At 35.2% G+C, this 57,671-nt stretch carries 51 protein-coding genes, 1 tRNA gene and 1 riboswitch (2 of these 53 cut by a window edge); of the genes, 24 read left to right on the forward strand and 28 right to left on the reverse strand.

The annotated features are described in order from the left end of the window. The 17 genes from FCN74_RS01915 to FCN74_RS01990 form a co-directional block, all read right to left on the reverse strand. Nucleotides 1-45, reverse strand: partial view of a type II toxin-antitoxin system RelE/ParE family toxin gene (locus tag FCN74_RS01915; protein ID WP_138930901.1) — the start only. The gene continues 255 nt to the left of window position 1, outside the view; only the first 45 of its 300 coding nucleotides appear in the window; its start codon is at nucleotides 43-45; the stop codon falls past the left edge of the window. Further along, on the reverse strand, nucleotides 38-286 hold the full coding sequence (locus FCN74_RS01920; protein ID WP_138930902.1) for a type II toxin-antitoxin system ParD family antitoxin: 249 nt from the start codon (nucleotides 284-286) through the stop codon (nucleotides 38-40). Before FCN74_RS01920 ends, FCN74_RS01915 begins: the two co-directional genes overlap by 8 nt. Nucleotides 287-502: 216 nt before the next feature. Beyond that, nucleotides 503-1,279, reverse strand: coding sequence for a hypothetical protein (locus FCN74_RS01925; protein ID WP_138930903.1), 777 nt, complete (start codon nucleotides 1,277-1,279; stop codon nucleotides 503-505). A 177-nt stretch (nucleotides 1,280-1,456) separates the two neighbouring features. Continuing rightward, on the reverse strand, nucleotides 1,457-2,509 hold the full coding sequence (locus FCN74_RS01930) for a type I restriction endonuclease (RefSeq protein WP_138930904.1): 1,053 nt from the start codon (nucleotides 2,507-2,509) through the stop codon (nucleotides 1,457-1,459). A gap of 684 nt (nucleotides 2,510-3,193) precedes the next feature. Next, on the reverse strand, nucleotides 3,194-3,973 hold the full coding sequence (locus tag FCN74_RS01935; protein ID WP_138930905.1) for a tetratricopeptide repeat protein: 780 nt from the start codon (nucleotides 3,971-3,973) through the stop codon (nucleotides 3,194-3,196). Between the two features lie 155 nt (nucleotides 3,974-4,128). After that, nucleotides 4,129-4,731: a hypothetical protein gene (locus FCN74_RS01940; RefSeq protein ID WP_138930906.1), complete on the reverse strand. Its 603-nt coding sequence runs from the start codon at nucleotides 4,729-4,731 to the stop codon at nucleotides 4,129-4,131. A 145-nt stretch (nucleotides 4,732-4,876) separates the two neighbouring features. Beyond that, nucleotides 4,877-5,683 carry a hypothetical protein gene (locus tag FCN74_RS01945; protein ID WP_138930907.1) on the reverse strand — a complete coding sequence of 269 codons (807 nt, stop codon included), beginning with the start codon at nucleotides 5,681-5,683 and terminating at the stop codon, nucleotides 4,877-4,879. 171 nt (nucleotides 5,684-5,854) lie between these two features. Then, a complete protein-coding gene (locus tag FCN74_RS01950; RefSeq protein ID WP_138930908.1) occupies nucleotides 5,855-6,439 on the reverse strand; it encodes an N-acetylmuramoyl-L-alanine amidase family protein in 585 nt (194 codons plus the stop codon). Nucleotides 6,440-6,648: 209 nt separating this feature from the next. Then, a complete protein-coding gene (locus FCN74_RS01955) occupies nucleotides 6,649-7,062 on the reverse strand; it encodes a hypothetical protein (RefSeq protein ID WP_138930909.1) in 414 nt (137 codons plus the stop codon). A 97-nt stretch (nucleotides 7,063-7,159) separates the two neighbouring features. Then, nucleotides 7,160-7,396, reverse strand: coding sequence for a hypothetical protein (locus FCN74_RS01960; RefSeq protein WP_138930910.1), 237 nt, complete (start codon nucleotides 7,394-7,396; stop codon nucleotides 7,160-7,162). A gap of 236 nt (nucleotides 7,397-7,632) precedes the next feature. Next, complete coding sequence (locus FCN74_RS12020) at nucleotides 7,633-7,797, reverse strand: hypothetical protein (RefSeq protein WP_171047088.1); 165 nt, start codon at nucleotides 7,795-7,797, stop codon at nucleotides 7,633-7,635. 172 nt (nucleotides 7,798-7,969) lie between these two features. Continuing rightward, entirely contained in the window at nucleotides 7,970-8,521 is a 552-nt protein-coding gene (locus FCN74_RS01965) for a hypothetical protein (RefSeq protein ID WP_138930911.1), read from the reverse strand. A gap of 180 nt (nucleotides 8,522-8,701) precedes the next feature. Beyond that, nucleotides 8,702-9,847, reverse strand: coding sequence for a hypothetical protein (locus FCN74_RS01970; protein WP_138930912.1), 1,146 nt, complete (start codon nucleotides 9,845-9,847; stop codon nucleotides 8,702-8,704). Between the two features lie 167 nt (nucleotides 9,848-10,014). Beyond that, nucleotides 10,015-11,784 (reverse strand): tyrosine-type recombinase/integrase, encoded by a 1,770-nt coding sequence (locus FCN74_RS01975; protein ID WP_138930913.1) that lies wholly within the window; start codon nucleotides 11,782-11,784, stop codon nucleotides 10,015-10,017. A 104-nt stretch (nucleotides 11,785-11,888) separates the two neighbouring features. Then, on the reverse strand, nucleotides 11,889-13,163 hold the full coding sequence (gene odhB / locus FCN74_RS01980; RefSeq protein WP_138930914.1) for a 2-oxoglutarate dehydrogenase complex dihydrolipoyllysine-residue succinyltransferase: 1,275 nt from the start codon (nucleotides 13,161-13,163) through the stop codon (nucleotides 11,889-11,891). Nucleotides 13,164-13,238: 75 nt separating this feature from the next. Continuing rightward, nucleotides 13,239-16,022 (reverse strand): 2-oxoglutarate dehydrogenase E1 component, encoded by a 2,784-nt coding sequence (locus FCN74_RS01985; RefSeq protein WP_138930915.1) that lies wholly within the window; start codon nucleotides 16,020-16,022, stop codon nucleotides 13,239-13,241. A 107-nt stretch (nucleotides 16,023-16,129) separates the two neighbouring features. Then, on the reverse strand, nucleotides 16,130-17,104 hold the full coding sequence (locus FCN74_RS01990; protein WP_138930916.1) for a polyprenyl synthetase family protein: 975 nt from the start codon (nucleotides 17,102-17,104) through the stop codon (nucleotides 16,130-16,132). Between the two features lie 127 nt (nucleotides 17,105-17,231). On the opposite strand from FCN74_RS01990, the gene FCN74_RS01995 reads away from it, so the two are divergent. The 3 genes from FCN74_RS01995 to FCN74_RS02005 are packed head-to-tail and all read left to right on the forward strand — an operon-like array spanning nucleotide 17,232 to nucleotide 19,182. Further along, entirely contained in the window at nucleotides 17,232-18,173 is a 942-nt protein-coding gene (locus FCN74_RS01995; RefSeq protein ID WP_171047089.1) for an HU domain-containing protein, read from the forward strand. A gap of 44 nt (nucleotides 18,174-18,217) precedes the next feature. After that, entirely contained in the window at nucleotides 18,218-18,727 is a 510-nt protein-coding gene (locus FCN74_RS02000) for an acyl-CoA thioesterase (protein ID WP_138930918.1), read from the forward strand. Nucleotides 18,728-18,744: 17 nt separating this feature from the next. Beyond that, nucleotides 18,745-19,182, forward strand: a complete 438-nt coding sequence (locus tag FCN74_RS02005) for a hypothetical protein (protein WP_138930919.1) — start codon at nucleotides 18,745-18,747, stop codon at nucleotides 19,180-19,182. A gap of 3 nt (nucleotides 19,183-19,185) precedes the next feature. Here FCN74_RS02005 and FCN74_RS02010 read toward each other — a convergent pair whose 3' ends face one another. Then, on the reverse strand, nucleotides 19,186-21,915 hold the full coding sequence (locus tag FCN74_RS02010; RefSeq protein ID WP_171047090.1) for an outer membrane beta-barrel protein: 2,730 nt from the start codon (nucleotides 21,913-21,915) through the stop codon (nucleotides 19,186-19,188). Between the two features lie 226 nt (nucleotides 21,916-22,141). On the opposite strand from FCN74_RS02010, the gene FCN74_RS02015 reads away from it, so the two are divergent. The 4 genes from FCN74_RS02015 (at nucleotide 22,142) to FCN74_RS02030 (ending at nucleotide 27,272) form a co-directional block, all read left to right on the forward strand. Then, complete coding sequence (locus FCN74_RS02015) at nucleotides 22,142-23,131, forward strand: aspartate-semialdehyde dehydrogenase (RefSeq protein ID WP_138930921.1); 990 nt, start codon at nucleotides 22,142-22,144, stop codon at nucleotides 23,129-23,131. A 106-nt stretch (nucleotides 23,132-23,237) separates the two neighbouring features. Further along, the gene (locus tag FCN74_RS02020) at nucleotides 23,238-25,829 is read left to right on the forward strand and encodes a T9SS-dependent M36 family metallopeptidase (protein ID WP_138930922.1); all 2,592 of its coding nucleotides are present in this window, start codon (nucleotides 23,238-23,240) and stop codon (nucleotides 25,827-25,829) included. A gap of 66 nt (nucleotides 25,830-25,895) precedes the next feature. Then, nucleotides 25,896-26,888: an ABC transporter ATP-binding protein gene (locus FCN74_RS02025; protein ID WP_138930923.1), complete on the forward strand. Its 993-nt coding sequence runs from the start codon at nucleotides 25,896-25,898 to the stop codon at nucleotides 26,886-26,888. 81 nt (nucleotides 26,889-26,969) lie between these two features. Next, nucleotides 26,970-27,272 carry a thioredoxin family protein gene (locus tag FCN74_RS02030; RefSeq protein ID WP_138930924.1) on the forward strand — a complete coding sequence of 101 codons (303 nt, stop codon included), beginning with the start codon at nucleotides 26,970-26,972 and terminating at the stop codon, nucleotides 27,270-27,272. A gap of 13 nt (nucleotides 27,273-27,285) precedes the next feature. Here the strand turns inward: FCN74_RS02030 and cdaA are convergent, their stop codons facing one another. Continuing rightward, nucleotides 27,286-28,065 carry a diadenylate cyclase CdaA gene (cdaA, locus tag FCN74_RS02035; protein WP_138930925.1) on the reverse strand — a complete coding sequence of 260 codons (780 nt, stop codon included), beginning with the start codon at nucleotides 28,063-28,065 and terminating at the stop codon, nucleotides 27,286-27,288. Between the two features lie 72 nt (nucleotides 28,066-28,137). On the opposite strand from cdaA, the gene FCN74_RS02040 reads away from it, so the two are divergent. From FCN74_RS02040 to FCN74_RS02050, 3 genes are all read left to right on the forward strand, one after another. Then, nucleotides 28,138-28,530: a hypothetical protein gene (locus FCN74_RS02040; RefSeq protein ID WP_138930926.1), complete on the forward strand. Its 393-nt coding sequence runs from the start codon at nucleotides 28,138-28,140 to the stop codon at nucleotides 28,528-28,530. Nucleotides 28,531-28,591: 61 nt separating this feature from the next. Beyond that, nucleotides 28,592-30,649: a M13 family metallopeptidase gene (locus FCN74_RS02045; protein WP_138930927.1), complete on the forward strand. Its 2,058-nt coding sequence runs from the start codon at nucleotides 28,592-28,594 to the stop codon at nucleotides 30,647-30,649. Nucleotides 30,650-30,780: 131 nt separating this feature from the next. Next, entirely contained in the window at nucleotides 30,781-31,317 is a 537-nt protein-coding gene (locus tag FCN74_RS02050; RefSeq protein ID WP_138930928.1) for a 3-hydroxyanthranilate 3,4-dioxygenase, read from the forward strand. Here FCN74_RS02050 and FCN74_RS02055 read toward each other — a convergent pair. From FCN74_RS02055 to greA, 3 genes are all read right to left on the reverse strand, one after another. Then, on the reverse strand, nucleotides 31,314-32,531 hold the full coding sequence (locus FCN74_RS02055) for an MFS transporter (protein ID WP_138930929.1): 1,218 nt from the start codon (nucleotides 32,529-32,531) through the stop codon (nucleotides 31,314-31,316). The two genes, FCN74_RS02050 and FCN74_RS02055, sit on opposite strands and share 4 nt — an antisense overlap. 12 nt (nucleotides 32,532-32,543) lie before the next feature. Beyond that, nucleotides 32,544-34,511, reverse strand: a complete 1,968-nt coding sequence (gene dnaG / locus FCN74_RS02060; RefSeq protein ID WP_138930930.1) for a DNA primase — start codon at nucleotides 34,509-34,511, stop codon at nucleotides 32,544-32,546. Between the two features lie 181 nt (nucleotides 34,512-34,692). Further along, a complete protein-coding gene (gene greA / locus FCN74_RS02065) occupies nucleotides 34,693-35,169 on the reverse strand; it encodes a transcription elongation factor GreA (protein WP_138930931.1) in 477 nt (158 codons plus the stop codon). Nucleotides 35,170-35,270: 101 nt separating this feature from the next. Here greA and FCN74_RS02070 point away from each other — a divergent pair, with 101 nt between their 5' ends. The 3 genes from FCN74_RS02070 (at nucleotide 35,271) to FCN74_RS02080 (ending at nucleotide 36,417) form a co-directional block, all read left to right on the forward strand. Beyond that, a complete protein-coding gene (locus FCN74_RS02070; protein WP_138930932.1) occupies nucleotides 35,271-35,708 on the forward strand; it encodes a hypothetical protein in 438 nt (145 codons plus the stop codon). A gap of 71 nt (nucleotides 35,709-35,779) precedes the next feature. Next, nucleotides 35,780-35,861 (forward strand) — tRNA-Leu (locus FCN74_RS02075). Between the two features lie 181 nt (nucleotides 35,862-36,042). Further along, on the forward strand, nucleotides 36,043-36,417 hold the full coding sequence (locus FCN74_RS02080) for a hypothetical protein (protein ID WP_138930933.1): 375 nt from the start codon (nucleotides 36,043-36,045) through the stop codon (nucleotides 36,415-36,417). 27 nt (nucleotides 36,418-36,444) lie between these two features. On the opposite strand, the gene FCN74_RS02085 is transcribed toward FCN74_RS02080, so the two are convergent. Genes FCN74_RS02085 through FCN74_RS02095 form a run of 3 tightly spaced genes read right to left on the reverse strand, consistent with a single transcriptional unit; the run spans nucleotide 36,445 to nucleotide 40,028 of the window. Then, nucleotides 36,445-37,674, reverse strand: coding sequence for a homoserine dehydrogenase (locus FCN74_RS02085; RefSeq protein WP_138930934.1), 1,230 nt, complete (start codon nucleotides 37,672-37,674; stop codon nucleotides 36,445-36,447). A gap of 1 nt (nucleotide 37,675) precedes the next feature. Then, nucleotides 37,676-38,704: a homoserine O-acetyltransferase family protein gene (locus FCN74_RS02090; protein ID WP_138930935.1), complete on the reverse strand. Its 1,029-nt coding sequence runs from the start codon at nucleotides 38,702-38,704 to the stop codon at nucleotides 37,676-37,678. Between the two features lie 10 nt (nucleotides 38,705-38,714). Continuing rightward, nucleotides 38,715-40,028, reverse strand: coding sequence for an O-acetylhomoserine aminocarboxypropyltransferase/cysteine synthase family protein (locus FCN74_RS02095; protein WP_138930936.1), 1,314 nt, complete (start codon nucleotides 40,026-40,028; stop codon nucleotides 38,715-38,717). 205 nt (nucleotides 40,029-40,233) lie between these two features. Next, a riboswitch (SAM riboswitch) is annotated at nucleotides 40,234-40,368 on the reverse strand. A 379-nt stretch (nucleotides 40,369-40,747) separates the two neighbouring features. On the opposite strand from FCN74_RS02095, the gene FCN74_RS02100 reads away from it, so the two are divergent. After that, nucleotides 40,748-41,344: a hypothetical protein gene (locus FCN74_RS02100; protein WP_138930937.1), complete on the forward strand. Its 597-nt coding sequence runs from the start codon at nucleotides 40,748-40,750 to the stop codon at nucleotides 41,342-41,344. A 48-nt stretch (nucleotides 41,345-41,392) separates the two neighbouring features. Here the strand turns inward: FCN74_RS02100 and FCN74_RS02105 are convergent, their stop codons facing one another. The 3 genes from FCN74_RS02105 to FCN74_RS02115 are packed head-to-tail and all read right to left on the reverse strand — an operon-like array spanning nucleotide 41,393 to nucleotide 49,476. After that, the gene (locus FCN74_RS02105) at nucleotides 41,393-42,337 is read right to left on the reverse strand and encodes a carbohydrate kinase family protein (RefSeq protein WP_138930938.1); all 945 of its coding nucleotides are present in this window, start codon (nucleotides 42,335-42,337) and stop codon (nucleotides 41,393-41,395) included. Then, entirely contained in the window at nucleotides 42,313-43,503 is a 1,191-nt protein-coding gene (locus FCN74_RS02110; RefSeq protein ID WP_138930939.1) for a glycoside hydrolase 100 family protein, read from the reverse strand. The genes FCN74_RS02105 and FCN74_RS02110 overlap by 25 nt, the downstream gene beginning before the upstream one ends. A 3-nt stretch (nucleotides 43,504-43,506) precedes the next feature. After that, nucleotides 43,507-49,476, reverse strand: a complete 5,970-nt coding sequence (locus FCN74_RS02115) for a carboxypeptidase-like regulatory domain-containing protein (protein ID WP_138930940.1) — start codon at nucleotides 49,474-49,476, stop codon at nucleotides 43,507-43,509. A 292-nt stretch (nucleotides 49,477-49,768) separates the two neighbouring features. On the opposite strand from FCN74_RS02115, the gene porW reads away from it, so the two are divergent. The 10 genes from porW to atpG all read left to right on the forward strand — a co-directional run. Further along, complete coding sequence (porW, locus tag FCN74_RS02120) at nucleotides 49,769-52,363, forward strand: type IX secretion system periplasmic lipoprotein PorW/SprE (protein WP_449405558.1); 2,595 nt, start codon at nucleotides 49,769-49,771, stop codon at nucleotides 52,361-52,363. Between the two features lie 2 nt (nucleotides 52,364-52,365). Then, nucleotides 52,366-52,785, forward strand: coding sequence for a bactofilin family protein (locus FCN74_RS02125; RefSeq protein WP_138930941.1), 420 nt, complete (start codon nucleotides 52,366-52,368; stop codon nucleotides 52,783-52,785). Next, nucleotides 52,736-52,972 carry an AtpZ/AtpI family protein gene (locus FCN74_RS02130; protein WP_138930942.1) on the forward strand — a complete coding sequence of 79 codons (237 nt, stop codon included), beginning with the start codon at nucleotides 52,736-52,738 and terminating at the stop codon, nucleotides 52,970-52,972. Before FCN74_RS02125 ends, FCN74_RS02130 begins: the two co-directional genes overlap by 50 nt. Before the next feature lie 4 nt (nucleotides 52,973-52,976). Then, nucleotides 52,977-53,351: a hypothetical protein gene (locus FCN74_RS02135; RefSeq protein ID WP_138930943.1), complete on the forward strand. Its 375-nt coding sequence runs from the start codon at nucleotides 52,977-52,979 to the stop codon at nucleotides 53,349-53,351. A 95-nt stretch (nucleotides 53,352-53,446) separates the two neighbouring features. Further along, the gene (atpB, locus tag FCN74_RS02140) at nucleotides 53,447-54,547 is read left to right on the forward strand and encodes a F0F1 ATP synthase subunit A (RefSeq protein ID WP_138930944.1); all 1,101 of its coding nucleotides are present in this window, start codon (nucleotides 53,447-53,449) and stop codon (nucleotides 54,545-54,547) included. 38 nt (nucleotides 54,548-54,585) lie between these two features. Then, nucleotides 54,586-54,777: an ATP synthase F0 subunit C gene (gene atpE / locus FCN74_RS02145; RefSeq protein WP_171047091.1), complete on the forward strand. Its 192-nt coding sequence runs from the start codon at nucleotides 54,586-54,588 to the stop codon at nucleotides 54,775-54,777. A 75-nt stretch (nucleotides 54,778-54,852) separates the two neighbouring features. Beyond that, complete coding sequence (locus tag FCN74_RS02150) at nucleotides 54,853-55,350, forward strand: F0F1 ATP synthase subunit B (protein WP_138930946.1); 498 nt, start codon at nucleotides 54,853-54,855, stop codon at nucleotides 55,348-55,350. Between the two features lie 8 nt (nucleotides 55,351-55,358). Next, complete coding sequence (gene atpH, locus FCN74_RS02155) at nucleotides 55,359-55,892, forward strand: ATP synthase F1 subunit delta (protein ID WP_138930947.1); 534 nt, start codon at nucleotides 55,359-55,361, stop codon at nucleotides 55,890-55,892. A 25-nt stretch (nucleotides 55,893-55,917) separates the two neighbouring features. Continuing rightward, a complete protein-coding gene (gene atpA / locus FCN74_RS02160) occupies nucleotides 55,918-57,498 on the forward strand; it encodes a F0F1 ATP synthase subunit alpha (protein WP_138930948.1) in 1,581 nt (526 codons plus the stop codon). Between the two features lie 17 nt (nucleotides 57,499-57,515). Continuing rightward, nucleotides 57,516-57,671, forward strand: partial view of an ATP synthase F1 subunit gamma gene (gene atpG / locus FCN74_RS02165; protein ID WP_138930949.1) — the start only. It continues 711 nt past the right edge of the window; the window shows 156 of its 867 coding nt (coding positions 1-156); the start codon lies at nucleotides 57,516-57,518; the stop codon falls past the right edge of the window.

Raw genomic sequence — 57,671 nt, forward strand, 5'->3', positions numbered from 1 at the left:
GTTCAAGTCAGCTACAGCTTTATTGGTCAATTCATATTTAGCCATTCTTTCTGCGTTTAGCCTTTAATTCCTCAAGATTTTTTTTGGGGTCAAAATCATGAGCAATTCCGCTATCAATTCCTTCTTGTATAGCATTTCTTAACGCAATCACTTTACTTTCTTCATTTTCTAAAAGTCGAAGTCCAGCTCTGATTACTTCGCTTACATTTTTGTATCGTCCAGCAGAAACTTGAGTTTGTACAAATTGGTCAAAATAACTTCCAAGCGATATTGATGTGTTTTTCATTACTTTTAATTTTATTCAAATATACCAAAATTTGGTAGATTAGTCAAATTGGTAAAATTTAGCTTAAATTACACCCAACGGAAAGTGTATCTTTCAGTGGCGACCAAAGAAGCACAGCCCTTTATTTTCAGTCGTAAAGTTAGAAAATAATTCCCAAACTTTTCGTTTCAACTCCTAAACCTCGCCATTGAAGATACATAGTGTTAGCGCACGTTTTCATTTCATTTCGATTATCTCCCATTTTTCTTCTGGTTTTTTACTCATTAATACGTTTTTCTCTACATATTTTTTTTCACCTTTAATTAATAGGAACAAATCAGCACTGCCCGTTGTTCCATTTTCATCGGTTCGAGTTTCCAAGTTACCTTTTGCAAAATAAGAAATTGAGTTTATTTCGCCGATTTGGTTTATTAAGTTCAAATCAGTTTTCAAAAGCTTAGTTGCTGATGCATATGCTTCAGAATTTGGAATGATAAAAGCAAATAAGACTTTTATAAAAATTGATAAACATAAAATTCCTAATATTAAATAGAAAGAAATTAAGTGCATTTTGTTTTCACGTCTTGCACTAATATCATCCATTATAAATTTAGCTATTGTAATCAAAAGTAAACCAAACCCTATTGCTTTACTTTCCCAAAAAAAATAAATATTAAATTGTCTTGCCACATATCCATATAAAATAAGGGATAACGATAATAGAAATAATATTTTTAACGCTATTCCTATTTTTTTAAACAATTTAGTATAATGTGTTGAAACACTTACTTTACTTTTAGTTCCATCTATTTTATATTGTTCGTTATCAATTATCAGTTTCCTGCCAATAGTCAGCCATAAAATAGGACCAACGATAGCAATCATTGAAATTAATATCCATTTTAATTTAGACTCCTTAAAATCGTTACTCGCTATTTTAATTATTGCTAAAAAACTAATTATAAGAGAACTTAAGCAAATTACAAAAAATAGTAGACCAAATATAATTTCCATAATCTAATAAGAAAAGTGTGTTTTAAATGTGCGCTAACGGGAAGTGTATCTTTCAGTGGCGACCAAATAAGCGATGCACTTTGTTTTTCAGTCGTAAAGTTAGAAAATAAATCCCAGACTTTCGTTTCAGCTCCCAAACCTCGCCATTGAAGATACATATTGTTGCCCACCGTTTTTTTATTCGTTATCGTAATATTCAACTGTTTTTAATAAATGTTCTTCAAATTTGTAAATGTCGTCAACTGACTCAATTTTCTCCTTAGATTCATTTTTGTCTTGGTCAAATAAACTTATGTATTTAACTCCACCATTCAAATGTAATCTGCAAATTGGTCTTCTATTATTATCGTCTAATAAAACTCCAAAATAAGATTGTGTATCTCTATGGACTATTCTTTCTTTTTTTATCTTTCTCCTTAGAATAGCAACAATAATTTGATATCCTTCTAATTCCTCTTCGGTGGTTTCAATTTTACTTTTAGGTTCTTCTACAACTTCTTCTTCTTGTTGTTTTTCTTGCTCTTTATTCAAAGCTGAATTCAATCTGTTATTGACTTTTTCACTAATAATTTGGTTAAAAGCCTTATTTACAAATTCTGTAAATTCTTCCATTACTCTTGAAGTCAATTTACCACTATAAGTTTTTCTTGCAAATAATTTTACAAATTCTGGTGATGGTTCTAAAAGTTCATTATCAATTAGTGTTTTAATTTCGCTCGTATATTTCAAGTTACTTGCATTATCTACTATTAAAGAGATGTCAAATTTTGATTTATGAAATTTCTCAACTTCTTTTGCTGTGCTTTCTTTGATTTTAGTGATATCAAACTCCAAAAAGGGTTTTTCATCCATTTTGTTGTTTTCTTCTAAGTCAGTATAAAATCTGTATTTTATTCCATTAGTTAAAAGTGCAAATCTTGTTTTAGTAACGTGGAAATATCTAAAGAGTTGGGAATTATGAACGTCTAAGTTTTGGTTCCAATGTTTACATTCTACAATTAAAATTGGATTTCCATTCTGAAATATAGCATAATCAACTTTTTCTCCTTTTTTTAAACCTAAATCAGCTGTAAATTCAGGAACAACTTCTGTTGGATTAAAAGTGTCATATCCTAAGATATTAATAAATGGCAAGGTAAAAGCATGTTTAGTAGATTCTTCAGTTCCGATTTTGTCTTTCAGTTGTTCGATTTTCACTGCAAGTTTTTTTAGTTCATTAAATAATTCCATATTTTTTTATTTAGTTGTTTTTTTAAATGGTGGGCAACGGTTTTGTGTATAGTTTCGTAGCGGCGATTAAGCGTTAAGATACAAAGATAGACAAAACTTTCATCAGCGGAATTTTTCCCTGTGGAAAAATTCCCATAGCTCCGCTATGAACTATACACATTGTTGCCCAAAGTATTTATTCGCACAGTTTTTTTCATTTAGCGTTCTAGTTATTTAAATTTTAAATCCATAATGCTTTTCAGTTTCGCTTCTCAATTCATAGTGTGATTCAGAGTTCAATTCCGCTTTGAAATTCAGCGTGTGATATTCAGTTCAATTGTTATTTTGAAATTCAACGTGCTAATTTTAGTTCAGTTAGCTTACTATCTCATCAAGTGTTTTTTAGTTCGGCTCCGCTTCACGGTTCAGTTGGTCAATCAAAGTTCAAATCACAATTCAATTCAGCATGTGATTTTAAAGTCAATTTACTTAGCTAAAAACTCAAAAAAAAATTCGGTTTGTTTTTGTTCCGAAAATTGTCAATTTATTTCGGTCATATATTTTGGGCAACGGTCTGGCTATGGGCAGTAGCGCCAAAAAAGCCATTATTTTATTTTATTCAGCTAATTTAGCAAATTATCCCGAACTTTCGCTTTTCAATCCTGAACCCAAGCTATTGCCTATAGCTATTGTTAGGGTGCGTTTTCAATCACACTCCCTTATTCCAAGCAGATTAATTCCACTTCGATATTTTTCTTTAATCCTAATTTCGCCCTTATCGTTTTTACCGATTGGAAAACTGCTTCCAGAAATATTAATGTGATTTTCGCTGAGAACTTGCTTTAAACTATCAATATTTGTAGTGCAAATTTTAATTATTTTTTCATTTTGAAAATCTAACGCACCATTATCTTGATAAAATTCAAATTCGTTTCTAAAGGTTTCTAAATATTCTTTATTACTATTTGTAAGCCAATCAAATTTTAAGACTTGATTAATTCTATTCACAGCACTATCTTTTTTACCAGCATAAGTCTCAAGCATTGTATAATTTACAAGTCGGTTTAAATCTTGTTCATCTCTAATTGTTCCAATTTCACTTAATTCAAGTGCCTTTTTATATTGTTCTTTAGCTTCTTTAATTCTACCATCGTATTCAAGTAAATTCCCTTTTGTCTGAAAGTAGTAAACCGTTTTCTTTTGTTTTTCAGGTAAATTTTCTAAAAAATCAAATGCTTTTTTAATCTCGCCTTTTTGTATATAAATACCTAATAAAGAAAAATGGATATTTAAGTTCGTATTGTCTATTTGAAATGCTTGTTCGTATAATTTTTCCGCCTCTGATAGTTCTCCATTCATTCGCATTTCAACAGCCTTATTATTTAGTGTGGTTATCTTTTCTTTTTTGGATTCAGATGATAAGTCGCTTTTACAACTACTTATTGTTGTTAAAATCAGAAGTATAATTAAAGTATTATTTTTCATTTCAAATGCACCCTAACGGTCTGTGTATCTTTCAGTGGCGAGCAAAGAAGCGATGCCCTTCGTTTTTCAGTCGTAAAATTAGCAAATAAATCCCAGACTTTTGGTTTCAACTCCCAAACCTCGCCATTGAAGATACATATTGTTGCCAACAGGTTTTATTTATTCAGTTTTATTTTCTTTTTATTTTCATAACGAAACTCATACAACTCTTTTAATTCAGTCGCAATTTTTTCTTTCCATTCCTCAATTTTTTCATCATTTCGTCCACCTTCAGTTTCTTTTATCAATTCCAAGCGACTTTTAGAAAATTCGGTCATAATATCGTTGTTGATTTGGTTTATAATGTCAAATCCTTTTGCTATTTGCCCTTTATTTTCTAAAGCTCTTTTTCTAAATTTTCTTGCGTGAATTTCCGCAAGGTCAAACTGCATTTGTTGAAAGTCAATTTGTTTTTGAATGTCAGCAACTTTTGTGGTGTCTATCCACGAAGCATTGCCAAGAAATATATTTTCTATTTTTTGATTCAGATTGCGTTTCATAAAGTCAAATCCGCCGATTGCCTGTGAAATCATAAATTGACTGAAAACGACATCATTATTTTCATCGCTGATTTTGATTTTAAAATCTTCGATAGTCAGTTTTTGGTCAGAATTCCATCTTTTTTGTCCTTCTTGTAAATTTTGTCCAAAGGTTAATTGTAGTGAGCTAATTACTAAAATCAGTCCGATGATTATTCTATTCATACATTTTTTTTTCAACTTGTTGGCAACGGTTTGGCTATGCACAGTGGCGTGCAAATAAATACTTTCGTTATTTTTCAATCGTAAAATTAGCAAAAAAACCGAACCTTTCATTTCAGGCCAAACCCAAGCCATTGTGTATAGCTATTGTTGGGCATAGTTTTTACTCAACGACATTGAATTCATGCCTGAAATACGTATTTTTAGTAATAGAGTCATATTCTTCGTATCCTTCAGAAGGTTTTATCTCAACTTCCATTAAATAACCTGCAATTACTATTTTTCCTAATTTAGACGCTTCTGCATCAAATATTATATGGTGATTTTTATCTTGATACACATTTTTATTTCTAAATCTTGAAGATAAATTCTCAATTCTATCATATCTCAAACTATCATTTTCATAATACTGTTCTTTAAAAGCATTTTCACGAACAAGGTATGCGTCAACTTTACTATTCCTTGAAAATAATGGGCGCTCCATTAAGAAATAAAATCTATTGTATGAATTTAATTTTACAGTATCTTTAAAAACTACACTATAATAATTACCTCCGATGGTATCGCCCTTTTTATTTAGTTTCCAATTTTGATTTAAATATGTTGAATCATTTAAATCAATAAGCTCTTTAATTTCTTTCAAGTTTTGATTGTTGTCATAGTATTTCCACTTTCCTATTTTAAAATTATATCCTTTTAATGGTCCTTGACTCAAAATATGGTTTTGTTGATCAAAATTTATTTGAAAAGTTGCAGAATCATTTTTCCAATGAAATTCACTTTTAGAATATTTAGAATTCTCGTCGTTGTAATAATAAGTTGATAATCCTTCTTTTAGTCCATATACAACTTCATATTCAGCAATTAAATTTCCTTCTTGGTCAAATTCTTGAATAATTTCCTTAGATTTTTTTGTATCACATGAAATAAAAATAAAACCAAAAACTAAAAGCGATAATCTTAAATTCATATAGTTTCCTTTAATTTCTTGTTGTAAATTATGCCCAACGATCTGGCTATGGGCAGTAGCGCCAAAAAAGCCATTCAGTTTTGTTTTCAGTCGTAAATTTAGGAAATAAATCCCAAACTTTCGTTTTCAGCCCGAAACCGAGCTATTGCCTATAGCTATTGTTGGCAATAGTTATTTTATCACACTCAATATTGATTCAGCAAGTTCAGATAGTCCTTTTTCAGTTGTCAGGATTTCTCTATCATATTCGTTAGTTAAATAGCCAAGTTCAATTAGAGCAATTGGATAATCCACGTTTTTCAGAAGATAGAAATCAGCTTTTTTTATTTCTACGTTTCTGTCATTGAAGCTATAAAATAATTTAAGAGCTAAATCTCCCGATTTTTCTTTGTGTTTATTTTTATCGCTAATGAATATTTCTTTTCCACTTTCTTTTTCGTTGTCAGTTGCGTTTGCGTGTAACGAGATTACAAAATCTGGTCTCAATCCATTTATTTGTTCTGCTCGTTCGTTTAGAGATAAAAACTTATCTGTATCTCTCGTTAAGATAATTTCCACATTAGAGTTTTTATTTAGTTCCTTTATTTTATTTGCAATATTTAGAGCAATTTCTTTTTCATTAAATCCGCTTACACTTGTTCCTGGGTCTTTTCCTCCGTGGCTAACGTCAATTACGATTAGCTTTTTTTCAACAGTTGTAAATGCCATTGTGATTGCCAAAAGTGCAAATCCGATAAATTTCGATAGGTTTTTCATTGTGTTTCTATTTTAGGTTTATTATTCTGATAACGTTAAATTCAGTTATTAATTATTGCCAACGGAGTGTGTATCTTTCAGTGGCGACCAAAGAAGCACTATCCTTTATTTTTCAATCGTAAAGTTAGAAAATAAATCCCAGACTTTCCGTTTCAACTCCCAAACCTCGCCATTGAAGATACATAGTGTTATGCCACGTTTTTTAGTTTTTAATTATTTCTCTTAATTAAGGTTTTAGGAAATAGAATAAAACCATTTATTAAAATAAGAACTAAAATGAAACCAAAAGATAGTGACAAAGATTGACTAAATATATCAGTTTTATCAATTTCAAGTTCGAATCCATAATAAATATAGGATGCAATTAATCCCAATAGACCTATTATTGAAAATCCTGTTGATATTAAATTAAAATTTTTGTGATTTTTATTTACAAGTAGAAATAGTGCTAATAAGATTTTATAAAAGCCAAATATTAAAACTAAAACAGTAACTAATAATGCTATTATTTTAAATAATATACCGCTAACGTCATACCAATCGTACAACCAGGTAAAGAGTTTAAAGCAAAAAAATGATGCTGTAAACCATAAAGTATAGCCAATAAGATGTAAATATTTCATATAATTTTAGTTTGTATTTATATACTTTTCATTTCTCAGAAATAAACTTGTTAATCAAGCCAGGTGATTTAACTCCAACATACTAAATTAAAAAAATTTAGTCTTTGATATTAGTTTTTAAAACGTTAACCCCATCTGTCCATAATCCTAAAATTTGAAATTTTCCCGAAGAGTATTTTAAAGGTTCAATATTTTTGTTAATCCTATAATGCTCTATAAATTTAAATAGTTCATTTTCATCAACAGGTGTAATTTTAGTTTCATATTTTATACCATTTTTAATTATTTTTGATTGAGTTTTTTTTAATTTAATTTTAGCTTCTTGATAGTTCATTTTTTTAATTCATTTTCTAGTTTGATTGCTAATATGTTGTATGTATAATTCATCCTATCATTATTTAATGAGTTATTTCTTAAATTCAAATAATTAGGTATTATATAAAAAATTCAGAGGTTCCAAAATAGCAAGAATTATTATCAAAAAAATTAAAGACCATCAAAAAGGATTATCTTTTATTTATATTCATAAATTATTTAACAGAATACAAAAAGAGATAATCCATCAAACTATTATCTGATGTTCTCTAAGTTGTAATTAATTTCTGACAATTTGTTTTTCATTTCGTTCAATATTTGGACAACATCATGATCCTTTTCAATTATCCTATCCTGAATATTTTGAAGAGTTAAATCCATTGATATAACTGCATCCTTCATGTTTTCTATTTCATCCATTCTTTTATTTTTTTATGATATTATTTTTAATGTGGCATAACGTTCTCGCATAACGCTTCGTTGCGGGTAGATTAGCGATTATTTTTCAATTAAACTTTTAACTTCCAGAAAATCCCAAACCTTCGTTTTAAACACAAACTCCGCAATGAGCGATATGCAGTGTTCTATGCAGTTATTTTAGCAGTCTGAATGAATTTACAAACGAACCTGCTCTCTCATCGTCGATTCCAATATATGTTATAGTATAAACCCTATTTCCTTGCCGAAATAGTCTTCCCAATATAAAACCGTCTAGACCTTTACTTTTCGCATTTTCATTGAGTTCTAGTTGGAATTTTTGTCCGTCTAATTCGTGTTGTTCAACTGGTTTTTGATATTGTAAATTGAATGATTCCGCCATTTTATTTGCATAATTTGCCACACCTTGATTATAAAGTTGTCCATTAGACATCGACTTAATCATATGTTCAGGATAATCAATATATTCAACATTGAAGATTTTTTGAGATCCTAAAGTCGAACGATACATATGAATTTGGAACTTGTCAAGTCCAATTTGATTATCAATTGCAGTATGACTTGGTTCTGTTGGAAAAGCAGCAACGAAATTTCCTACTTTAGAAGCATATTCACCGCCTTTAGTTTTATAAATATCATCACTTTTATTTTTTCCACACGAGATGAAAGCAAAAGTTATTAATATTAGTAATATTTTTTTTGTCATGGATTTGTTTTTATAATTGCATAGAACGGTCTGGCTATGAGCAGTAGCGCGCAAACCAGCCTAAATTTTCATTTCATTCAGCTAAGTTAGCAAAAAATCCCAAACTTTCGCTTTTCAGCCCAAACCCGAGCTATTGCTTATAGCTATTGTTGTAGCCAGTTCTTTCTTGCGTTTAGTTATTTATTCACTTGCCTTTTCTTTTGTTTCATAATATTCAATTATGCGATTGGTTACTCCTGTCGGCTCTTCCGTTTTAACTCCATCTCCATAGAAATAACAAGTAGTCCAATTACCATACTCGTCAAAGTCAGCATATTCAAATAAATAGGTGGCATAAACGGTTTCACGGTCATCGTCTATAGCTTCTATTTTTATAACGTTACCACGTTCATCAAAATATAAATCGTGTACGGCTCTAATGTGTTTATTGAAGTTCCTTAATATAGTAAGTGGATGCAAACGCCTCTTTTTTATAAGCTGGTTTTCTTCATTATACCAATATTGTTCTTTATGGTTTATAGTTGGCCTATCCTTATCAGGGTGTGTTGTTATGGTAATAAGGTTACCCTTATCATCCCACTCGTAGCGGATAATGGGACTATAAGATTTTGATATACCATCAAATTCAAAATCGTCTATATTAATTGACATAGGTGACTTTTCTGTAATTTTATATTTTTTTTCTATGAGCTGATTTTTATCATCATAAATATATTCAGCAAAATAAGAAGACTCCTTTTTATCGTACTTTCCATCCAAATCATAATCAAAAGTGAAAAAACGCTCTTCTTTGGATATAAGACCATTTTTGTTTCTTGAATATTCAAATAACTTTCCAATTTTCTTATAAGAACTATCTTTCTCTACTGTCATTTCATAGGCTTGGTAAAAATTAGGGGCAATTTTAACACGATAAGGATTATGAACAAAAAAAGGGAATTTTTTACTTTGTTTGTATTGAAGCTTATCTTTTACATCCTCTTGATTATACTCATAATGGTAGATATGCATACGGTGTGCTTTAACAGTATCAGAAAATCTTTGGTCGATTGACTTTTTAAGGGTCTGCCTACTTATAATCATACCTAAAGTATCATATGTGACCATTCCATTACCGCCATTATCAAAAGGACGTCCCATAAAACCAGCACTATAATACTTTAACTTATCACTACCTCTAGGGGCTTTTGAAGTGTCTATTTTACCATATTGATATATTCTTTTAACAGGACCATGTAAAACATGTCCTTTAGTATCCTTTTCATAACTATAATAAAGTGTTTTGTCTTTTGTGGTTTTACAACTAAAACAACTAATTATCAGCAATATATAACAATATCGTATCATATTTTATCCTGGTAATTTTACTAAAGATTGTTTCATAACTTTAAAAGTCGAAGATATTAGTATTTATTGAAGTACAATATTTGTTTTATTTTCAGTTTTTGAATTGGCTACAACTAGTATATATCGTCAAAAACACACCACTTTTTTTAATCTTTAGAGGTGTTTTTTATATTTTTTGATAGCTTATCCAAGGGACTTTCTATATGTTTTGTACTTTTTTGACTCACATGCGTGTAAATCGTAGTTGTCTTTATACTATTATGACCGAGTAACTTTTGAATAAAACGAATGTCCGTACCCGCCTCAAGCAAATGTGTTGCAAAGGAATGTCGTAAACTATGTATATTCACCTTCTTGTTTATACCTGCAGATTTTAAAGCACGCCTCATTATTGATCTACAACTCTCAGTAGAATAGGGCTGCCCCTTTATTTGACCTTCAAAAACATAGTTCTTTGTTGTGTATAGCTCTTTATAGGTATTGAAATACTCAACAATAGAGTAAGGTAACATAACTTGACGGTCTTTTTTACCCTTACCCGATTTCACTAAAATCTTATGCTCAGTAAAATCAATATCAGTCCAACGCAAATCACAAATTTCACTAACCCGCATTCCGGCACCATAAGCCAATAACAAAATCAACTTGTGTTTAGGCTGTTTGACAGCTTCAATAATACGTCTACATTCATCAACGCTCAAAACTTTGGGTAAGGTCTTTTCTTTTTTAGGACGTGGAATTGTCCAGGATTGGGTGTCATCCCATTCCAATACATGTTTGTAGTAAAACTTTAAGGCATTCACAACCATATGTCCACTGGCAGACTTTAAGCCGTATTCAGAAAGCTTAGACAAGTATTTTACCACAGTTTTACGATTCATTTCCTGCGGATTTGAATAGTCGTGATCTATCAAAAAATTTATAAAAGCATTGGTATAACTCTTAATTGTTGAATTGCTGTAATTCATCGCTAAAAGCATATTAACCATATCTTCAACATAAGACTTAGCCCTATCGGGCACCATATCCATCAATCTTTGTTTTGTGCCGGTGAGTTGTTCAGATTTTCGATTGATTGTTTTCTTACGACTAAAGTAAGCGTCTTTTACATGAAGTGTAATCTTTACATTCAAATCACTTAACAACAATTTAAGCGATTCTAAATTTTTTGGAGTTGCAGGAAGTAAATACCCATTCTCAGATTTAGTGTACTTCGATTGATTTAACCGTCTTAAAATTTCAATCAGTCTAAAATCTTTGGTAAACTTCAGTAACGCATACCTTTTGTCCTGCTGATAGCTAAAAATTTCAACATTAAGATTTTTTGAAAAATTCTGCTTAAAGTAATAGTCATCGTCAAATAATGGAACACCAAAAATAGCTTCTACCTTTTGTTTTGCTTTTGGATGCCGATACACCATATAAGCCTTATGGGTTTTGTTCCAGTAAACCCCTTTCACTTTTTTCAAAGCTTTTGTGTAAGACTGCACATAATTCATCTTAAGCACCCAATATTTTCCTACAGGATCCAAGACTCTCAAATTCAATCGTGGGTCAATCTGATGTGTTTCAGATTTATGTACCGAATTACCAGTCTTTTCAGAATGTGATAACGGTCGTTCGCTCGTTTGAGCTATGGGCAAATGTTGACGCTCCTTTTGAGCGCTTGCCTTTACGTTTGAATTTTCTTTTCCTCTGCTTTGAGGTCGCTTTTCAATAACTAAATGATCAAAATGCTTCTGTAATAAATTATAATTGTCTTTACAATATTCTAAATGCCAACACCGATGAGTTCTACTATATCTTGCGCCAATACGCTTCATTTTTTGTCTGGTTTTAAGATCATCCCACTTAAAAAACGCAGCAATACGATATTGTCCTCTATGCCATATTTTTCTTAAAACAATTTCAGACATATTCTTAAACCCCTTAAATTTTAGCTCAATTAAGGTTTAAATATAGTAAAAAACCACCTTTAAGCAAGAAATAAAGATGGTTTTTGTATTTGTAAAGGCTTAATCTATAACTCTAAAGCTTTTTTGACATTATTATCCATTAATAATTCCTCCGGGTTTTCTAAAGCTTTTTTGACCTCGACTAAAAAACCAACGGACTCTTTACCATCAATAATTCTGTGGTCGTAAGACAAAGCAACGTACATGATGGGACGTATTTTTACTTCGCCATCTACAGCTACTGGCCGTTCCACAATATTGTGCATGCCCAAAATACCACTTTGCGGCGGGTTGATAATTGGTGTTGAAAGCATTGAGCCAAATACACCACCATTGGATATCGTAAACGTTCCACCAGTCATTTCATCGACCGTGATTTTACCATCACGAGCACGAGTTGCTAGACGTTTCACTTCTTGTTCTACACCTCTAAAGCTTAAGTTTTCAGCATTTCGAATCACCGGAACCATCAAACCCTTTGGTCCCGAAACCGCAATGCTGATGTCTTTGTAATCGTAAGTAATCATTTCCTTACCGTCTATCATAGAGTTGACCGAAGGATATTCATCTAAAGCACGAACCACTGCTAGAGTAAAGAAAGACATAAAGCCTAAACTCACACCGTGCTTTTCTTTAAAGTTGTCTTTATATTGCTTTCTCAGGTCAAAAATGGGTTGCATATCGACTTCGTTAAAGGTCGTAAGCATCGCCGTTTCATTTTTAGCGCTCACCAAACGCTCAGCCACTTTTCGACGCAGCATAGACAATTTCTTACGGCTCTCACCTCGGCTCCCGGAACCTGGGGTTCCCATAGAAGGTTTGGCTTCTGCTTTAACGGCATCATCCTTAGTGATGCGACCATCTCTTCCTGTGCCTTTTACGTCACCGGCATCTACACCTTTTTCGTCCAAGATTTTCTTAGCAGCTGGCGAAGGCGTTCCGCTGGCGTATGTTTTCTTTTCGTCTGATGCAGACTTCTGCTCACTTTCTTTATCGCTTGAGGCTTGTTCTTCTGTCTTGTCTTTAGACTCGTCACTGGAAGAGGCATTGTCCTTTTCCTTTTCAGAATCCTTGTCAGAATCAGTATCTCCTGCAGGTTTTTCGGCCTCAGTATCTATCAGACAAACCACTTCACCTACTTCAACAACATCACCTTCTTCGGCTTTTAAGGTGATTATGCCGCTTGCTTCAGCAGGCAGTTCAAGGGTTGCTTTATCACTGTCGACTTCGGCAACTGTCTGATCTTTTTCGACGTAGTCGCCGTCTTGGACTAACCATTCTGCAATTTCAACTTCGCTAATGGATTCTCCTGGTGAAGGAACTTTCATTTCTAGAGCCATAATGTTTTTGTTTCGAGTTTAAAGTTAAAAAGTATCAAGTTGTATGTATCAGCTTTTACTTTATTAAAAATTGTTTTATAAATTAAAATTATTTGTAGAAGCATCAAAAACATAATCGATGACTTCTTGATGTCGTTTTTCAAAACGTTTAGTACTTCCAGCAGCCGGCGAACCGTAAAATCGTCTACTGCAAACCCTAAAGTTTTTAGCTTGGTCAAAGTGTAACAAAAGATGAGAATACGCTCCCATATTTCTGGGTTCTTCCTGAGCCCATACCACATCTTCAGCCGAACTGTAACGCTTTAAAATCTTCTCTATTGCTTTTATTGGCAAGGGGAAAAGTTGCTCAATACGCACTAGAGCGACATCGTTTCTTTGGTCTTCTTCTTTGCGTTTTAATAAGTCATAATAAAACTTACCACTACACAGTACAAGTGTTTTTGTAGATTTCGGTTTAGCATTCGGGTCGTCTATTAGGGTTTTAAACTCACCATTAGCCAAGTCTTCTTTGGTTGAAACCACTTTAGAATGTCTCAATAAGCTTTTTGGTGTAAAGATGATCAGTGGTTTTCTAAATTTTGTTTTGAGTTGGCGCCTTAATATGTGAAATAAATTGGCCGGCGTCGTACAATTGGCTACATACATATTGTCTTTAGCGCAAAGCTGAAGGTAACGTTCCATGCGTGCAGAAGAATGCTCAGAACCTTGTCCTTCATATCCGTGTGGTAACAACATAACAAGACCGTTTTGGGTTTTCCATTTATCTTCTGCAGCAGAAATATATTGGTCTATCATGATTTGAGCTCCATTGCTAAAATCGCCAAATTGAGCTTCCCAAATGGTCAATGTATGCGGACTAGCCATGGCATATCCATAATCAAAACCTACAACACCGTATTCTGAGAGTAAGGAGTTGTAGATATAAAAATGCGCTTTGTCGTTGATGTTGTTATGCAATACGACCTCTTCTTCGCTATCTTCAACTTTAATAACTGCATGTCTATGCGAAAATGTACCGCGCTCTACATCCTGTCCACTTATTCTTACATCATGACCTTCTTCGACAACCGAAGCATAAGCTAAAACTTCTGCCATACCCCAATCTAGAACATTGTCTTCAAAGTACATTTTGTGACGAGCATCAATAATCTTTTTAGCTTTCCTGATAAACTTTTTATCCTCTGGAAGATTGGTGATGATTTCTGCAACTTTGTCGAGCTTCTTAAGGTCGTATGATGTATCAACAGGTTTTAGCATATCATCTTGGTTGGCATATTCTGAGCCTTCCCATTCTTCTTGCATGATAGGCGTGACAAAAGCAGTATCTTCTTTTTTGGAGTCGGCAAGCTTTTCTTCCAAATTACTTTTATAGTTTTCTTCTAGTGTTTTGACATAGTCGTCATCAATAATGCCCTGCTCTTTTAGTCTTTTAACATAGATGTCTCTCGGATTATCGTGTTTTGAAATGGCTTTGTAAAGCTTTGGCTGTGTAAATCGCGGCTCATCACCTTCATTGTGGCCGTATTTTCTGTAACCCAACAAGTCAATAAAGACGTCACGCTTAAATTCCATCCTAAAGGCAAGGGCAAACTGCATAGCATGTACAACGGCTTCTACATCATCAGCATTTACGTGCATTACCGGCGATAAAGTGACTTTACCAACATCTGTACAATAGGTAGATGAGCGACCGTCCAAGTAGTTTGTCGTAAAACCAATTTGGTTATTGACCACAATATGAATAGTTCCCTGAGTTTTATAACCCTCTAGCTTTGCCATTTGGACTACTTCATAAGCAATCCCTTGTCCGGCAATAGCTGCATCACCGTGTACAACAATGGGCAATACATTTTGTTCACTACCTATATGATGATCGTCCTGTTTGGCTCTAGCAATACCTTGTACAACAGCACCTACAGCTTCAAGATGAGAAGGGTTTGGTGCAATGTTGAGATTAATTTCTTTTCCGGAATCGGTCTTGCGGATACACGTCCAACCTAAATGGTACTTGACGTCACCATCAAAGACTTCTTGTTCGTAGTCTTTCCCTTCAAACTCATTAAAAATGGCTTTGGGGTCTTTTCCAAAAATATTGGCAAGTGTGTTAAGACGACCGCGATGAGCCATTCCCATCACAAACTCCTTCACACCGCGATCTGCAGCTTTTTCTATCAAAGTATCTAAAGCCGGGATGAGGCTTTCGTTACCTTCTAATGAAAACCGTTTTTGACCGATGTAGTTTTTATGAAGAAAACTTTCGAAAGTGACCGCTTCGTTCAACTTTCTTAAAATATGCTTCTTTTCGTCATGGTTAAATTTGGGATGGTTTTGGTTGTGATAGATTTTATCTTGAATCCACGAGACGATCTCAGGTTTTCTGATGTAGACGTATTCAATTCCTATGGCATCGCAAAACACACTTTCCAGAAAGTCAATGATTTGTCTTAATGTAGCTTTACCAATGCCAACAATTTCACCGGCATTAAACTCTTTGTCTAGATCTTCATGAGATAAGCCAAAATTTTCGATGTCTAGTTTTGGCCGGTACTTTCGACGTTCACGGACGGGATTGGTTTTGGTAAACAAATGCCCTCGCGTTCTGTAACCGTCAATAAGTCTGATAACCTGAAACTCTTTATGGACGTCCTCAGAACCATTGATATGACCATTTTCAGAAAAACTGATATCTTGATTATTCCCGGATTCCAACACTTCGTCTGCGCCGTCTTTACCAAAATCAAAACCTTGGAAAAAGGCTCTCCAACTCGGCTCTATGCGATCAGGATATTTTAAATATAGTTGATAAAGGTCGTCAAGTTGGTCAGGATGAATACTGTTTAAAAAGGAAAATGGATCCATATAATTTTAGGAATTATAATGCAAATTTAAGAATTTAACTCTAACGTCATATGCTTTTTTAACGAACACTTATACCTCTTAAACCAATTTGGCTTAATTTTTAAGTATTATGCTTCTCTATGCATTAATTCTTGAGCAAAATTTTTCAGCTTTTGCTTTTTGTCGTCAGGTAAATTTAATTGGTTTAAAGACAATAAAGCTTTTTGCTTATAGCGTTCTATGCGCTCAGAAGAAATGGATTTGATCTCGTATTGGTCGTAAATTTGTTTGACGGTTTCAATTTTGGCCTGAGTGTTTTTTGGGTTAATGCTAAATAGGTGCTTTAATTGATTTCTATCATCTTCAGAAGAGAGCTCTAAGGCTTTGAGGTAAAGGAATGTTTTTTTGTTTTCGATGATATCACCACCAACTTGTTTACCAAATGTCTTAGGATTGCCATAGACATCGAGTAAATCGTCTTGAATCTGAAAGGCAATGCCTAGATTAATCCCAAAGCTGTAAATATGGTCTTGGTTTTCTAAACTTGTACCAGCAATGATACTGCCCATTTTAAACGCACAAGCGACAAGAACAGCTGTTTTTAAACGAATCATTTCCAGGTATTTTTCTATACTTACCTCTTCAAGATTCTCAAAATCCATATCCATCTGCTGTCCTGAACAGACTTCCTGAGCAGTTTTTGAAAACAGTTGTACTAAAGTGTAAAACGAGTGCTGATCGTAATCTTCAAGGCACTGATATGCCCATATCAACATCGAATCACCCGATAAAATTGCCGTATTAATATCCCACTTTTCATGTACCGTAGGATGTTGTCGTCTCAATGGCGCATCATCCATGATGTCGTCATGCACTAATGAAAAGTTATGAAAGACTTCAATGGCCATAGCTGCGCTGTATGCATGATCTACATGACCATCAAAAAGATCTGTCGTCATCAATACTAAAGCTGGCCGAATACGCTTCCCTCCGAGGTTTAAAATGTAATCTATAGGGTCAAATAAGCTTGAAGGCGCTTGATTGTTACACTTACGGGTTAGATAGGCATTAAAAGACTCGGCGTATTTTGTGATACTTTTCATCGAGAAATAATAAAATTACAAATTGCTAAAATAGAACCTGAAGATTAACTTTTGTGCTAAAAGCATGAAAAATTTAATTTCTATTATAAATTTTTTAGAAACAATTATTTATTTAATTTTGTTTGATATGAATATTCAATATTACATCAAAACACTTTTATACCGCCACGATTGTGTTATCGTTAATGGATTGGGTGGCTTTGTAACACAAAAACAAGCCTCTAAGCTAGAAAATGGGTACTTTTTTCCGCCTAAAAAAAACCTAACTTTCAACGAGAGTTTGGGGGATAGTCATGATGGTTTATTAGCCAATCATATTGCCAAAAATGAAAAGGTTTCTTTTCAAATTGCCCAACAAAAAATTAAAACGTTCAGTAAAAAAATTAAAGATACCCTGGAAGATGAAACTGACATCTATCTTAAAGATTTGGGACACTTTAAAATGAACACAGAGCGTAAACTGGTGTTTAAACCCGATAATACAGATTGGCTTATTGAGGCTTATGGCTTGCCAAAGTTTAAAGTTGACCAAGTCGAAATTCCTCAAGAAAACTCCGAGAAGAAACAACCTGTAGAAATAACGACAGCAGCTAAAGTCAAAACACTTAAGGACGCTCAGCCTAAGAAAAATTATTGGAAATACGCCGCCGTTGGTATCATCGCTTTAGGACTTGCCGGCTTGGTTGGTTCTCAAATCTATCAGAAAGATGTTAAAGCGCATAATCTCGTTCAGCAAGAAAAAGCCAAACAATTAATAGACCAAAAAATACAAGAAAGCAGTTTTTTTGTTCAAAAGCCTCTGAAGGCCTTATCTGTTGAAGTCAAACCCAAAACCTTTGGCAAGTACCATATTGTTGGTGGCGCATTTAGAATAAGGGCCAATGTCGATAAAAAAATCAACCAACTTCAAAGGCAAGGCTTTGATGCTAAGTATATTGGGCAAAACAAATATGGTCTTCATCAAGTAGTTTATGCCAGCTTTCAAGACAAAACACAAGCGCTTAAAAAGTTGAGCCAGATCAAATCTCAAAATAATCCTTACGCCTGGCTTTATGTTAAGGAACTTTAAGATTGGTTTCATAGACGATACCTTATCTTTGCAAAAAAAAGCTAATGGATATTAAACATCCTAAAGATTCAAAAACAGAACTTACCGATTTGGTTTTGCCTAGCGAAACCAACCCAATCAACAATTTATTTGGAGGAGAACTGCTTGCTCGCATGGATCGCGCAGCAAGTATTGCGGCAAGAAGACATTCACGTCGAATTGTGGTAACAGCTTCAGTCAACCACGTGGCCTTTAATAAAGCTATTCCATTGGGAAGCGTGGTGACAGTTCAGGCTAAAGTTTCTAGAACGTTTAAAACTTCTATGGAAATCTATTTAGACGTGTGGACAGAAGATAGAGAAAGTGGCAGAAGGCTAAAAGCTAATGAAGCCATTTATACCTTTGTCGCTGTCGATGATATGGGTAATCCCGTACCCGTTCCAAAAATAGAGCCTGAAACTGATTTAGAAAAAGAGCGCTATGAAGCTGCGCTAAGACGTAAGCAACTCAGCTTAGTTTTGGCCAAAAAAATGGACCCTCATGAAGCTACAGAACTTAAAGCATTATTTCAATAATCTACAATTTTTTATTTATGTATACCGCCATTCAACATTTACATTCCTACTGGGCTTACTTAGTTTTGCTCATAGTAGTTTTAGCCACTTTTAATGCCATTATAAAATCAGCTGGTAAAAAACCTTTTGTGGCGCATGATTTTCGAATCTCCTTGTTTGCTCTTATTGTGATGCACTTGCAATTACTTATTGGTTTAGTACTGTATTTTGTGTCGCCTTATTTTTCAGCGTTTTCAGAAGTTGGTATGGGTGGTGTGATGAAAGATGAAACTTTGCGACTATATCTCGTAGAACACCCAACAACCATGATTCTGGCTATCGTTTTCATAACGATGGGTTATTCTAAACATAAAAAGAAATTGTCTTCCAGTAAGAAATTTAAAACCATTTCTATTTTTTATGCCATTGCGCTGATACTCCTTTTGTCTAGAATTCCTTGGCAGGCCTGGTTTTAAGGTTTAAAACCGCCTCGACTTACTAGGGTCTTTACCGCCAAATTTGCTGAATTTATAGGTAAAACTGAGCATAAAATACCGCTCTAAAATGAGTTGATCTGTATCTTGAATAAAATCATCACCGGTGGTTCGGCTTGTATTGATGTTTTGATCGAGTAAATCGTATACTTTAAACTTGACAATAGCGTTTTCATCGGCAAAAGTATAACCAAGACTAACATTCCATAACCAAAAATCTGAATCAAAATCTGAGCTGACGTTCCCGAGTTGGGTATAGCTGATATCATTACCAAAGACTACATTTTTGGGCCAATAGGTCGTCAATTCTAGACCAAAATCAAGATTTGTAAACTCTTCATCTAGACTTTGCTGCAAATTGTAAGTTGTAATATTGTGCGTAATGCCAAAGCGTGGCTCGACATCGATTACATCTTCAATTTCATAATTTAAATCTACAGAAGGAGAAAACTGGTAAGACTCACTTCTAAAACTTTGCGCATTGGAAAACCCTAAATTTTTGTTGTAGTTAAAATTGAAATCACCGCCCATGGTAAAACGTTCCCGATCATTCTGATTTTTTGACTTTTTAAGACTACGGTTAATGTAAAAATTTAAATATGCACTTTGACCGCCGCTGAGGTTGGTATAAGTGGTCGTTCTGACCAAATCTTCGTCTGTAATTGTTACCGGGACAACCTGATCTTCATTATAAGTAAAATAAGAGTAAATACCATAACCACTTCGGGTTTTATAATTGTATTTTCTGTAACTTAGGCTAAAATTATGAACAACCGAAGCGTCCAAGTCTGGATTACCAACCGTGATATTTAAGGGATTGGTTTGATTAACTACAGGTTGTAATTGACTGACGCTCGGGATTTGAGTCGAGTTTCTAAACCAAGAGGAAAGGCGTGACTTATCTTTAAATTGGTAAGCTACATAACCACTATAAGCAAAGATGTTAAAATCATTACTAAAGTTGACGTCTTGAATTAAATTGTTGGTTTTAAGCTCAGTGCGATTTAGCCCGCCACTTACACTAAGGGTTAAAGTATCGTCGTCAAAACGCACTCCGGCTTTAGGAATATGTTTGTTTGCATTCAAAGTAAAAGCATTACTCAAATCTTCATTCAAAGTCGAAAACTCACCTGTATTATCATCAAAATCAAAAACAATTCGTTCAGATTTTTCACTCTCATTCACATATTCGTAACTTAGACTGTAAAATAAATCTTCAAACAAGAGATTTCTATACCTTCCTGAAATGCTGTATTCGTCCCGATGCGAGCTGTTTTGAATATTTTGGTTTTGAACTTCTGTATTGGGATTGTCGCCAAATATTTCTCTTGTAGAATTAAAAAGACTATTGTTTTCAGAATTGGTATTGGTATTTCTAAAGCGTAGTGATGCATAGGCGCCTTTGGTCTTGAGTCTTCGTGAAAACGACAGGTTGTTGCTAAAGGTTTTATTATCAAATTCTGATGTATTATCTGTATTGAGCTGGTTGATTTGCTCACCATCACTATCTAAAGATTCAGAAAAAGAAGAGGCTTCATTATGTCCAGAAGAGATATTAATGTTTGGTCTTATCGAAATTCGCGTTAAGGTATCGGGCTTAATGCTGTAGTTCAGACTTCCGCGATGAGAATCAGACTGGTTGAGAGACGTATTTTCTGAGTTGGTAAAAAACGTTCTGTCGGGCAAAATGTTTTCTCTTCGTGTCGAGGTTTCATTACGGGTTTTATTCGCACCGTAAAAGTAATTGGACTCTAAATCTTGTTTTTCTGACCATTCATCCGCATAGCTTACACCGACATTATCAGATTTTGTAATCCCGGAATTACCGCCAAAATTTATTCCATTGACACCAAAACTTCCATTGGAGCTTCTTGTGACGCGTCTTACATTGCCCATCATATCAAAGACTTCATCAAAGCTAAATCCTGGGCTATTAATATTATTTGAGCCTGCTATAACGCTGATGCGAGTGTCATCTTTAAAGTAATTTCCAAAGCCACTCATCGCATACCGGCCATCAGTGCCGCCACCAAGCGTCACCCGTGAAAATATACCTTTGTTTTTGTCTTCATCTATAGTGATATTGATGGTTTTATTTTCTGCATCACCGTCTTCACCGGTAAATTCCTGTTCTTTAGTCTTTGTATCGACCACTTGCAATTTTTCTATGATAGATTTGGGTAAGTTTTTTGTGGCGATTTTAGGGTCATCCCCAAAAAAAGATTTGCCATTGACCAATATACGCTGCACTGGTTTACCGTTGACCGTGATATTGCCATCAGCATCGACTTTTAGACCTGGTAGTTTTTTAAGTAAGGCTTCAAGATTGGCACCATCACGGGTCTTAAATGAAGAGGCATTAAATTCTAAAGTATCTTTTTTAAAAACAATTGGTGAGCGGTTAGCTGTTACTGTAACTTCATCAAGTTTGTCAGCCTTTGAGTTTAAATAAATAGTGCCTAAATTAGTAGGAGAGTTTTTAATATTTATGGTTTGCTGGTAAGTTCTCATCCCCGTGTAACTTACATTTAAGCGAAGTAAACTGTCCTGAGCTATGTCTTCAATTTCAAAAAACCCGTCTTGATCGGTAATAGAATAAGAGACCATGCTAGAGTCTTTGAGTCGTTCTAGGTATACTGTAGAGGAAATCAAACTTGACTGGCTAAGGCTATCCTTAACAATACCGCTAATTTTGAAAGAATTTTGCGCAGACACGCAGATCAAACTCAAAAAGCAAATAAATGAAAAGATATACTTCATAAAAAAGGATGAGAAAAATTAACGACCAATCTTGGAGTTTATTTTATTTATCACATGTTTCGTTCATAGGACAATAAAAAATGGATGATGTAAAATTTGAAATGACAATTTGTAAATATAAATTTATCTGTCTTGGATGTAAGAACACTAAAAACATTTTACATTTGCAAAAAATAAAACTATGGTTGTAGCAGTTGTTGGAGTCACCGGTATGGTTGGCCAAGTCATGTTAAACGTATTGGAGGAAAGGCAATTTCCGGTAACAAAATTATTAGCGGTTGCTTCAGAGCGATCGGTCGGAAAAACAGTCACATTTAAGGGCAAAGCTGTAAAAGTCATTAGTGTGAAAGACGCCATCGCAAAACAACCGGATATCGCCTTGTTTTCTGCAGGCGGTCAAACCTCTTTAGACTGGGCACCCAAGTTCGCTGAGGTCGGTACGGTCGTGATCGATAATTCCTCTGCCTGGAGAATGGACGAGAAAATAAAATTAGTAGTTCCTGAAATCAATGCTAAAGAACTGACAAAAGCAGACAAGATCATTGCAAACCCAAATTGTTCTACGATTCAATTGGTCATGGCTTTAAAACCACTTCATGACACCTTTAAAATTAAACGTGTTATTGTTTCTACCTATCAATCAATCACCGGAACGGGTGTACAAGCTGTAAAACAACTGGAAAATGAATATCAAGATGCCAAAGGTGAAATGGCTTACCCGTATCCTATTCATAAAAATGCTTTGCCACACTGTGATGTGTTTTTAGATAACGACTACACCAAAGAAGAAATGAAATTGACCAATGAAACTAAAAAAATCCTATCAGACGCTTCGGTCAATGTTGTCGCAACAGCCGTAAGAATACCTGTCGTTGGTGGTCATTCTGAATCTGTTAATCTGGAGTTTGAAAAGCCATTTGAAATGAATGACGTAAGACAAAAACTCAATGACTTTGACGGCGTTACGCTTCAGGATAATCCTGGTACCAATACTTATCCGATGCCCATCTACGCTGAAGGTAAAGATGAGGTTTTTGTTGGACGCCTAAGACGAGATTTTAGTATTGAGAATGGATTAAACCTGTGGATTGTGTCCGACAACCTCAGAAAAGGCGCAGCGACTAATGCCGTTCAAATTGCAGAATACGTCCATAAACACCTTCTTTCTTAGAAAAAAGCTTGAAAAGATCATACTTTCTCCAGAAAATAGACTTAATTAACAGTTGTTAGTTTGTGAAATTCTGTTAATCTTCTATTTTTACGGAAATTAATTTTCAATGCGTTCTATATCATTACTTATCATGCTTTTGGCGATCACATCGCTGCAGGCACAAAACTTTGAGACCGTAATTTCCAGTTACCTGGATAATTCTTCTGAGGAATTCAATTTCAATCGGTCAGATTTACAAGATTTTAAAATTAGCGATGCCTCCTATTCCAAAAGCATGGATCTACACAACGTGTATGTTCAACAAAACTATCAGAATACACCGGTATTAAACGCCATTGGAAGTTTTGCCATTAAGCAAAATCGCGTGGTCAATTTTAATCATTCGTTTGTAACTGAATTAGACCAGAAAATAGAAACTTCAACCGCTAGTCTTTCAGCTGAAAATGCTTTATCTGAGGCCACGAATCAATTGAATATAAATACTTCATTTGAACTTGTAGAGACACATTCTAATGTGGAATTCATTTACAAATCTGATGATTCAGCAGAAGTCACACCTGTAAAACTGACTTATGTTTTAACAGAAGAGAACAAATTAAGATTGGCTTGGGATTTCAGTATTTTAACTCACGACGAGAGCCATTGGTGGAGCATTTCAATTGATGCTAATAATGGACAAATATTAAGACAAAACGATTGGATGCTCAGCTGTAATTTTGATAGTAAATATTCGCATCATCAAAGTAAGCCCCACAATATAGAGGTCAATAAAAACTCTACACTAAGTTTTGTTTCTGATGGTTCTACATACCGAGCCTATCCGCTTGGTGTCGAATCGCCAAATCACGGGAATAGAGTATTGCTGAACCAGCCTGCTGATGCAACGGCCTCACCTTTTGGATGGCACGACACCGATGGTGTAGCGGGTCCAGAATTCACCATAACAAGAGGAAACAATGTTTTAGCAAGTGAAGATAGAGATGCAGATAATATCCCGGGTTATTCACCAGATGGTGGCACCAATTTAAATTTTGATTTTCCGATTGATAACAATTTACCACCTGCATTTAATGAAGATGCCGCCATAACCAACTTATTTGTTTGGAACAATTACACGCATGATGTTTGGTTTAATCACGGGTTTGACGAAGATGCCGGAAATTTTCAACAGACCAATTATAGTGGTCAAGGGGCTGGCAATGATTTTGTTGTTGCAGATGCTCAAGATGGAGCAGGTTTAAACAACGCCAACTTTGGTACACCTCCAGAAGGATTTAATCCAAGAATGCAAATGTTTTTGTGGTCACCGCCTGGACCACCAAGTGATCCTTTGAGTATCAATTCACCCTCAGATATTGCTGGAGATTATTCCGGAATTGAAGCGAGTTTCGGTCCAGGGTTAACGCCTACACCAATAACCTCAGACTTGGTATTGATTTCTGACGATGATAGTTCAACTTCAACCGATCCTCATGATGCTTGTGACCCATTAACCAATGCGTCCAGCTTAAATGGGAAAATAGTTGTCATTAACCGTGGAGATTGTTTTTTTGTAGACAAAATTCAAGCCGCACAAAATAATGGCGCCCTTGCAGTTATCATGATAAATAATGTTTTTGGAGACCCAATAGCCATGGGAGGTGATGGTTCAAATATTACGATTCCATCCATTATGATTTCACTGACCGACGGTTCTGCTATACTTTCAAAATTACAAAATGGACAGACTATAAATGCAACTTTAGTCAATAATGGTCCATTTGAAGTCGATGGCGATTTTGATAACGTTATCATTGCTCACGAATACGGACATGGTATTTCCAACAGATTAACAGGCGGTCCTCAACAAGCTAATTGTTTATTTAATGATGAGCAAATGGGAGAAGGCTGGAGTGACTGGATAGGACTGATGATGACCATACAGCCTAATGATACCGCAGGATTACCCAGAGGTATTGGAACATTTGCTATAAGTCAACCCACAACAGGTAACGGTATCAGACCAGCGCGATACACTACCGATACATCCATCAATCCTGCCACTTACGGGTTGTCCAATAATCCTAATATTTCACAGCCTCACGGCGTCGGTTTTGTATGGGCAACAATGCTTTGGGATTTAACCTGGGAATTGATTGATGAATACGGATTTGACCCTGACCTAATGAACGGTAATGGCGGAAACAACCTAGCCATGCAATTGATAATAGATGGTATGAAACTTCAAAGCTGTAATCCTGGTTTTATAGATGGCCGTGACGCTATCTTACAAGCTGATATGCTTGCAAATAACGGTGCTAATCAATGTTTTATATGGAAAGTTTTTGCCGATAGAGGTCTGGGTTTTAGCGCTAATCAAGGTTCTGCATTCGACCGTAACGACCAAACAGAAGCTTTTGATTTGCCACCAAACATCACCTTGCCATGCGAAAACTTAGCGGTTCAAAGTTTTAATGAAAACACCCTTAAGCTATATCCTAACCCGGCAGAAGATATTTTGACTATAGAAAGCCTTGGGGGAAGTATTGGTCGTGCCAACCTAAAAATATTTGATATGAACGGCAGATTGATAATCAATAAACCCTTAGACTTTAATCAAGTTCAAAATTTGAATGTTTCAAGCTTAAACAGTGGTGTGTACTTGATAAAAATTGAAAACACCAGCGTAGATATCTCTAAGAAATTAATCATTAATTAAATCTATCGCTTACATTATTAAAAAAGCTGAATTTGTTTTAAATTCAGCTTTTTTATCGGTCACAAAATGTTAGAGCTCAACTCAGTTTATTTCTCTTACGACAAAGATTTTACACTTCATGATATTTCATTTCGAATAAATTCGGGTGAAATCCTAGGAATTATAGGTCAGAGCGGTTGTGGTAAAACCACATTACTCAAGTTGATTTTTGGAAAACTTGACGCTAATCAAGGTGAATTATTTTGGCATAACGAAAAGATCTTAGGTCCTTCATACCAGCTTATTGCCGGAAAAGAAGATTTTAAATATGTTACACAAGATTATGAGCTGATGCCCTACACCAGTGTTTTAGAAAACATCATCAAACCTTTATCAAGACAACACTTAGAACAAAACATTTCCAGAGCTCGCGAACTACTTGAAGTGGTCAGTCTCGAAGAATTTGAAAACACCAAAGTAAAAAACTTAAGCGGTGGTCAGCAACAACGGGTAGCTCTAGCCAAAGCATTAGCCAAAACACCCCAATTACTTCTGCTTGACGAACCCTTTTCTCAAATCGATAGGTATTTCAAAAACAAACTCAGACGCAAGCTGGTAAAATTTTTAAAATCTGAAAATGTGACCTGTGTAATCGCAACGCACGACAAAGACGATGTTTTACCTTTTGCAGACAATTTACTGGTACTAAAACAAGGAAAAACAGTCGCCTTAGATACACCCTTAAAGCTATACCAAAGAAATAAAAACCCCTATATCGCAGGACTTTTTGGTGATTTTAATTTTTTTAAAATTAAAGATATTTGGCCCCAATCCAACAAAGAAGAACGCCTTGTAGTTTATCCCTACGAAATTGAAATTAAAGAAGCCAAGACACCCGAAATTCAAGTGATTGAGCAATATTTTTCAGGACAGTTTTTTAAAAGTATTATACAATGGAAATCTCAAAGAGTATTTGTACAAACCCCTATACCTTTAACCCCCAAAAAGGCCTATAAGTTAACCTTTAAAAAAGAACACTTACAAAAACGCTACAATTTAAATCTAGAGAAGATAAGTTGAAGGAGACCTATAGCTTAAGAACCCAATCATTTGTATATCAACAATATTTATATTACTTTAGTATAAATAAAATGATAACCCATGTCTAAATTTGGTGAAATCATTGATTTGCAAATTCCTGTGCTGCTAAATTTTTTTACAGAATGGGATGAAAACTGCAAACAACTCCACCCCGTCTTAAAAGATGTGGCTGCTGCAATGGGCGATAAAGCCAAAGTAGTCAAAATTGATGTAGACAAAAATCAAGAGCTTGCTGAAGCCTTGCGAATAAAATCTTTACCGACTTTTGTCATTTATAAGTCTGGAGAAATGGTGTGGCGCAAAAGTGGATTTATGGAAGCCCCAGATTTGTTAGCCATCTTAAAAGACAACAAAATTGCTTGAGACATTTTCAAATTCAAACCAAGTCGTTTTTAATTTTTTCGATTAAGTCTTCTTTGTCTTTAAAAATACTAAAGTCTCCATTTTTTATATAAGAAATCTGACCACTTTCTTCACTAACCACTAAAGCTAATGCATCAGTTTTTTCTGTGATACCAACAGCAGCACGATGTCTTAACCCAAATCTTAAAGGGATTTTTCTATCATTAGACACCGGTAAAATTGCCCGAGTCGCTGTAATCTTGTTGCCCTCTATCACCAAAGCCCCATCATGTAACGTGCTGTTCTTGTAAAATATAGACTGTATAATAGGTTCGTTAATTTCAATATTCATGACATCTCCTGTGTTTTTCACAAAATCTAAGTTTGAGCTTCTCCGGATAACAATGAGGGCTCCGGTCTGTTTTTCACTCATTTTCGCACAGGCATTTACAACATCATCAATATGATCTAGAGACTCGGTTGAACTTCTGCTAAAAGTAAAATTTTTAAAAACCCCATTTTTATTGGTAATATTTGTCGAACCAATTAATAGAAAAAATTTTCGAATCTCCTGTTGAAACACCACAATTAACATCACAGCACCTACACTACTAAATAAACCTAAGAAGCTACTCAACATTTCCATATTGAGAAAATCAGTCAATTTCCAGACCAAATAAATAATGACAATCCCAATAAAAATATTAATGGCTACCGTACCTCGAATCAATTTATAGATATAATACAATAATGTGGCGACCAATATGATGTCGATAAGGTCGAGAATTCTAAAGTCTAAAAAATCTAATCCCATAGTGTAAAAGTAATAAAAACGTAAGGAAAATGAATTTACTAATGTATTTTAAAAAAATTGTAAATTTGAATTATGATGATTAAGTACAATAAAAAAAGGCTATTGTTAATCAAAATATATTCTTTTGTAGTAGGCATATTATTTTTGATTAACCTTTGGGCTCTTTTTACTGAAGATGACTCTTATTTGAATATCATAACTACAATTTTATTAATTGGGTTTTGCGTTGGACCTTTATTTTATCAAGTTGCCCGATATGACGATCACAAAATTACAGCGCAGTTTGGTTGGCCAAAAATATATTATAAAGACATCATAGATGTTAAATATTTTGCCGGTGATATCCTAATCAAATCAGATAAACGCTCAATAGGCATTAACACACAAGTCGCCGACAAATCATCTCTATATGAATTTGCATCTATACTTGAGCAAAAAACAGGTTATGAACTGAATCTGACTTAACTTGTAACTTTTTAAATAAATGTATGTCTAACAAATTGATATAAAACTTAAACTTTAAAACATGAAGCTTTCACATTTTAAAACACTCAGCATTTTGGCTTGTTCTTCACTATTGCTCTTTGCATGTCAAAGTGAACCAAAAACAGAAACAGATCCACCGGGTATAGAAACCGAATATATGGATACTTCCGTTCGACCACAAGATGATTTCTTTACTTACGTTAATGGGAAATGGGTAGAAACTACTGAAATTCCAGACGATCGTGTACGTTGGGGCGGATTTGGTATTTTAAGAAAGCAAACTGATGCCGATGTTTTAAAAATTCTAAAAGAAGCTGAAGAATCTGGTCAATACGATGCCGATTCAGATCAGGGAAAGGCTATTCAGGTGTTTAATTCTATTATGGATACCAATGCGAGGAATACTACCGGGATTGAACCTTTAAAAACGTCTTTTGAAAAAATCAATACCATTAAGGATATTGAGAGTCTTCAAACCGTTTTAGCCAAAAACCCGGTGGAATTAAGCTCACCATTTATGGGTTTGTTTGTGTACTCAGACCCTAACGACAGTAATACTAACGTAGCTTATCTCGGTACCGGTGGTCTGGGATTGCCTGAAAGAGATTATTATTTAAAAGATGACGAAGACAGTAAAGAAATACGAGAAGATTACAAAGTTTTTGTTTCAGATTTATTTGAAATGACTGGTGAAAATCCCAATACTGCAAAATCTTATGCAGAAACTATTCTGGAGTACGAAACTATTCTTGCTAAGCCACGCTTGAGTAAAGTTGAGCGTCGTGACTTTAGAAATTACAACAACCGGTACGCCGTTGAAGACATCAAAACTTTAACACCCAGCGTTGACTGGTCAAAATTTATGACGGACTTGGGAATTGAAAAACAACCTGATACAGTTTTGGTCATGCAGACCAAATATATGAAAACCTTGGATTCTGTATTTAAAAATAGTCCAATCGATGATCTTAAAACATTAGTAAAATGGTCAACACTCAATAGTTCTGCTTCACGACTGTCTATGGATCTAGATAAAAGAAATTGGGAGTTTTACAGCAAAAGACTTCGCGGTGCTAAAGCACAAAGACCACTTGATGAAAGAGCTCTAGCTGTTGTTAATGGGAGTATAGGTGAAGCTGTAGGTAAACTCTATGTCGATGAAAAATTTCCACCAGAAGCCAAGAAGAAAGCAGAAGAAATGGTTGCTAATGTCATTGAAGCTTTTAAGACAAGAGTCAATAATCTAGATTGGATGAGCGACTCTACAAAGGTCAAAGCTATTGAAAAACTTGATAAATTTACTGTAAAAATTGGTTACCCTGACGAATTTAAAGACTATTCAGACCTGGATGTTAAACCAGAAAATTCGTATTATGAAAATCGTCTTGCGGTTAGTGCGTGGAACTTTAGAGATGATCTCAGTAAAATCGGAGAGCCTGTCGATAAAACCGAGTGGGGTATGTCACCACAAACCGTCAATGCTTACTTTAATCCGTTTTATAACGAAATCGTGTTTCCTGCGGCGATACTTCAGCCTCCATTTTACAATTATAAAGCGGATATGGCTGTAAATTATGGAGGTATTGGTGCTGTAATTGGTCACGAGATATCTCATGCCTTTGACGATAGCGGAGCACGATACGATGCAGATGGCAATCTTAAAAACTGGTGGACAGACCAAGACCTTGAGAACTTTACAGAACGAGGTGATAAGCTTGCTGAACTCTACAGTAGTATTGAAGTTTTAGATAGTGTTTATATCGACGGTAAATTTACTTTGGGCGAAAACATTGGTGATTTAGGAGGTGTTTTAGCGGCTTATGATGGCTTACAAATGTATCTTGAAGAAAATGGCAGTCCAGGTAAAATAGAAGGGTTTACACCAGAACAACGTTTCTTTTTATCCTGGGCAACAGTGTGGAGAACTAAAATGAGAGATGAAGCTTTAAAAACTCAAGTTAAAACAGACCCGCATTCGCCTGGGATGTATCGTGCATATGTGCCTTTACAAAATGTAGATGCGTTTTACGAAGCGTTTAACGTCAAAGAAGGAGATAGCCTTTACATTGCTCCGGAAAATCGTGTGAGAATTTGGTAACCTTATTGACCAAACTAAACTATAAAATGCTCTCAAATTTGAGAGCATTTTTAGTATTATACTATAATTGCTCTTTACCTTCTACGAACTAATTTAAATTTATTATTTTAGGTCATACAAAAAACAATATCATGTCAATAGCAAAACCCTTTAACTTAAAGCAGTGGATAGAAGATAACAGAGACTTGCTCAAACCGCCGGTAGGCAATAAAAACCTATACAAAGATGCCAAAGATTATATTGTCATGATCGTTGGTGGACCCAACGCCCGTAAAGATTACCATTACAACGAAACTGAAGAATTATTTTACCAGCTGGAAGGTCAAATTGAAGTTCATATACAAGATAATGGCAAAAAACGAACAATGCAACTCGGTCCCGGTGATATGTATCTTAACCCACCAAAAGTGCCACACTCACCAGTAAGGCATGAAAATTCGATTGGATTGGTCGTTGAGCGCAAACGTAAGCATTTAGATATTAACGATGGCTTAATGTGGTTTTGTGACAATTGTAACCATAAACTTCACGAAGTTTATTTTCCGTTAAACGATATCGAAAAAGATTTTCTTAAGCACTTTAAACATTTTTATGCTAATGAAGATTTGAGAAACTGTAATAATTGTGGTACAGTTATGCCAACCGATGAACGATTTGTAGCAGATTAATCTTCGACAGGTGTTTTGTAAAATAGGCTCATTATAAAAGAAAGTAACACCAAAACCAAAACTAGGATAAAGGACCACCACAGATCACTAAAGTCTGCTATAAACCCTAAGAGCACAGGACCAATTAAAAACCCGATGTAACCCGAACCCGCTATCAATGATATGGAGCGCGATTTGTCTAATTTGGGGTATCGACCGCCTAATCTAAATAACTCGGGGACAACAACAGATAGTCCTAAACCGACCAAACCAAACCCAAAAATAGCCCAAAAGGTACTTTTCAACAAAATCAAACCAAATCCAAAAACAGAAGCAAAAAGGCCAAAGGTTAACACGTTTTTACTGCCATATCTATTGCAGATACCGTCACCTAAAAAACGCCCCAGAGTCATAAAGATAGAAAAGGAAAAAAAACCGACGGCCCACCATTTGGGTTGAGCATGACATATATCTTCAAGGTACAGTGCACTCCAATCGGCAACTGCGCCTTCACCAGCCATGCAAATAAAACCGATAATCAATAAGACAAATAAAGGTTTGATGTAACCCAAATCTAGCGATGGCGAGTCACTGTGTTCAACATTTATGGCTGTGTAAGATCTAGAAAAATAGAGATTTAAAATTAAAACCAACCCACTTAAACCAAGTACAAACCAGAACGGAACTTCACCAAAATAGGATAAACACAATGCCCCAAGACCACCACTTAAAACACCGCCTAGACTAAAAAACCCATGGTTAGCCGACATGATGTTTACTTTCTGGATAGATTCGATTTGAGAGACTAAGGTATTCATGCTAATGTCTGTGAATCCTGTACTCAGCCCAAGAAGAAACAGAGCCAAACATAAACCGATGTAGGTCGAGATGAGATAAGGACCCAGAAACGCAATACAAACCGCAATAATGCCGATTAAACAAGCCTTCCCGAGGCCAAAATGCTTGATGAGCTTGGGTGAAAATAGGATCATCACAAAGGTTCCAAAGCCAAAACATAAAATGGCAATCCCTAGTGCAGCTTCAGAAAATCCAATCTGAGACTTGATCTGCGGAATACTCACCGCCCAGGTGCCTACACATAAGTTGAGTGATAAAAAAATTAATGCCGGAGCAAAGAAATATTGAGATCTTAAGATAAGCCCGAGTGCTTTCATAGAATAGTATCGTGGGTCAAATATAGTTGAAGACCTGTTAAGTACAACAAGTGAATTCAAAGAAAAACAGACCTACATGACCCGCCCAATTTTATCCGATATGAGCATTTCCAATTTTTTGTATTCTTTGGTCTCTGTTAAAACTTCAACATGACTTTCTTGAGTGTTGTCTTTGATGCTCTGGCTTAACTCTTCAATTTTCTTTTGAATGAGTAAGCGGCGTAAATTTAAAATGGTTTGGGTGACTTCTTTCGGATCAATTTCTTCTTTAGGTCTGATAAAAATATTTTTATCTTCCCAACGGTGTAAATTGTGATTTTCGTTATCGAGGAGTGCAGAAGATATTTCTGTATTAATCTCTTGATCAGTTTGTGCAGATAAAATTTTGAGATCTATGGCTTGCTGGTTGGAATAGTGTTTACAAATCAGCTCATATATGGTTTTAAATTTTGAGTTTGTAAACTCAATTTCGTCTTCTTGCAATTCCATATAAATTTTGTGGAATACAATTTCCTCATTTTTCTCAGAGGCCAGTTCGAGTTCGCCTTCCTCATTTTCTTTAAGCAAATAATCGACAAATTCAGTTTTTTGATTACCATATCGTAGTAATAAACTAATGATGATGCGCTCCAGCTCTTCCTGTTGATTGACCTTTTTTTCTGAAACAGATGGTTGAGAAACCACTTCCATGTCTTTTTGTTGAGGTCTGTAGTTACTGTTTTTTCTAGCTTCTTTTTCCTGTTTAGACTTGATTTGAGCCAATGTGCTAAACAGGACTTCTTCAGACACTTGCATGATATCTGCGCAGGTTTTGACGTAGAGTTCCTGTTGGATCAGATCCGGAATTTTAGCAATACTATTGATAATATCTCTTGTTACTTCTGCTTTTTGGGAAGGATCATTTTGGGCAGCAGCATTGAGGAGTTGAGCTTTGTAACGGATAAAATCTTTAGATTGTTCCTGTAAATAGGTTTCGATGTCTTCCTGATCGTGAGCTTTGGCAAAACTATCCGGATCTTCACCTTCAGGAAAGGTACAGACTTTCACTTGCATGCCTTGCTCCAAAATCATATCAATGCCTCGAAGTGATGCGCGAATTCCAGCTTCATCGCCATCAAATAATACAGTAATGTTTGGAGTAAGGCGTTGAATAAGTCTGATCTGTTGCTCAGTCAGGGCTGTTCCGGAGGAGGAAACCACATTTTTGATGCCCGATTGATGAAATTGAATCACATCGGTGTAACCTTCGACTAGAAAACAATTGTTGGCTTTAGCAATTTCAGATTTGGCCTGGTAGAGTCCATACAGGACTTTACTTTTATGATAAATTTCGCTTTCAGGCGAATTCAGGTATTTTGCAGCTTTCTTATCTTGGGTTAAAATTCGACCGCCAAAACCAAGCACACGTCCGGTTAGGGAATGGATAGGAAAAATTACACGTCCTCGAAAACGATCAAATTTTTTGTCGTCTTTAACAATGCTCAAGCCTGTTTTTTCCAAAAACTCGAGTTTGTATCCTTTGCTGACGGCTTTATCGGTTAAGGCTTGCCAGGCTTCAGGGGAATAGCCCAATTTAAAGGTTTCAATACTTTCCTGATTAAAACCCCGTTCTTTAAAATAACTCAAACCCACCGAGCGGCCTTCGTCGGTTTTCATCATCTGGTTGATAAAGAACTCCTGAGCAAATGCATTGACCAGATACATACTTTCGCGTTCACTGGCAGCTTGCTTTTGTTCATCGCTTTGCTCGGTTTCTTCGATCTCAATGTTATATTTTTTGGCCAGATATTTAATGGCTTCAGGATAAGAGAAGTGCTCGTGTTCCATGATAAAGGAAATGGCATTGCCGCCTTTGCCACTGGAGAAATCTTTCCAGATTTGCTTTACCGGCGAGACCATAAAACTCGGGGTACGTTCATCAGTAAAGGGACTAAGCCCTTTATAGTTGCTTCCGGATTTTTTGAGTTGAATAAAATCACCGATGACCTCCTCCACTCGAGCAGCGTCTAATACATTTTGGATGGAAGATTGGGAGATCAAGGATTAACGGATAAATTTAGCATTACGAATGTATCAAATTTATTCATTTCATTCCAATTGCTCTAACAAATCTTGAGCCTTTCTATAATTATAATATTTGTTTTGGGTTATGAAATTATCAAATAGGAATATAAATTATCAGGAACAAATGTCTTGATAAAACACTTGATTATATCTGCCTTTACCCTCGACTCACCTCTAGGATTTCAAATTCCATTTCTCCATTAGGAACCGAAACTTTAGCGGTATCGCCGGCCTTTTTTCCTAATAAACCTTTACCAATAGGAGAATCGACGGAGATCTTCCCGGATTTCAGATCAGCTTCGCTTTGTGCAACCAGCTTGTAACTTAATGTTTGATTATTGGCTTTATTTTTTATTTTAACATTACTGTGAATAAGCACTTTAGATGTATCAAGCTGAGATTCGTCTACGACTCGTGCACTGGCCACAACTTCTTCTAATTTGGCAATTCGCATTTCAAGCATGCCTTGGGCTTCTTTGGCAGCGTCGTATTCAGCATTTTCACTCAAATCACCTTTATCTCTGGCATCTGCTATGGCTTGAGAAGCCTTAGGTCGCTCAACATCTCTAAGCTGGTCTAATTCTTTTTTAAGCTTTTTCAATCCCTCTTCTGTGTAATACGAAATCTTACTCATAAGCGTTATCTTTATATGAAAAACAAAAATCCCGTAATGACGGGATCTAACTTACAAAAGTAGTAAATTTGTAAATATTAAAAAAATAAACCTCGAATTTTATGAATCTTAAAGTTATACTGTCAATTTTTGTGATTTGTCTTGGGCTTCAAAGTTGTAGTGATGATGATAGGCGCCAAAATAATCCAAACTTACTGAATGTTCAGTTTGAAATCGTTTTAAACTTAAGCTTACCCCAATTCAGCCCACTCAATTTTGCCGGGAATGCAATTTATGTTCCCGGTCAAGGCATCGGAAATGATGGAATCATTGTAGTCAATACCGGTAGTGGTTTTGTAGCTTGGGATGCTTCAGATCCTAACGAATTTCCCAGCGACTGTACTCGACTTCAAATTGATGGTTTAACAGCTGCATCGACATGTCAAAACCCTAATGCGTATAGTTTAGTGACGGGTCAACCCTTAGAAGACGGTCTGTCATTTGGCTTATTGAATTATCAGCTTAACGCCAATGGTGATACAGTGAGAGTTTTCAATTAGACTATTCTGTAAAAAATAATTAGACTTTAATTTGTAAATCAGGGACTTTATTTATATTTGCAAATTATTTTGCGGGCGTGGTGGAATTGGTAGACACGCTAGACTTAGGATCTAGTGCCGCGAGGTGTGAGAGTTCGAGTCTCTCCGCCCGCACTTATTGAAAAGCTATCTTATCTCAAGATGGCTTTTTCTTTTTTACAGAGCTTGAGTTTTGGAGTTTATGATGTCTTTGCCAAAATTTCAGTAAACTATAGCCGATGTATTATAATTTTAAAATTTACATGACCCCATTTTAAAACTTATAGATACTTTTGTGTAGCAAAATATTATTCACATGTCAAAACCACTTTTTATAATTTTTATAATTACAGTTTTTAGTTTAATTTCCTGTGAAGACTCAAACACCGATTTCCCTGAACCTGAGGTTACTTTATTTGATAAAACTTGGATAGCTTCCAATGGTGTAGACAGTATTCGCTACCGATTAAATTCAGATGGAACATACAATGGCGGAAGTGATAGCGGGTTTCCTAACCAGGGCTTCTGGAATTGGGTTGACGACACTGAAGAAGTCATGCGAATTGTTTATGACGATACTGTGATTTGGTACAGGTTTGAAGACCTGACCTCAAATTCGGTGACGACGTTTATCAGCGACGTTCAACCTTATGAATGGGGAGAAGGGATACCGTTTTCAGTATCCAATTAACGCTTTTATGACCTCATTTTTAAATATCTAAACCAAAGCTTCTCCAACGGCATGTTCAACTTCGCTCAACCGGAGTTTGAAGTCTTCTGAAATCACAGCAAAAAACATATTTGATCTTGAATTAAAGTCAACTTTAATCAAATTTCTGAAATATACCCAGCCAACCTTAAATGCAAGCTTACCTTCAACTTCACTATATGCTGTGTGTTCAAATTTTATAGCGTCTAAACTACTTTCATCATGTGCTGATAAGACAATTTTTAAATAAAAATCGTTTGTAAATGTATTATCATTATATTTTGTTGAAGAATAATCATATTTATATCCAGTCTGAAAAGCTTGAACATCAGATAATACAGCAGAAGCTGTCGGTACACTGCCTGCTCCACGGCCTTGAAACAATTGTTCGTGTGCAAATTTCGCATTTATATTTACCGCATTAAATTCATTTTCCACGTTATAGTTGGGATGGGAAAGTGGGACTACAAATGGTGCCACAAAACCAATGACTTTATCCTCAACCTGCTTAGCATATGAATACAGTTTAAGTTTACCCTCATAGTTATCAGCAAAATTGACGTGTGCCGGTTTAATGTGCCTGATGCCACAATTAAAAATATCCTCCGGTTTAGCACTGACCCCAAAAACATGTTTCAGCAGTATAGCAAGTTTGTACTTCGCATCAAACCCATCCACATCCAAAGTCGGATCAGATTCAGCAAAGCCTAATTCTTGCGCTTCTGATAAGGCTTTGTCGTAAGTCAAACCCTGTGCAGTTCTACTCAAGATATAGTTGGTTGTGCCGTTGCATATCCCTTGAAACCCTTGAATATGATCACTCTTAAAATAATCTTCAATATTTCTAATGATAGGAATACTAGCACAAACGGAAGCTTCATACAAAAATGTGACTTGTTGCGTATTAGCCAATTCTATTAATTCATCCAGATGTTCAGCGATGAGTTTTTTGTTGGCTGAGACAACGTTCTTACCGAGTTTTAATGCCGATTTTACAATATCATACGCAGCATTGGCATCATCTATAAGTTCGACTACAGTATCGATGTTATTATCCAAAAGAATATCAGAAGGCTGATAATAAAATTGTTGAACCGGTAAATCTCTTGACTTGGACTTATCTTTAACCACTATTTTTGTAATCACAGCATTGGTATTTGGACTTTGCTGAAGGACTTTATAAAAGCCTTGACCGACACAGCCATAGCCAAAAAGTCCAATATTTATTTTCTTTTTCATATTATGCAATTTTTGATAATTTTTTTGTTGTAAACCAAGGTAATACGGTATTGTTTATGGTTTTACCTTCTACCAAAAAACCATCATGACCATAAATAGATTCTATTTCTACATAGTTAGCTTTTTTGATATGTTGAGCCATAAACTGTTGTTCTTTTGGTGTAAATAAAATATCAGATGCTATACCGATACAAAGCGTTTCCGCTTTCACCTGATTTAATGCTTGTTCCACATTTTTAAATCCTCTACCTATGTGATGGCTATCCATACTTTTGGTAATGGCATAATAAGCATAAGGACAAAATCTTTTAACCAATTTTTCGCCCTGATAATTTTGGTATTTTGCAGCTGTAAAATCATATTGTTTATCAGGGTCATCAATTTGGGTATGGTTATAAATTTTAGAAGTTCTATAACTTAACAACGCTATAGACCTGGCGGCTTTCATCCCAAGTTTACCACCATCTAGATGATTTTCTCTAAAGCTGTGGTCAGCTTCTATCGCCATTCTTTGAGATTCATTAAACGCTTTGCCCCAGGATGAATGAACAGCATTGGTAGCCAGCAGGCAAAGTTTTTCAATTTGGTTTGGAAAATGCACAGCCCAATGTAAAGCTTGTTGTCCGCCAAGTGAGGGACCAATCAGCATTTTAATCTTATCAATGCCTAAATGTGATGCTATCAAGCGATGGGCTTTAACCATATCTGAAATATTCACCAAAGGAAAATTTTTACGTTGAAACTCATCTGGAACTTCAGGTGAACTTGCGCCAGTTGAACCATAACAAGACCCTAAAAAATTTGGACATACAATGAAATACTTGTCAGGATTTAGGACTCGTCCAGGGCCAAACATCTCCGGCCACCATATATGCACATCAGCATTGGCCGTAAGCGCATGGCAAACCCAAATTACATTGGATTTTTCTGCATTGAGTTTGCCATAAGTCCGATACGCCAATTTTACCCCTGGAAGCCTTACTCCAGAGGATAATTGAAAATTTCTACAAATTATATCTTTAAATGACATCGCTTTTAGTTTAAGCTAAGACTTTAACTGAAGTTAATGCATATTGGATGTCTGTTTTCAAATCTTCAATATGCTCAATCCCTACCGAAACTCTTAAAATACCGGGCTCTACACCAGCTTGTATTTGGTCTTCCTGACTGAGTTGTTCATGTGTTGTAGAGGACGGGTGAATGATAAGTGTTTTGGCATCACCAACATTAGCTAAGTGTGAAATCAATTTTAAGTTGTTGACAAATTTATCAGCAAATTCTTTGCCGGCTTTAAGTTTAAAACTCAACACACCACCAAAACCTTTTTTAAAATATTTTTTGGCATTCTCATAATAAGGCGAAGTCGACAAACCCGGATAATTAACCCATTCTACCTCATCAAGTTCATCGAGCCAATGAGCAAGTTTTAGAGCGTTATCTGTCGTACGTTCTAAGCGAAGGGACAAAGTTTCTAAGCCTTGTGTAAGTTGAAAGGCGTTAAACGGCGAAAGCGCCGGCCCATAATCTCTTAGGCCTTCAACTCTTGCTCTGATGATAAATGCAATATTGCCAAAATCGCTATCCTTTCCAAAAACATCAGAAAAGACCAAGCCCTGGTAGCCTTCTGAAGGTTCAGAAAATTGGGGAAATTTTCCGTTGCCATAGTCGTATTTTCCGGCGTCCACAATCACACCACCAATACTGGTGCCATGACCTCCAATCCATTTGGTTGCCGATTCTACAACGATATCAGCACCGTGTTTGATAGGTTGAAATACTGCACCGCCGGCACCGAAAGTATTATCGACAATTAAAGGAATATTGTGTTTTTTTGCTAAAGCTGAAATGGCATCAAAATCGGCTACACTTAAACCGGGATTGCCAATGGTTTCCAAATAAATGGCCTTGGTGTTGTCTTCAATTTGGGCTTCAAAATCTTCAACTTGGATACCTTTAGCAAATTTAGCATGAATCCCGAGGCGTTTTAAAGTGACTTTAAATTGATTAAAAGAACCGCCATATAAATGTGGTGAGGTGACAAAATGATCACCAGTTTCTAAAATATTAGTCAAAGCGACAAACTGAGCGGCTTGACCTGAACCGACAGCCAATGCGGCGACACCGCCTTCAAGTGCAGCAATGCGCTTTTCAAACGCATTTGTCGTGGGGTTCATGATACGGGTATAAATGTTTCCAAATTCTTTTAAGCCAAACAAATCGGCAGCGTGTTGAGAGTCCTTAAATACGTATGAGGTAGTTTGGTAAATCGGTAAAGCACGAGATCCTGTTGTAGAATCGACTTCTTGTCCGGCATGAAGCTGGAGGGTTTCAAAATGTAAATTTTCTTGTGACATGGTAAATGAATCTTGATTAAAATAAATAAATGGATTGTTGAAACAGACTAAACTCTGTTCAAGTCAAAAAGGAATGTTGCTTGATAGATATTAGCAACACATTCGCATACAACACCATCGTATTAATGCTGTAAATGCTAAAATAAAATCAGGGATTAAACTGAATCTTGCTGTGTAGTTGAATAGATTGTCCATCGCATAAAGTGTTTCATATTCTCTAAAAACACTATCGTTTTTAGATCTGGAATTGGCACCGATTTTCCAATCCCGAAGCTTCGGGACTTATAGTGGGTTGCCAGAGGGTCATTGAGCCAGTCTCTCACCTCATTCTTTATAAAATTTGCAATTTCTCACAAATTAGAATTATAAACATAACAACAATAAAAGGGGAATTCCAAATAAACTTTTGTTAAAATCCTATAATTAATACTCCATAAATGATCATCCCAAAATTTTTTACCATTTATCTTTTAAAATGATTAATGAGGGCTATTAGAAATTTAACCCTTAAAATTCATTATAATAGAATTCGCGTCTTCTTGCGACTAAGAAAAACTAGAATTTTCGTACCTCAAATTTGAGTTTTTCTAAATCGGGGTTAACTGCCAAAACAAGAAAATTATTAAAATCCATGAATAGTGGCGGTTAATAGGATATTTTCTGAAACTAAACCCTAATAAAACGTCTTAAAAAATTAATTTTGCTCAAAAAAATTCGAAATGAATAGCATTCTGAAGTCTTTGGTTTTGATGTTTGGTATTTTAATTCTAAACTCATGTGGGGTCTCTTACCAATCCGGTTACGTAAAAACTAAAGACGGTACAAAAAAGCCTTTTCTTATGAAACAAGACAATCAATATTTGTTGGTTAAAGACAGTTCTTCTGAAGAGCCAAAGAAAATTCTCTATTCTGAAATTGATTATGTGGAAAAAAGAAATAACCTTAATGACGAAACCAAATTTAAATTTTTTAAAGTTGCAAATCAGGATAAATATGTCTTGGTGGAAGAGGAAATAGTAGGCCCGGTAAGTTTATATATTTCAACATCTTCTTTTAATTCTAATCCTATGGGACCAGGTATGGGTATGACCCAGCAAACAATAGTTGTTCATTATGTGAAACGGGAACATAACGACGAAGTTATTCTATTGTCTTCTGATTATTTTTCTGATCAAAGTCTAAAAACGGTAGGCCCTAAATTTTTTAAAGATTGTCCTGAACTTGTGGAAAAAATTGAAAATAGAGATTTCAAGAAAAGACATATCTATGATATCGTCCGGTTTTATAATGAAAATTGTGGTGTAGATAATACATAAAATGCATTAAGCTCGTTATGGAGCAAGTTATTTTTTTACATACGAAAATCAATGAGTTTTATCATAAAACGCTTCCAAATCTTCGGGCAAACCTCCAACATGTTGCAATTTAATAGCTGCCAATTTCAATCCCATTTTTAAACATTGTTCTTGATTCAAATTTTGTGTAAAACCATATAAAAATCCGGACCAAAACGCATCACCTGCTCCAGTGGCGTCTTTGACCTCATCGATGGGTTGGGCCGGAAGATGAACGATTTTATTTTGTTCATTTAAGTATTTTACGCCTTGACTGCCCAAGGTCAAATAAATCTTATTGAGCTGAAATTTGTTTTGAAAATAATTAAAAATCTCATCATGACTTAACTTTTTACCTAAAAGACGCTGCACATCATCTTCACTGATTTTTAGCAGTGGATTCAACTGAAGAAATTCACCAATGACAGCTTGGGCTTCAGCTTTATCAGGCCAGATCTTAGTCGCGTAATTCAGGTCTATACTGATTTCAGTACCGAATTGTTTGGCTTTTTTGGCCGCGTTTAAAATACTGTTTTGTGCCGGTTTTTTAGACAAAGCAAAACAGGTGGTATGAAATACTTTGGCCTTTTTGAGTGTATCTTCGGTAAACTGGTTGACGTGGATTTGAAAATCAGCACCACGATATGTAATAAATTCCGGAGTCTCTGCAGTCTTAGAGACCACGATGATAGATGTTGGTGCATCATCAATCTGTTTTAATCCATCAATTGAAAAGTTTTTAGACTGAAATTTTTTAAGCACAAATTCACCTAAACCATCTTTTCCAATACTACCCACAAATCTGACGTTTAAGTTCAAATCATTAAGATTGAAAGCCACGTTGGCTGGTGAGCCACCCAGAAACCGTTGAAAATCCAGAGTTTCAGATAAAGGAGAATCCGACTGTTGCCCGATCATATCGATTAAAATTTCGCCCGTACTGATGACATCTAAAGGTTTTTCAGTCCAATCCATTGTTTTCCGTTTAAAAATTGCGTTAACATTATCGTGGCAGCCGCACTCCAAGTACAATATTTTACGCCGTTTGGTTCTTTAGTTTTAGAATCGAAGTTTTCATAAAAGCCCCAATTGGCTTTGGCGTTTAGCGTACTGATTTGCTCTAAAACTTTGTTTGCTTCTTCGTTTTGATTTTGTTGGCAAAGTCCAATACCGTAAAACCCATTCACCATAGGCCAGGTTCCGCCATTATGAAACTGGTAAGGGTAATTTCTAAATGCATACTTGCAATTATTGGTCAACAAATCCCAGTCTTTATCGCTCTCTTGAATTACCGGCCAAAATGCAGGTAGTGATTTCAATGCTAACTTATTTTTTAGGGCATTGCAATACTCCAGCAACAGTTTGTGGTCATTGTTGTCTCCAATATCCAGCATTAAGATGAGGCTGTTGGCGAAAGCATCGAACTGAGTTTGATAACCCCCCGGCTCAAGAGTGGCGACCCAGTAATCAAGTTGCTCTAATTGCTTATAGGCCTTAGGGTGATATACTTTTTCTGAAGTTTGTCGCTTTTTATAGTTGATGTTGATTTTGTTCAGGATTGTATCGTGTTTATCTTTCAATGCCTGATCATCTTCAAAATGCAAAACACAACGTATCGCCCAAACTCTTAAAAGCTGGTCGTAGAGAATAAAACCTTGTGTCGGATACTCGTCAGCCCAATTGCCACTTCGTGGCACGTACATCAAGTCGCCATGATTGAATTCCCAGGCCTGCATAAGTTTCAGGCATTTATAAATCGCAGATTTATGTTGTTTAAAAAAAGTGATGTCGTTACTGAGATGCGCATATTGACAAATTCCAATTACAAACCAGGCCAATGTATCTACGCGACCGGCTAATCCACCAAAACTCACTTCACCGGTTTCACAATCTACATTAGATGGAATATTACCCATCTCATGTTGGTGTTTGGCTAAGGTTTCTAGGGTCGCTTTCATGGTGTTGACCAAACCCTCATCACCATCGAGTAGTGCAGCCAACCCACAAATTACGCCATCGCGAGTCCAGATTCGCTTATAGTTGGCTACATCATCAATTCCGGCCAAAAAACCATTTGAGGTTTGGGCTTTTTGGATTAGGTTTTTGGCGTTTTGGTAGGCCTGTTTTTGTATATAGTCCATAAGTTATTTGACATTTATGATTTTCAAACCTTCGTGGGCATAAAAAGTCGGGAAATACATCAGTGATATTTTTGCAGGATTGAGACTATATCGTCCGGAATATTTAGCGATTAAAGGTATTTCAAAACTGTATTCTCCAGCTTTTAATACTGAGCAAAAGATAGTGGTTTGGTGTTCATAATATTCTCGATGATCTTCTAAGCCATATTGAACAGGTTTTGATGTATAATCAAATCCCCCGGGAATGGGAACGTTAAGCAAGACATACTTTGCCTCTTTATCTACTTTGATATCAACTTTTAATATGACCTCATCGCCATTTTTAACCATCGAATAGCTCTGGTTTTTAAAGCGGGTTTTTATTTCAAAATCATCTTTAAAGTTTGAAGGATCACTTTCCCAATAACTTTGATACGCACTGATATAAATGGGCAAATTGCCGGTATTGGTCAAACTTAAGTCTCCGGTTTCAAGCTGGGTTTGTAATGGAAAATCAGTCTGAGTTATCGCATTTAGATTTAAAGTTGCTTTAGCTTTCGAAGCAGATGTCTTAGGAAGAATATCCGGTAAAATTTCTTCAAGCACATTGGTAATTTCATAAGTATTGATGAGTACATTTTGTTGTCTGGAGCTGACTAGATAGCGTCTTATCTTTGGCAATCTTTTATCTGTTGATTTTACTGACTTAATAAGCTTGTAAGCCATCAAAGTATTTTGAATCGAATTTTGATAAACCAGAATTGACTTATATTTTTCTTTGGCTTCAAAATAAACATTATCAAAAATATCTTCTTTTTGATAATTGTTTAGAAATTCAATATCAGGAATAATATCCAAATTGAGAAGCGCTAGACTTAATTTGAGTTTGTTATGAAAATCGGTTTTGGAGTCTTGAATTTCTTCTTTTATACTTCTCACAACATTTGGATAAACACTTTCGCCAAGTAAACTCAAACTCAATATGATATCTGCTTTTTGTGAAGATTTATCTGATTTATAATATTGATTTTTAAAATAAATTACAGTTTTTTCTATATTAAATTTGGTTTTATACCCCATGTTTTCGGCTTTAAGCATAGCTTTAATAACATGTTGACTGATCCAAAAACTTGTAAATTCAGAAGATTTCCACCAGCCCCAAAGGCCATTGTCTTGTTTGTTTTTATCGAGTTTTTTGATAATTTTCTTGATGGTTTTATCCTCATCGAAGTCTTTATTGAGATGAGCATAAATTTCCTTTTTAGCCAATAACATATGCAGCTTTGAGGCCAGTTGTTCATTGCACTCATAAGTATAATTCACCACATCTTGAATGTCTTTTTGCAGTAATTCTAAAAGATTAGATTCTGCATAGAACTCAACTTGGCCCAAATCTTTATCAAAATGATGCTTGAGAGTATCACCGGGTTCTAAGATTTTAAATATACCTTTTTGCAGCTCTACACCTTTTTTTAATACCGGAATATCTCGTTTTTCACCATCGAAATACTCCGAATGTTTTTGATTGAGCTTAAAAGTTAATTGCAGATTGTCTTTTTTAGCTTTTATTTTTAGGGTGTCAATTGTGGCATTGATGCTTTCGTGGTTTTTGGCAAAAACTCTTCTGTCATCAACCTCTAAAGCGGTTTCTATAGCTAAGGTGTCTGCAGTGTAATTCAGGGCTTTTCCTATGAGGTGAGCATTGTCGCCTTCTATTAAAAATTTTGGCGTAAACAATCTGGCAGATAAAGGTTTGTAGGATTTGGTAAAAGATTGATACTTCCCTTTTTGACGTTTGGCATTCATAGCGATAACTATATTTTGCCAATTAGTGATATCATCCGGATAGGTGATTTCAAAAGCGGCTTCACCATTATTATCTGTGCGCAAAGTAGGTTGCCAATAGGCTACGTCGGAAAAATTGTTTCTAATGCTTGAAGCAGCTTGATTTTCTGCATAAAACTCTTCTGTAAATGCCGGATCTTTTTGTAGAGCATCATCAGAACCACTCACTGTAGTTATCACAACCACGCCATTAGCACCGCGATTGCCGTAAACAGAAGTTGCTGCTACATCTTTTAAAACGCGTAAAGATGCGATGTTATCTGAAGATAATTCTCTGAATTCACCCTCACTTATGGGCATACCGTCTATAACGTATAGAGGTTCTTCATTTGACATAACCGATGTTCGACCTCTAATAATAACGGTAGCCGAGCTTCCGGGTTGACCATTAGTATTTGAAATCCTTATACCTGCAACTTTACCATTTAAAACCGTATGAATATCTTTTGATAAAAAATTTAAAATCTTATTACTGTCATAATATTCTATGGATTCGAAACTATTCATGGTTTCTATTGGTCTAGAAGTGGTATTTATGGTAGCCGAAGCATATGAAGTTACCACAACCTCATCAAGGTGATTGAATTCAGGTTTTAATGTAATATCGTTAAATTTATAAGCTGGTTTTTCAAGAGTTTTAAAACCAACATAAGAAAAAATCAAGTGACTTTTGGTATTTGGGAGTTTTAAGGTATAATTTCCATCAAAATCGGTTTGTGTGCCTATGCTCGTGCCTTTTACAATCACATTTACTCCTGGAATAGGCAACCCATCCTCATCTTTGACAACACCACTCACAAATTTTCCGGGTCCAAAATATTGTTCGTTTTTCTTATAAGTTGTTTTTAAACGCTCAAAATGTTCTTTGACTAATTTTTTTGAAACACTTTTTAAGCTGTATTCCTCTATAATCTCATTCAAAGCTGAACTGAAAAAATCTTTAGGATACAATTCCGGTTCATCAAATTTTACAACATTTAGACCGTTAGGCTTGAGTTGAATATTGTCTAAAACTTGATAACTAAAATCATCAAACAATAAAATTGCACGATGTTTACCCGGTCTTAATTGATGTATATTTTGTTGTAAACCCGGATATAATCTTAAGCTGTCGTTTTGGGTATTTACTACAATAGTGTTGAGCACAAATTTTTCTGGATTTGGGTTTTTATCTATCAAACGCAATTCTGCATAACCTGCTGTGGTTCTGTAAGGATATCTTTTATAGCTTTTTTGCTTTCTGTTTTTAGCGTTTTGTAGTCGCCAGACATTATGGATATAGTTTAAGGTGATCACATCTTCACTTACTTCATGATTGGATATATAAGACGAAAATTCTGTGGGTAGAATTTCTATAGGATAAGACTTTAATTTTAAAAATTTTTCATTAAATCGATAATTGAAGCCCGGCTCATGATGAATATTATAACTCAAACTGTCTAAAGTTTTAAATAAAAACCTATCATAAACCGGTCCTGTAAATTGTTTATAATAATTTCCTCTATATCTTCTTTCTCCCACACCTAGCAGGAAATATTGATTTCGAGATTTGATGTAAGCTTGAAAATTACCCCGATGTTTATCATAAAGCAATATACGAGGATAGAGTTGTTTTTTTTCTAAAGTTGTCCAAGTAGGTGTGGTTTCTTCAACCTGAATTTGAGGATGCAATCCCTTTTCATCCAGACTAAAAATGGTTTTACGATTTGGCTTAAAATATAAACTATCAAGTTTATAAATTTTATTTGTGGTTCGAAGTTTAATATTATGATAACCGCTATCAATAGGAAAACTATAACTTTGTTGATGTGAATTCCATGAAAAATAAACCGGGTTGTTGTTTACGTAAATGACATGAACGGCTTCTTGTTTACCTTCTTTCATGACAAACGGTGCAAACTGGGTGATGCTATCATTGGCTTCAACATCCGTTTTGAAAAATTCCTGAGGATACATAAAGTCGTAGTAAATGATGCTATCCAAATGCGCTTTGGTTTTCCAATTATGATAATCCAAGGGTTGCACTTGACGATCAAAAACATCTGTATGAAATTCAAAGTTGTTGATAGCTTTTCTGGTTTTACGTTTTTTAAATAACCTTGGAAGGCGAGGAAAATTATAATTGAATTTTTTAGATAAACCAAAAGCCGTCACGTCTGCATTTTCCACCGGTTGGTTTTTGTAATTGGTAATTCTAACTTTTATAGTGTCTGTTTTTCCGGGATAAATCAATTGCGGTTCTTCAACACTAATATTTAATAATTGCTCATCCAATGAAATACCATAAGATTTTTTAACTTCTTTTCCTGCCCATATATAAGTTAAACTCACATAATAATTTTGCTTGTTTTTAGCTTGAAATTTATAATCCAGTTGTTTTTTGTGCCCCCTCTTAATTTCTTTGTTTACCTTATATATGTAATATATGATTTCTAAACCTCTTGGATTATTCAGCTTGATATAAATAGAATCTTGTGTGCGTTTAGTGCTTAAATTGATTTCATCCGAATAGTCGAAAAGTTTGATGGCTTTAGAAAGACTATCCGTTTCAATATAGTATTCTGAATAATAAGGATTGATGTCAATTTTACAAGGTAATTCTAATGAAGTCAGGCTATCTATGTTACCAAACCGGTCTTTGATGTAGAGTTTGGCTGCTTTACTTTTGATTTCACCATTTTCAGTATAATCAAAATGTATGCTATCTGTTTGCACGTCGGTTTGTAAGGTTTTGTTTTGATAAACAAAAGAAAAAGGTTTGGAGTTAGAAACCATTTCATTATCAGAAGTTTTGATTTTTGCCTCTAGGTAAAAATCTATATTGGCTTTTGGATAAATATCAGGTGGAATACTGATTTTGGTTTTTGAACGTGGTTTGAGTTTAGTTCTAAATCGCCATAAGGTATCAGGAATAAAAAGACGGTCTTCAAAGCTTCTGACATTATCTTGAGCGATAAGGGCCAAGTCTACGCGTGCATCCATCAGTTTTAAATCATTTTCATCGGTGGCATTGATATAAATATCCAATGAATCTCCTTTGTATTGGGTTTCCGTTTTGGCAGAAATCTCAACTTTATTGCCTTTAAGCGTATAGTCTTCATAATAAAATCGCGTTTCTGCAACTGTATTGGATTTTTTGTCTTTCAGGCCTATTCTATAAGGATTATCTAATTTTAAATCCAGAGAATCTTCTAGTGTCATGGCAAATGTATAACCTCCTTTGGCATAAGGTTTAATCTCGTCTATTATGATATATTTTCGGTTTTGGTATAAATAGACTTGTAATGCTTCATCGATTGGTTTATAGCTTTTATTCAAGACATAAGCTTTGAACCTCAAACTATCTCCAGGTCTATATTTTGGTTTATCAGTTACCGCGTAATGAAAAGTTTTACGAGTTTTACAATAATCCTGGTCAAACAGACAAGCTGTGCTTTCATATAATTTAACAAAAAATCTTTTGAGTTTATATATATTGCCTCGTGCGTAATGGTTTTTAATAGATTTGTAAGCATCTGCTGGTAGGTCTATTATAAATTTTACGGGTTTCCACACATATTTTACCGGGGTTTGGTATAGTGTTGCATTGAGTTTTCTTTTAAAAAAACTTTGGCTGTCAGATTTTACAAGGTCATAATAAAAGGTTTGTCCAGCATGATTTAAGCTCAATAAACCGTCTTTATAACTCTTTTTGATTCGATAGGTTTGGGTTGATTTATCAAACTTTACACGACGTTTATCCAATTTTAACTCAGCGTTTTCAATAGCGTTCCCGTTTAAATCTAATACTCGTAAATTCAAATCGGTATCATTGTTTAAAATAAACACGTTAAAATCTTGAACAGCAGTGAGAGCCGTTTCTGTCTTATTTCCATTGATTCTTACTTTGAGGTAATAGCCGGGTTTTAAGGGCTTATGGTAAGTTTTATCAAACTCGAAAGAATCGATGAGTTGGTTGAAATATTCGGGTTTATATCTGGGATTTTGGTTTCTAAAAAAGGATTTTGCTTGTTGGTCTGAAATTTTATAGATGTAAGCATATCGTCCAAAAGCTTTGCTTTCCAAAAGATTTTGAGAAGGAGACTGATAAGCAATCAGTAACGTAAAAACGAAAAAAAAAGCATTTGAAGCAGTCTTGAGGTTTGGCATAACTAAAGCTTGATAGTCAAATATAAATCAATTTCGAAAATGGTCTCTATCCTTAAGATACTTTTTCTGGTGAAAAGGTTGGCAGACACTTTTTTTTAAAAACGATAAAGCCATAATTATAATAACTTTGATACTGAAATTCTTTATATAATTCTGTTTTATTATACAAACCAATTTTACTTTCAAAACCAAACAAAGCAATATTTTCCAAAAAGAAGCCTATTTTTGTACAGCAATTTTATAATAAATTGCATTATAACTTGTTATTCAATTGACGTCAAATTTTTATGGCTTGAAATCTAATATTACTTCTTTTTTTACCTTATTAATTCTGGTTGTACTAATTACGGCATGTTCTACACAAAAAAATAAGTTCATGAATCGGAATTGGCACGCCATGAATACGTATTACAATACGATTTACCATGGCAATTTGGCGGTTGAGAATGGTATTCAAACTGTAGTAGCGGAGTATCCTGAAAATTATTGGCATATCCTTCCGGTTGAACGCATGCAGGAGAAACCTCCAACCACAGATATTTTTGAGCCTGATGCCCAAAAAACAGAAGCTAAAAACCCTGATTTTAAAAGAGCTGAAAAAAAAGCGACCAAAGCCATTCAAAAGCATTCTATGTATATTGAGGGAGAGGAATACAATTATCAAATTGACGAAGCCTTTATTCTATTAGGCAAAGCCAGATATTATAGTCACCGTTATATACAAGCAAAAGATGCCTTTCGCTATGTTTTAAATCATTATCCTGAAAGTACTGGTATTGTAGAGGCTAAAATTTGGAGTGAAAAGGTTAATATGCGTCTCAAATATTATGAATTGGCACTCAAAAATCTGCTCAAAATTCGTTCTGAATATCCTGAATTGTCTGAAGAAGAACAAACTCACCTTAATAGCATTTTAGCTGAAGCTCATATCCTGAATGACAATTACAACAAAGCGATTGGCCCACTAAATCAAGCCATTTTTTACGCTAAGGACAACAATAAAAAAGGACGATTTTTATACATCAAAGCTCAACTTTTTGATGGGCTTAACCAAGTCGACAGCGCCAATTACACTTATCAAAAAGTAATTGAACTCAATCGTAAATCACCACGGGATTATATGATTCACGCCAAGCTAGAGCAACTTAAAAACATAGACCTTGATACAGTGAGTTATGCTTATATGAAAACCCAATATGGTGAATTGATTGAAAATCGAGAAAATCGACCATTTTTAGATTTTATTTACTTTGATTTTGCTGAATACCACAACCAACTCGATTCAATTGACTTAGCTATAGATTATTATAATCAATCTCTAAGAAGGCAACCTGAAGATAAATATTTATATTCTAGAGATTATTTAAGATTGGCAAAAATTTATTTTGACCAAAACAACTATAAAACCGCGGGAGCCTATTACGATAGTACGCTGACGCATATTGATAAAAGTAAGCGTGAATATAGAATAATTGCAAAAAAACGCAAAAGCTTAGATGATGTTATTAAGTACGAGGGAATCGCTGATGAGAAAGACAGTATCATCAACTTGGTTGAAATGAATAAAGAAGAACGCTTAACTTACTTTAAAGATCATATCGAAACCCTAAAAGAAGAAGCAAAAAGTGTATTTGCTCAACAGTCGGCATCTCAAAAAGCTTTAAATTCCTCTAACAAAGGATTTAAAGGAGCAAATATGAATACTCGAAGCAGACTTGGCGCATCCAATGCTGGGAAAAGTAATACCGGGACTTCAGGAGCAGCTAGTTTTTACTTCTACAATTCAAATCAGGCTCAAAGGGGTTTGCTGAGCTTTAAACAAACTTGGGGTGATATAGAGTTAACCGACAATTGGAAATATGGCGGCAAAACAAACGCAAGCTCAAAAACTGAAGAAAGCGAAAAAGAAAAAGACCCTTTTGCTAACGACCCAAAATATCAACCAGAAACATATATTTCACAAATCCCGAGTGAAAAAAATATAATTGATAGTCTTTGGGTAGATCGCAACTTTGCTTATTATCAATTAGGGGTTATTTATAAAGAGAAATTTAAAGAATACGAATTGTCAAAAAACAGGTTTGAAGATCTTCTCAAGAGTAATCCTGAAGATCGATTGATTTTGCCTAGCATTTACAACTTATATTTAATTGCAGAGGCTCAAGGCGATAATGTGGCTAAAAATAAATGGAAAAATAAAATTTTGACCGAACACCCAGAAAGTGAATATGCCGCGTTGCTATTAAATCCTCAAAAATTTAAAGACAGCAAAAACAACCCCTTAAATATATACAATAAGCTTTATAAAGCTTATGAAAATCAAGAATATGAATATGTTATCCAACAAGCTGATCAATATGCAAAACAATTGATAGGCCGACCTATTACGCCAAAGTTTGAATTGTTAAGGGCTTTTGCTGTAGCTAAAGTAGACGGTGTTGAAGCTTATAAAAAAGCATTAAATTACGTGGCGCTGACCTATCCACAGTCAGATGAAGGCAAATATGCGCTAGGACGTTATAACGAACTCAAACAAAATGTGAGGGGTCAAAAATTTAAGCCGGACACAGATCAAGACAGTTATAAGCTTGTGTATTATTTTGAAGATCGCGATCGGCAAAAAAGTTTTGAAACTGAACTCGAAACAGCTTTTGAGACCTTAGATTATGACTTTAAAATTACAGATGAGGTGTATACAAAACGCAAAAGCTTTAAAGTTATTCATGGCCTAAGTAGTTTATTGGGAGCTCAGGGTTTAGCTGAAATTTTGATTAAAGAAGGAGAACTTTCCAAAGATTTTAATTACTTTGCAATATCTAATGAAAATTACAGTATTGTTCAGATACACAAAAACTTAGATCAATATTTAAAACATTTAAATCAATAAATATGTTTTCTGAAAAAAAAACCCCAAAACCAGACTTTTCTAAAGAACAAAACAAAATCTCACAAGGTACAACCTTAACAGGTGATATCAACTCTGAAGGTAGCTTCAGAATAGAAGGAGAACTCGACGGCAACCTCAACATTAAAGGTAAAGTCGTTATTGGTGAGACTGGTAAAATAAACGGTGAAGTCGTCTGTGAAAATGCAGATATTGAAGGAAGTTTTACCGGAACCTTAAAAGTTAATGCCTGTCTTACATTAAAAAGTACATCCCATATTTCCGGTGACGTTATCACAGACCAACTCGTTGTAGAAAGTGGCGCAGTATTTAATGCAACCTGTCAAATGAAAGGCAATGTAAAATCCCTTGAGGATGAGCGAAAAACAACAACAGAATACCAAAAAACCAAAGCAGCCCAATAAGTGGGTCATACTTACGGGTGCTGGTATTCAAATGGGCGTGATTATTTTTGGGTGTGCTTACATTGGTAAAAAGCTTGATATATACTTTAAAACATCTACGGCCTGGTTTACTTTAGGCTTAATTCTTATTGGAATTTTTGCAAGTATGTACTTATTGCTTAAACAAGTCAAAAAAATAGACACGTAATATAGTGAAAAACTCAACTGTACTTTTCCAGTTTTTTGGCTTATTATTCATACTTATTGTTCCAGCATATTTCATTCAGAATATGATGGGGGTTGAAGACCATGATTTAAGTCTCCAATTTACATACGCATTTAATTTGTGTTTTACAGTTCCATTTACAGTAACAGTTATCCTATTCAAAAATTTGATTAAACAGTACATTGGGCTTATTTTCATGGGGATTGGTTTTGTTAAAATCACTGTCTTTTTAGTATTCTCAAATCTTAATGATATCGATGTGAGTAGAGACAATTTTCTATTGTTTTTTGTGCCTTATGTATTGTGTATGGTTGCTGAAATTTTTGTTCTGGTGAGATACCTGAATAGGGCTAATTTTTAAGCCTTTTTTACTCAATAGAAAAATTGAGTGAAATTCGATTTTAAATTTAAATTTTTAATTACTTTTGCACCCAAAATTAGGTAAACCTTATTTTAATGCAAATAACATCACGCCTTTCCATTTTTGCACTCTTATTTTTGACGATGTCATTAGTGAGTTCAGCAAAGGATGATAAAACATCAGACCAAGATGGCGGTCAAGTTGATACCGAAGAAGAAGTGGAAGCCTATATTGATCATCACTTAGATGATTCTCATTATTTTAATTTGTTTTCTGATGGCAAAACTGGTGAGCATTTTGGCATTCCTTTACCCGTTATCATTTACGATTTTGATAATGGTTTGCACGCTTTTTCAGCGTCAAAATTTCACCATGGCGAAGATTTAGTTGAAATTAATGGACAACACTATAAACTTTATCACACTAAAATTTACAAGACTGATGCTGAAGGCAGCATTACATATGATGAAGAAGGTTTCGTTGAAAACGAAAAACCAATAGACTTTTCTATTACAAAAAATGTAATAGGGATGATTTTAGCTTCTGTCCTATTATTTTGGATGTTCACAAGTCTGGCAAAATCCTACAGAAAAAATCAAATCCCAAAAGGCATAGGTCGGTTTTTAGAGCCACTTGTTATTTATGTCAGAGATGAGATTGCCAAGCCCAATATCGGGCCAAAATATAAAAAATACATGTCTTTTCTTTTAACCGTATTTTTCTTTATTTGGATATTAAATTTAATGGGAATGACGCCGCTTGGGTTTAATGTCACTGGCAATATTGCCGTGACGTTTGGTTTGGCTTTGATTACGTTTATCATTGTTCAATTTAGTGGTAACAAAGATTATTGGAAGCATATTTTCTGGATGCCGGGAGTCCCTATTCCTATGAAAATTGTATTGATGCCTATAGAAATCTTAGGCATGTTTACCAAGCCGTTTGCCTTAATGATACGTTTGTTTGCCAATATGACGGCAGGTCACGTTGTGATTATGAGTTTGTTAGGTTTAATAGTCGTCATGCAAAATTGGATTGCCGGACCGGCATTTTTTGGGTTTACCATCATGATTTCAGTAATAGAATTATTAGTGGCCTTTTTACAGGCTTATATATTTACGTTATTAAGTGCATTATATATTGGTATGGCTGTTGAAGATCACAGTGATCACAGCGAAGATGTACCAGTAGTTTAAGTTTTTTGAATTGAAGTTTAATTTTTAAATAGTTAATTATGGAAATCCCAGTAATGGTAGGAGCAGGTTTAGTCATCATCGGCGCAGGTATCGGTCTAGGAAAGATCGGTGGCGCTGCTATGGAGGCTATTGCCCGTCAACCCGAAGCCACCGGAAAAATTCAAACAGCGATGATTATTATCGCTGCACTTTTAGAAGGTGTTGCTTTCGCTGCTTTATTTGCAGTGTAAACAAAACTAATTAAGCCTTATAGCGGTTGGCTTTAAGGCTTAATTTTATTTTTTTAAAGATTAAATATTATAAACATGAAGTTAGTTGAAGATTTTTCGTTTGGATTATTTTTTTGGTTAATTCTTGTCTTAGTTGTCCTCATATTCTTATTGAGAAAATACGCTTGGAAACCCGTCTTGAAGTCACTCGATGATAGAGAAGAAGGCATTCAAAAAGCGATTGACTCTGCTGAAGAAGCCAAAAAGGAAATGCAAAACCTCAAGGCTGATAATGAGAAAATGAAGCAGGAAGCGCGCCAAGAACGTGACGCTATGCTTAAGGAAGCACAGCAGATGAAAAAACAAATGATCAGTGAAGCTGCCGAAGAAGCCGCTATAAAAGCAGATGACATCATTGCCAAAGCTCAAACTTCTATTCAAAATGAAAAGAAAGCAGCTATCGACGACCTAAGACAACAAGTTGCTCAATTCTCAATTGAAATCGCTGAAAAGGTGTTGAAAGAAGAACTAAAAGATAAAAAAGCTCAAAACAAACTCATCGATAGAGAGTTAGAAAATGTAAAGCTTAATTAAAATACAGTATGGGACAACGCGCTGCAAAACGATATGCCAAAGCTATTCTTGACCTTGCTCAAGAGCAAAAGTCTGTAGATCAGCTCTTAGACGATATGCTACTGATTCAAAACAGTATAACGCAAAACCCTGAATTGAGAAGTATTTTTAATAGTCCTGTGGTTAAAAATAAAGACAAATGCGCAATTGCTAAAGCCGTCTTTAAAGATGTAGATGACATGCTTCATAAGTTGTTTGACACCTTGTCTGAAAACAATCGTTTCAACCATTTGAAATGGATATGCCAGGCTTATACCACACAATACAATACCTTGCACAACATTCGAGAAGCCCATATCAGCTCTGCAGTTCGGTTAGACAACAGCGTGATTAAAGCTTTAAAAGAACAGATTAAAAATATTACTGGTGATGAAGCCAAGGTTACCACTGCATTGAATGAAGACCTTATTGGTGGCTTTATACTCAACCTTAATGATTTACAATACGACGCCAGTTTATCTGGCAAGTTGAATAAACTCAAAAGAAATTTACATACAAGATAATATCACATTTTAACGCATAATAGTTATGGCAGAAATAAACCCGGCTGAAATTTCAGCAATAATCAAAAAGCAAATCTCTGGATTTGAATCCAAAGCTTCATTAGATGAAGTGGGAACCGTACTTAACGTCGGTGATGGTATTGCTAATGTTTATGGTTTGACCAATGCTGAATACGGAGAACTCGTAGAATTTGAAAACGGATTAAAAGGCATGGTGCTTAACCTTGCTGAAGACAATGTTGGTGTTGTGATTTTTGGTAAATCTACACATATCAATGAAGGCGAAACCGTAAAACGTACCAAAAAAATTGCCTCAATTCAAGTAGGTGATGGTATTGTTGGGCGTGTAGTTGATACCTTAGGTAAACCAATAGATGGTAAAGGATCAATTGATGGTGAAACTTTTCAAATGCCCATAGAGCGTAAAGCTCCAGGTGTTATATATAGAGAACCGGTTTCTGAACCATTGCAAACTGGAATTAAGTCTATCGACGCCATGGTTCCTGTAGGTCGTGGTCAACGTGAACTTGTAATCGGCGACCGTCAAACAGGTAAAACTGCAGTATGTATTGATACCATATTAAACCAAAAAGAATTTTACGATGCTGGCGAACCCGTTTATTGTATTTACGTTGCGATTGGCCAAAAAGCTTCTACAGTAGCAGGCATAGCCAACTTACTTGAAGAACGTGGTGCATTAGCCTATACAACTATTGTTGCAGCAAACGCTTCAGATCCTGCACCAATGCAAGTTTATGCGCCATTAGCTGGTGCAGCTATTGGTGAGTATTTTAGAGATACCGGACGACCTGCTTTAATTATTTATGACGATTTGTCAAAGCAAGCGGTAGCTTATCGTGAAGTGTCATTACTTTTAAGACGTCCACCAGGCCGCGAAGCCTATCCTGGTGATGTATTCTATCTACACTCCAGATTGCTTGAACGATCTGCAAAAATTATCAACGACGATACCATTGCCAAGCAAATGAATGATTTACCAGACTCGCTTCAAGGTAAGGTAAAAGGTGGCGGATCGCTTACAGCTTTACCTATAATTGAAACCCAAGCAGGAGATGTTTCTGCCTATATCCCAACCAACGTGATTTCTATTACAGATGGACAAATATTCTTAACTTCAGATTTATTTAACTCTGGGGTTCGTCCCGCAATTGATGTCGGTATTTCAGTATCACGTGTCGGGGGTTCAGCTCAGATTAAATCTATGAAAAAAGTGGCTGGAACACTTAAGCTTGATCAAGCCCAATACCGCGAATTAGAAGCTTTTGCTAAATTTGGATCTGATCTTGATGCGGCAACAATGCGAACCATTAACAAAGGAAAACGCAACGTAGAATTGCTTAAACAAGCGGAGTCTGATCCTTATAAAGTTGAAGATCAAATTGCGGTTGTCTACGCCGGAACGAAAAACTTGTTACGAAACGTACCCGTTGATAAGGTCAAAGAATTTGAAAAAGATTATTTAACTTATCTGAATGCTAAGCACGAAGAGGCTATGCAAACTTTAAAATCTGGTAAGTTAACCGATGAAGCGACACAGGCTCTTGAAGACGCAGCGGCTGAGATTGCTTCAAAATATAACGCATAATTTTATAAGATAGCATTATGGCTAACCTTAAAGAACTCAGAAGTCGAATTAGCTCGGTAAGCTCAACTATGCAGATTACCAGTGCCATGAAGATGGTTTCTGCTGCAAAATTAAGTCGTGCTCAAGACGCTATAGTCTCTATGCGACCTTATGCTGAAAAGCTGACTGAACTC

The organism is Mesohalobacter halotolerans (assembly GCF_006120725.1).
Taxonomy (GTDB): domain Bacteria; phylum Bacteroidota; class Bacteroidia; order Flavobacteriales; family Flavobacteriaceae; genus Psychroflexus; species Psychroflexus halotolerans.

Excerpts from the sequence above, each read along its gene's own strand:
- FCN74_RS01920 (WP_138930902.1), bottom strand. The coding sequence starts at position 286 with ATGAAAAACACATCAATATCGCTTGGAAGTTATTTTGACCAATTTGTA.
- FCN74_RS01925 (WP_138930903.1), bottom strand. The coding sequence starts at position 1,279 with ATGGAAATTATATTTGGTCTACTATTTTTTGTAATTTGCTTAAGTTCT.
- FCN74_RS01930 (WP_138930904.1), bottom strand. The coding sequence starts at position 2,509 with ATGGAATTATTTAATGAACTAAAAAAACTTGCAGTGAAAATCGAACAA.
- FCN74_RS01935 (WP_138930905.1), bottom strand. The coding sequence starts at position 3,973 with ATGAAAAATAATACTTTAATTATACTTCTGATTTTAACAACAATAAGT.
- FCN74_RS01945 (WP_138930907.1), bottom strand. The coding sequence starts at position 5,683 with ATGAATTTAAGATTATCGCTTTTAGTTTTTGGTTTTATTTTTATTTCA.
- FCN74_RS01950 (WP_138930908.1), bottom strand. The coding sequence starts at position 6,439 with ATGAAAAACCTATCGAAATTTATCGGATTTGCACTTTTGGCAATCACA.
- FCN74_RS01955 (WP_138930909.1), bottom strand. The coding sequence starts at position 7,062 with ATGAAATATTTACATCTTATTGGCTATACTTTATGGTTTACAGCATCA.
- FCN74_RS01960 (WP_138930910.1), bottom strand. The coding sequence starts at position 7,396 with ATGAACTATCAAGAAGCTAAAATTAAATTAAAAAAAACTCAATCAAAA.
- FCN74_RS12020 (WP_171047088.1), bottom strand. The coding sequence starts at position 7,797 with ATGGATGAAATAGAAAACATGAAGGATGCAGTTATATCAATGGATTTA.
- FCN74_RS01965 (WP_138930911.1), bottom strand. The coding sequence starts at position 8,521 with ATGACAAAAAAAATATTACTAATATTAATAACTTTTGCTTTCATCTCG.
- FCN74_RS01975 (WP_138930913.1), bottom strand. The coding sequence starts at position 11,784 with ATGTCTGAAATTGTTTTAAGAAAAATATGGCATAGAGGACAATATCGT.
- odhB (WP_138930914.1), bottom strand. The coding sequence starts at position 13,163 with ATGGCTCTAGAAATGAAAGTTCCTTCACCAGGAGAATCCATTAGCGAA.
- FCN74_RS01985 (WP_138930915.1), bottom strand. The coding sequence starts at position 16,022 with ATGGATCCATTTTCCTTTTTAAACAGTATTCATCCTGACCAACTTGAC.
- FCN74_RS01990 (WP_138930916.1), bottom strand. The coding sequence starts at position 17,104 with ATGAAAAGTATCACAAAATACGCCGAGTCTTTTAATGCCTATCTAACC.
- FCN74_RS01995 (WP_171047089.1), top strand. The coding sequence starts at position 17,232 with ATGAATATTCAATATTACATCAAAACACTTTTATACCGCCACGATTGT.
- FCN74_RS02000 (WP_138930918.1), top strand. The coding sequence starts at position 18,218 with ATGGATATTAAACATCCTAAAGATTCAAAAACAGAACTTACCGATTTG.
- FCN74_RS02005 (WP_138930919.1), top strand. The coding sequence starts at position 18,745 with ATGTATACCGCCATTCAACATTTACATTCCTACTGGGCTTACTTAGTT.
- FCN74_RS02015 (WP_138930921.1), top strand. The coding sequence starts at position 22,142 with ATGGTTGTAGCAGTTGTTGGAGTCACCGGTATGGTTGGCCAAGTCATG.
- FCN74_RS02020 (WP_138930922.1), top strand. The coding sequence starts at position 23,238 with ATGCGTTCTATATCATTACTTATCATGCTTTTGGCGATCACATCGCTG.
- FCN74_RS02025 (WP_138930923.1), top strand. The coding sequence starts at position 25,896 with ATGTTAGAGCTCAACTCAGTTTATTTCTCTTACGACAAAGATTTTACA.
- FCN74_RS02030 (WP_138930924.1), top strand. The coding sequence starts at position 26,970 with ATGTCTAAATTTGGTGAAATCATTGATTTGCAAATTCCTGTGCTGCTA.
- cdaA (WP_138930925.1), bottom strand. The coding sequence starts at position 28,065 with ATGGGATTAGATTTTTTAGACTTTAGAATTCTCGACCTTATCGACATC.
- FCN74_RS02040 (WP_138930926.1), top strand. The coding sequence starts at position 28,138 with ATGATGATTAAGTACAATAAAAAAAGGCTATTGTTAATCAAAATATAT.
- FCN74_RS02045 (WP_138930927.1), top strand. The coding sequence starts at position 28,592 with ATGAAGCTTTCACATTTTAAAACACTCAGCATTTTGGCTTGTTCTTCA.
- FCN74_RS02050 (WP_138930928.1), top strand. The coding sequence starts at position 30,781 with ATGTCAATAGCAAAACCCTTTAACTTAAAGCAGTGGATAGAAGATAAC.
- greA (WP_138930931.1), bottom strand. The coding sequence starts at position 35,169 with ATGAGTAAGATTTCGTATTACACAGAAGAGGGATTGAAAAAGCTTAAA.
- FCN74_RS02070 (WP_138930932.1), top strand. The coding sequence starts at position 35,271 with ATGAATCTTAAAGTTATACTGTCAATTTTTGTGATTTGTCTTGGGCTT.
- FCN74_RS02080 (WP_138930933.1), top strand. The coding sequence starts at position 36,043 with ATGTCAAAACCACTTTTTATAATTTTTATAATTACAGTTTTTAGTTTA.
- FCN74_RS02085 (WP_138930934.1), bottom strand. The coding sequence starts at position 37,674 with ATGAAAAAGAAAATAAATATTGGACTTTTTGGCTATGGCTGTGTCGGT.
- FCN74_RS02090 (WP_138930935.1), bottom strand. The coding sequence starts at position 38,704 with ATGTCATTTAAAGATATAATTTGTAGAAATTTTCAATTATCCTCTGGA.
- FCN74_RS02095 (WP_138930936.1), bottom strand. The coding sequence starts at position 40,028 with ATGTCACAAGAAAATTTACATTTTGAAACCCTCCAGCTTCATGCCGGA.
- FCN74_RS02100 (WP_138930937.1), top strand. The coding sequence starts at position 40,748 with ATGAATAGCATTCTGAAGTCTTTGGTTTTGATGTTTGGTATTTTAATT.
- FCN74_RS02105 (WP_138930938.1), bottom strand. The coding sequence starts at position 42,337 with ATGGATTGGACTGAAAAACCTTTAGATGTCATCAGTACGGGCGAAATT.
- FCN74_RS02110 (WP_138930939.1), bottom strand. The coding sequence starts at position 43,503 with ATGGACTATATACAAAAACAGGCCTACCAAAACGCCAAAAACCTAATC.
- FCN74_RS02115 (WP_138930940.1), bottom strand. The coding sequence starts at position 49,476 with ATGCCAAACCTCAAGACTGCTTCAAATGCTTTTTTTTTCGTTTTTACG.
- FCN74_RS02125 (WP_138930941.1), top strand. The coding sequence starts at position 52,366 with ATGTTTTCTGAAAAAAAAACCCCAAAACCAGACTTTTCTAAAGAACAA.
- FCN74_RS02130 (WP_138930942.1), top strand. The coding sequence starts at position 52,736 with ATGAGCGAAAAACAACAACAGAATACCAAAAAACCAAAGCAGCCCAAT.
- atpB (WP_138930944.1), top strand. The coding sequence starts at position 53,447 with ATGCAAATAACATCACGCCTTTCCATTTTTGCACTCTTATTTTTGACG.
- atpE (WP_171047091.1), top strand. The coding sequence starts at position 54,586 with ATGGAAATCCCAGTAATGGTAGGAGCAGGTTTAGTCATCATCGGCGCA.
- FCN74_RS02150 (WP_138930946.1), top strand. The coding sequence starts at position 54,853 with ATGAAGTTAGTTGAAGATTTTTCGTTTGGATTATTTTTTTGGTTAATT.
- atpH (WP_138930947.1), top strand. The coding sequence starts at position 55,359 with ATGGGACAACGCGCTGCAAAACGATATGCCAAAGCTATTCTTGACCTT.
- atpA (WP_138930948.1), top strand. The coding sequence starts at position 55,918 with ATGGCAGAAATAAACCCGGCTGAAATTTCAGCAATAATCAAAAAGCAA.